The organism is Rugamonas rubra, from assembly GCF_900114705.1.
GTDB classification, from domain to species: Bacteria; Pseudomonadota; Gammaproteobacteria; order Burkholderiales; family Burkholderiaceae_D; genus Rugamonas; species Rugamonas rubra.
Genome location: NZ_FOTW01000005.1, coordinates 395,307 through 442,728, shown reverse-complemented (window position 1 = coordinate 442,728; position 47,422 = coordinate 395,307). Strand labels below are relative to the sequence as shown.

The window sequence follows — 47,422 nt, the reverse complement described above, 5'->3', positions numbered from 1 at the left end:
CATCACCGTTCCGGCACGCAGGCTGGTTTGATGCCGACAGGCGCCGCACTGCCAGTAGCGCAGTTCCCGCCGCTTGAATTCGTAAGCGGCGCCATGGCCGCAGCAAGGGCAGATGAATCCCTGTGGCCACCGCGCCTTGATGAACGCCGCCTCGCATTGCTCCTCGGTACCGTAATCGCGCAAGAACGCAGGCAGCGACAGTCCCTTCTGAAACTGAATCCCGTTGATCGTCATCATCATCCCCTTCAGTGGCTCTGCCATCCTGATAGGTTTGACTCAACTGGAGTGGCAAAGTTCTGACGAACGAACATAATCAGGTCCCTTTATGTGTCACTACTGTCAGTAGCGTTGAATTGAATCTGACAGGTTGGTTATTAGCATATGCGTGGTGCGCTTATCCGTAAATGGCACTTAAGTACCAATTTACAGCACGAGTAATCCATAGCTATTTTTCATCCGGGTCTCGTTCTCAATCGCGAGCCGCACCAGCTGCGTCCTTTTGTTCATTCCAAGTCTTTGGAAAATTTTGGTCAAATGGTGTTTGACCGTGATTTCACTGATGAAAAGGAGCTCGGCAATTTCAAGATTTAATTTCCCCTGCCCCACCAACAGCAGCACTTCGCGTTCCCGGCGGGACAGCAAGTCGATCATACTGTCGGTCTGGTTGGAGGCTTTGAGATCGCTGAGAAGGGGACATAGCGTGTCATGCAGCAGTGGCACGATTTCTCGCAACAGTTCGGCATGCCGGGCACCTACCTGACCGGGTATTCGATGAAAGCTGTGGTAGGTCCCGATGCAACGTTCTGTGTCATATACCGCGTGCGCGGCGACATTGCGCATATCAGCCTCCCGGAAATTTCGCAGCCATTGTTCCGGCACATCGGGCCATGGGGCATTTTCTTCGAACAACTGGGGTTCGCGTGTTGCCAGCCAGCGTCGCAGTATCGGCGTATCGAGGCCGCCGGCAGCATTGCAAATGTTTTTAAGGTGCGCTACTGGATAGTCGATGGCGACGATACCGTCGATCGCCACTCCGCCCGCATGGATACGCCCGTACCCGCAACCGAGCGTCGAGTGGGGGAAGATTTGGCGGATCGAGTTTCGTGTCCAGTCCTTGAATTCCTCTACCGAGCTAATCGAGGCGGCTTCTTGTTTCAAGTGTTCTAACATCTGGCCTCCCTCTTGGTGAAAAGGTTTCATTTCAGTTCATCCGGTAACCGGCCCAAGCCCAATATGCCGGCACTAGTCATCAGCCGTAGCCGGGCCGACCGCCATTCGGATAAACACCGGACTCGCTCTTGCCGTGCATCGGCAACGGCGTTCTGCGTTTGCAGGATTTCCAAAATATCGGCGGCGCCCCTGTCGTACTTTCTCGTCGCACTGAGCTGAGCTTCAGTGGCGGCATCCAGTAGCTGCTTCGACGCTGACAAGTTGCCGAGCGACGATTGAGCATCCGCATGTGTTTTCACTACGTCAGTCAAGATGTGACGGGCGACTTCTTTGAGTGCGGCGTCCTTTTGGTCTTGGCGTGCCTGCATTTCTCTGATCTTGTAGCTGTGTGCGAACCCATCGAAAATGGGAAAGGAAATGGCGATACCGACCGTATTGACGCGCGAAGCATTGGCAGACAGACCTTGTCCGGGGAAACCGTTTTTGAATGTATTGACCGCCAGGTCGACCGTGGGCAATCCCTCGGCGCGAGTAGCGCGCACCACGGCTTTGGCGGCCGCCCATTGCGCTTGGGCGGCCTTGATCGCTGGGTGACTGTGCTGCGCTGTGCTCAGCCATAGTTCAAGGTCGCCAACGAACCTATCCAATGAATCGCCTAAGGCCCCAGGCGCCGGCACGTACTCGCTTTCATCGGCCAGCGCTATCGGCTCGCCCGATGACATGCCCCTATTGAAAGTCAGGGTGGCCAAATTTTTTCGAAAACTGCCTTGCGCTCGACTTTGCTCAAGGATTGCCTTTGCATACGCAGTTGCGGCCTGCAGGGTATCGCTGCGCGCGACCGTTCCCATTTGTTCACGCCGCTTGGCGCTGTTGAGCGTTTCCTTGGCGGTTTCCATATTGTGTGTGCTGGCTATCCACACAGCCCGTGCGGTCTGGGTATCAAAATAGGTCTGGATGGTCGTCGTCAATATTCGTTGCAAGGTCGAATCGTGATCGGCCATCGTTGCCAACAAGAGATCGCTGGCAGACCGCTCGGTGGCGGCACGGGCACCGAAATCGAATAGACGCCAACTTAGCCCGGCCGACATCGAAATGCCCTTCACTGAGATCGACGTCGATTCAGGTTCTGAATACATGGACCGGGTATGCTGCCGGTTGACGATGGCCGACAGGCTTGGCAAATAGGCGGCGCGCGCCTGACCCAGCGCCGCCGCCTGTACTTTGATAGCCGCCCAGGTGCCCGCGACCTCAGGGCTACGGCACAGGGAATAGTCCACCGCGACGATCAGCGACACAGGTTGATGCGGCACACCCAGCTTGAGGCAGTCCGAAGTGACGTCGAGTGCGGTCATGTTGGCGTCGTCGAGCAGCCGTGCGGGTGCCACGCCCAAGGGATCGTCTAGCCAATTCCCGATTGCTGGCACCGCCCCGGCGTTTCCCGCATTGACAGGTAGCGGTGAGAGCGCGGCGATACCCAGAACCAGCAGCGCCGCTACTCGCCTGGGGACAAACTTAGCGCTCATGCAGTGCCTCATGCTGATGCCGCACCAGAGGTGATAGGATATATTCGATGAGCCGCCGGTCTCCGGTCTTGATCTCGACGCTGACTGCCATGCCTGGCGCTAGTGGCCGCAGGCGCCCATCCACAATTAGCGCCGACTTGATCGGACGCACTCGCGCAGTGTAGATGGGACCCTTTTTTTCATCCACGATCGCATCGCGCGAGATGTGTGCGACAACCGCAGGAACGGTGCCGTACTTGCTGTACTCGAAGGTGTCGATTTTGATCTCAGCGTTTTGTCCTTCATGGACAAAGCCGATGTCCTTGTTGTCGAGTACCACCTCGATTTCAACAGCGTTGTCAGCCGGCACAATCTGCATCAGCGCCTGTGCGGCTGGAACGACCCCACCTACCGTGTGGACATTCAATTGTTGGACCGTGCCGTCGACGCTGGCGGTAAGTTTCATGAGTTTGCTGTGAGTTTCGTACCGGATGATATCCTGCCGCGACGCCGCGATAATCTTGCTGGCGTCGCTTAGTTGATCCAGTGCAACTCTCTGCGTTTCAGCGATCAGCGCGTGGCGCAAATTTTTCGCTGACGTCAGTTGGCCCTGCAACTCGACGCGCGCCTGCTCTTGCTGAGACCAAGCATGTTGTGCGACATCGTGGTCTAGCAACAGCGCTCGAAAATCGCTGGCGCGTTCCGTCGCCAACGGCAGCGCGTGCTCGCAGCGCGCGATGTCGCCATCGAAGCGCTGGAGTTTGGCCAAGTAGTCCCGGTACAGACCCTCAACATGTAATTGCTCGTCGCGCCATTTGTCCGGCGGGATGCTGACCTGTTGCGCTCGTTCGATAGCACCCAGCCCGGCTAGCAATGGTGGCTTGCCTGTATTGAGCGCAGCAATCATTGCCCGGGCCCGCGCGGCCTGCACCACTGCTTCGTTGAGGTCGACGCTGGCTTTCTCTCGTTCGGTGTCGCTGCCGCTGGCGTCCAACTCCAGTAGGACGTCGCAGGCCTTGACCTGCTGGCCTTCTGTCACGAGGATCGCGCTTACGCTGGCCACTTCCACCGACGCGATGGTTTTGACTCGGCCGGTGGGGACGACCTTGCCGCTGGCGTTGACAACGATGTCGACGCGACCGACAATCGACCACGCCAAAGCGATCAGCGCCATGCCCATGATGACGCGCCCGGTCCAGCGCGCGGTAGGAGAGATGGGCCGTTCCCGCAGCGACAAGGCGGCGGGCAGAAATTCCGCCTCATCCCGGTTGAACCCGGCGCTACTGAGTTGCTGCCTTTGTCGCCAACAATGTGCGAAGACCTTGCCGTAACGTGCAAGCAATTCGCGATAGGCCGATGCCCGATGCCGAATGGTCATGCTGCCCCCGCAAATACGTGGCGCTCCGCGCTGACATGCTCGGGTGTACCGGCCTGTAGCCTGTGCAAGTGGGCATAGATGCCATGGGGGTCTTGCAACAACTGCACATGGCTGCCCGCCTCAGCGATCTGTCCGCGTTCGATGACCACAATGCGATCTGCGTCTCTAACCGTCGACAGGCGGTGCGCGATGATCAGCACGGTGCGGTCGTGGCAAATGCGCCGCATATTGTCCTGGATGACCTTCTCTGATTCATAGTCCAGTGCGCTGGTGGCTTCATCGAAAATGAGAATGCGGGGGTTGGTGATCAGCGCGCGGGCGATGGCGATGCGTTGCCGCTGGCCGCCGGAAAGACCGGCGCCGTGTTCTCCGACCAGAGTGTCATAACCTTCGGGCAGTTCGCAAATAAAATCGTGGGCGCCGGAAAGCTTGGCCGCGTCGATGATCGCTTCAATCGAGTAGGCAGGATTGCTGACCGCGATGTTGTCCCGGATGCTGCGCGCGAACAAGGTGTTTTCTTGAGTACAACGCCAATTTGGCGTCGCAACGATACTGTGTCGATAATCGACAAGTCGTGGCCATCGACCAGCACGCGTCCCCGGTCCGGCACATACAGCCGTTGTATCAGTTTAGTCAGCGTACTTTTACCGGAGCCAGAGCGTCCGACGATGCCGATGACTTCGCCGGGATGGATGTGCAGATTGAGTGTACGTAGGACATCGGATGTGTCGGGCCTGTAGCGGAACGAAACGTTATCGAATTCGATGGTCCCCGCGAGTCGTGGGATTCGGCTCTTTTGTCCCGCTATCTCGGTGCGGGTGTTGAGAATATCGCCCAGTCGGCTCATCGAAATACCAACCTGCTGGAAGTCGTTCCACAATTGAGCAAGACGCAGGATCGGCGATGAGACCTGCCCGGCCAGCATGTTGAAGGCAACCAGCTCGCCGACGGTCAGTTTGCCATCCAGAGCCAGATTTGCTCCCATCCACATGATCGCGGCGGTTGTCAGCTTGCTGATCAGGCTGACGCCGCCGTTGGCGATAGTGGAAATGCTGGTGGAGGATAGCGCGGCCGTCACGTACCCTGCCAGCTGTTTTTCCCACTTGTGCTGCCAGCGCGGTTCGATGGCAAGTGCCTTGATGGTGTCTATGCCGCCGATGGTTTCAACCAGAAACGACTGGTTTTCCGCGCTACGGTTGAACTTGTCGTTCAGACGGCTACGCAGAACGGGTGTGAAGATCAGGGACAGCGCGCCATAGCAGGGAATCGAGATGACGACGATCAGCGTCAGCCAAGCGCTGTACCATAGCATGATGCCAATAAACACCAAGGAAAACAGCAGATCCAGCAGCAGCGTTATCGCATTCCCTGTGAGGAAGGAGCGGATGTTTTCCAACTCACGGATCCGCGCCACCGAATCGCCGATACGGCGCGACTGGAAGTAACTGATAGGTAGATTCAGCACGTGCCTGAACAGCCGAGCGCCTAGTTCTATATCGATCTTGCTGCTCGTGTGGGAAAACACGTAGGTCCGGATACCTGTCAAGACCACCTCGAAGACGATGGCGCAAATTAGCCCGATCGCGATGACATCAAGCGTTTGCATGGCATGATTCACAAGTACCTTGTCCATGACCACCTGAAAAAACAGCGGAGTTGCCAAGCCAATCAGTTGCAGCACCAAAGAGATCAGCAGTACTTCAACCAGCAGCCGCCGATATTTGATTACTGCCGGTATAAACCAAGTGAAGTCGAACTTTGCGATCTCGCCGGCGAAGCTGGCCTTGCTCGTGAACAGGATAAAGGATCCCGTCCATTGGGCGACAAAGTCGCTCAAGTTCATGACCTGCGCCGGTCCGGTGACGTATTGGACTAACAAGCGCGCGGGCGAGTTGCTTGCTGTAGCGGGATCAGCGGTTGATTTATTTTTTTGAGAAGAGCGTATCTTTTCCCCTTCGGGAATGGCATGACCCGCAGTGCCGGGATCGAACTTTACTACAATGAAAAAATCGCCGTTTTTGGCTTGGGCGATAGCCGGCAGCGGTACGCGATTTAGGCGCTCGATCGGTTGACGCAACATGCGGGTGGTCAGTCCCAAACTACGCGCCGCGAGATGAATCTGGTCGACGGTAAAGGCCGCGTCATGTCCGAACTCATGTTGCAGCTGAGCCCTGTCTGCGGCAACACCGTGCAACGCGGCGATGGTGATTAAACTGCTGAGTCCGCTGTCAGTAATTGTCGTGGTGTCGACAGAGTCGTTGTCCTGAGGCCCGCTTGCGCGATGTTCCGTTGTCACAGTATTTCTCCACCTTTAGGTTATCGGAGCGCCCGATACGCAGCAGATTTCATTGCAAAACATGCTACATTGCAATTGGTTAATTGAATGAAAAATAACTAATAATGTTGTTTTAATAAAACACTATTGAATCGTAACTCTGTGGGGGCGAGCAGCGTTGTTTACCGCCGTAAGCAAGCTGCGGCGGGAACCGGCCGTGGCCGTGTTGGCGTAGCAGTAAAAACTGCAAGACAAATTCCTAACCGGATGGTCGGCGATGTCAGCCAGCGCATGGCGCAGCCAAGCCTCGGGGTCGAGGCCATTGAGCTTCGTCGCCGCTATCTGCGCCGGAGAACAGGTAGTTGGGACGGCCGATCGTCACGCCGCGAAAGGCGCGTTCGGCCGCCGAGTTCTCGATCTCGACGGCGCCGATATCGACAACACCCGGTCAAACCATTGCTGCTCGATGAGGAAGAATAGAACGAAGACCCAACCGCCGTGCTATTTCCAGGTGATCTCACGCCATTCCTGCTTAGGCTTGGCGTGTACCGGAAAATGCCGTCCTGCGAGCCGATCACTTGAGTGCTGGCTGCGGGGCTATAACGCTAGCGCGTCATTGTGCCCAGCAGGGCCGCCGCGTCGCCGGCGGCGACGCGGCCCTCGTCGGTCGGCACCACCCAGATCTCGACGCTGCTGGAGGAGGCGTGGATGGCCATGATGCTGTTGCCGTCGGCCTCGCGGTTGCGCGCCGGGTCGACGCGCAGGCCGAGGAAGCCGAGCTGCTCGCAGGCGGCCTGGCGCAGCGCGGCGTCGTGTTCGCCGATGCCGCCGGTGAAGGCCAGCAGGTCGACGCCGCCCAGGGTGGCGGTCAGCGCGCCGCACTCGCGCACCAAGCGGTGGACGAACAGCTCGATGGCGAAGGCGGCCTCGGGCTGCTCGCTGGCGCGCAGCGTGCGCATGTCGGCCGACACGCCGGACACGCCGAGCAGGCCGGACTGCTTGTACAGCATGGCCTCGATGCGGGCGCAGTCCCAGCCCTGGCGCAGCAGGTGCAGCAGCACGCCGGGGTCGAGCGCGCCGCTGCGGGTGCCCATCATCAGGCCGTCGAGGGCGGAGAAGCCCATACTGGTGGCGCTGCTGGCGCCGTTTCGCATGGCGCAGACGCTGGCGCCGTTGCCCAGGTGCGCCATCAGCACGCGGTCGCCGGCCCGTTCGCTGTGCTCGGCCAGGCGCGCCGCCACGTAGCGGTAGGACAGGCCGTGGAAGCCATAGCGGCGGATGCCCTCTCGGCGCAGCGCCTGCGGCAGGGCGAAGTTCTGCTCCAGCGGCCCCATGCTGGCGTGGAAGGAGGTGTCGAAGCAGCCCACCTGCGGCAGGCCGGGATAGGCGCGCTGGAAGGCTTCGACGCCGTCCAGGTTGTGCGGCTGGTGCAGCGGCGCCAGCGGCGCCAGCGCGCGCAGCTCGGCCAGGGTGGCGGCGTCGAGCAGCACGGACTGGGCGTAGCGTTCGCCGCCGTGGACGATGCGGTGGGCGATGGCGAGCACCTCGACGTCGCCGGCGTGCTGGCGCAGGATGCCGCGCAGCGCCGTCAGCGCCTGTTCAAAACTGTCGCCCGGCGTGGTCGGCAGCGCCTGTTTGATGCTGGCGCTGGCGGTGCGCAGCGCCAGCGCCGGCTGGCCGTCCGGCTCCAGGCCGTCGATGCCGCCGCTCAGCGTGGCGGCGCCGGTCGAGCCGTCGGCCAGGTAGGGGTAGAGCGCGAACTTCAGCGAGGAGGAGCCGGCGTTGACGGCGATGATGGCCTGCTGGCGCGCGCTCACGGGCGCTCCTTGCGGTAGCGGTGCGCCAGCAGCAGCGCCAGCGCGGCCGAGGCGACGCGGGCGTCGGCGTCGTCGGCGCGGCTGGTCAGGGCGATCGGCACGGTGGCGCCCAGCACCACGCCGCAGGTGGCGGCGCCGGCCAGGTATTCGAGCTGCTTGGCCAGCATGTTGCCGGCCTCGAGGTCGGGCACGATGAGGATTTCGGCGTGGCCGGCGACCTGCGAGACGATGCCCTTGATGCGCGCGGCGGCCGGCGAGATGGCGTTGTCGAAGGCCAGCGGGCCGTCCAGCAGGCCGCCGCGGATCTGGCCGCGCTCGGCCATCTTGCACAGGGCGGCGGCGTCGATGGTCGAGGCGATCTTCGGCGTCACCGTCTCCACCGCCGAGAGGATGGCGACCTTGGGCAGCGGGTTGCCCAGCGCGTGCGCCAGGTCGATGGCGTTCTGCACGATGTCGGCCTTTTCCAACAGCGTCGGCTGGATGTTGAGCGCGGCGTCGGAGATCAGCAGCACCTTGTCGTACATCGGCACCTCGAGGCGGAACACGTGCGACAGGCGGCGCTTGGTGCGCAGCTGCGGCTGGGAGATCACGGCGGTCATCATCTCGTCGGTGTGCAGGCTGCCCTTCATCAGGATCTCGACCTCGCCGGCGGCGGCCATGGCGGCGCCACGGGCGGCGGCGGCGTGGCTGTGCGCCACGTCGATGATCTCAATGCCCTCCAGCGACAGCCCGGCCTCGGCGGCGGTGGACTGCAGTTTGGCCAGCGGCGCGATCAGCACCGGCACGATCATGTTGTGGCGGCCGGCCTCCAGCGCGCCCTTCAGCGACTCGGCGTCGCAGGGGTGGATGACGGCGCAGCGCACCGGTTCGAGCGCGGCGACCGAGGCCAGCAGCACGGCGAAGCGGGCCTTGGGGTCGACCAGGCGCAGCAGCGGCAGCTGGGTGCGCGGCCGGCGCACCTTCTCGGCCGGCGCGATCACCGTGGCCACGCCGGCCAGCACCAGGGCGCCGTTCTGGTTCTTGATCTCGCACTCCAGGGTGACGTGCTTCTTGACGTCCTCCTTGCTCAGCACGGTGGCGGTGACGCGCAGCGTGTCGCCGATGCGCACCGGCTTGAGGAAGCGCAGCGTCTGCTCCAGGTAGATGGTGCCGGGGCCGGGCAGGGTGGTGCCGAGCACCTTGGAGATCAGGCCGGCGCCCCACATGCCGTGCGCGATCACGCCGTGGAACAGGGTCTTGTCGGCGTAGTCGGCGTCCAGGTGGGCCGGGTTGACGTCGCCCGACAGGGCGGCGAAGGCGGAAATGTCGTCCTCGGTCAGCGTGCGCGTTTGGCGCGCGCTTTGGCCTACTTGCAGCTCATCGTAGGTGATGTTCTCGATGATCTCAGGCAGGTCGTCGTCGGTGTGGTCGTTCATGGGTGTCCGTTCTCTGCGTTCTCGGTGCTGTTGGGTTAATTTACGATGTGGTAGCCGGCGTCGATGTAGATGGTCTGGCCGGTCATGCCGGCGGCGCCGTCGCCGACCAGGAAGGCCGCCAGGTTGCCGATTTCGTCCAGCGTGACCAGGCGGCGCAGCGGCGCCTTCTCCTCGGCGTGGCGCATCAGGCTGTCGAATTCGGCCAGGCCGGAGGCGGCCCGGGTGGGGATCGGGCCGGGCGACATGGCGTGCACGCGGATGCCCTTCGGTCCCAGCTCGACGGCCATGTAGCGCACCAGCGATTCGAGCGCCGACTTGACCGGCCCCATCACGCCGTAGTTCGCCACCGCCTCGGCGGCGCCCAGGTAGCTCATGGTGATCAGGCTGCCGCCGTCGGCCATGTGCGGCTCGCATAGCCGTGCCAGGCGGGCGAAGGAGTGGCAAGAGATGTTCATGGCGCGCAGGAAGCCGGAGCTGGAGCTGTCGGTGACGCGGCCGTGCAGGTCCTCGGCCGGCGCCCAGGCGATCGAGTGGACCACGAAGTCGAGGCCGCCCAGCTGGGCCGCCGCCTCGCGCACCAGCTGTTCGAGCTCGAACTCCTGCTCGACGTCGCAGGGCAGCAGCGGCGCCTGCAACTCCAGCGCCACCGGCGCGGCGTACTGCATCGCCTTGTCGCTGACGCAGGACAGCACCAGCTGCGCGCCGAGGCCGTGGGCGGCGCGGGCGCAGCCGGCGGCGATGCTGTGTTCATTGGCCACGCCAAGGATCAGGCCGCGCTTGCCGGCCAGCGAGAAGGGGAAGGAGATGGTCATGGTGTCGTCCTCAGGTTGTGTGCGAATCGGATAGGTCAGACAAACTCAGCCAAAATCAGCCAAACTGCTTGGTGAAGCGCAGGGTGCAGGCGGTGCCGACCGCCAGTCCCAATGCCAGTATGCCGGCCATCATCGGCCACAGGGCCGCCACGCCGGCGCCCTTGAGCAGGATGCCATAGCTGGCGTTGATGAAATAGTACAACGGCGAGATATACATCAGCGCGCGCATCACCGTCGGCATGGCCTCGGGCGGCGTCCAGGCGCCGGACAGGAACATCATCGGCGCCAGGATCAGGATCACCATCATGCCGGCCTGCGCCATGTTGCGTGTCACCGTGGCGATCAGGATGCCGATGCCGGCCAGGGTGCAGATGTAGCCGGTGGTGACGACGAAGAACAACAACAGGCTGCCCTGCACCGGCACGCCGAACACCGGGATCAACAGGCCGAACAGGCCGAGCGCGGTGCCGCACAGGATCACCGCGACCATCGCCAGTATCTTCGGCAGCATGATCTGCAAGGGGCCAAGCGGCGACACCAGCAGCTGCTCGATGGTGCCGCGCTCCTTCTCGCGCACCATGGCGGCGGCCGGCAGCAGCATGGAGAACAGCGTGACCACGTTGAGCAGCTCGGAGATGCCCATGAACCAGGCGTCGTTCTGGTTGGGGTTGAACCAGACGCGGGTGCGGTTGTCGATGATCGGGCCGTCGATGGCGCCGCCGCCCAGGCCGAGGCGGGCGCTAGCCGTCTCTAGGCCGAAGCGGGCGACGATCTGGGTCGCGTCGACCGAGGTGAGGAAGCCCTGCACCGAGTTGGAGGCGTCGATTTGCAGCTGCACCGAGGCCTGCTCGCCGCGTTCGAGCGCGTCGCCGAAGCCGGGCGGCACGTCGAGCACGGCCATGGCCTTGCCCTCGTCGAGCAGGGCCATGCCGGTGCTGGCGTGGCCGGCGCCGCCGATCTGGCGGAATTCGGGCGGCAGGAAACGGCCGGCCAGCTCGCGCGAGGCGCGGCTGTGGTCCATGTCGAGCAGGGCCAGGGCGGCGTTGTTGAGTTGTAGGGTGACGCCGGAGGCGGCGTTGTAGATGTCGGCCGAGAAGGCGTAGACGACGAACAGCAGCAGCAGCGGGTCGCGCATCAGCTGCACCAGCTCCTTCCACGTCATCACGCGCAGGCGGCGCCACCAGGTTGTATCGGGCCAGAGTTGCATAGTGTCTTTCAGTTGGCGGGGCGCTTGTGGAAGCCGAGGAAGCCGGCGGTGAACAGGCCGGCGGCGTACAGCGCCAGGATCAGCAGGTTCGGCCACAGCGCTGCGAAGCCGGCGCCCTTGAGGAAGCAGCCCATGGCGATCTCGGCGTAGTACATGCCGGGCAGCAGATGGGCGATCACGGCGGCGATGGCCGACAGCGACGGGATCGGAATGATCATGCCGGAGTAGAGCACCGCCGGCACCACGGTGACGATGGCGGTGCCGACCATCGCCGCCACCTGGGTGTTGACCAGCACCGACACCAGCAGGCCGATGCCGGTGGTGCAGACCACGTACAGCACGGTGGAGACGGCGAACAGCAGCGGGTCGCCCTTGAACGGCGCGTCGAACAGGAACAGCGCCATCAAGGTCAGCAGCACGCCGTTGATGATGGAGATGCCGACATACGGCGTCAGCTTGCCGACCAGATACTCGCCGCGCGACAGCGTGGAGGCGTAGACGTTGTAGATGGCGCCGGACTCCTTTTCACGCACCACGCCGAGCGCGGTGAGGAAGGGCGGCGACAGCATCAGGATCACCATGATCAGCTTGGGCGCGATCGACCAGATGCTCTTGACCTCCTGGTTGTACAGGTAGCGCGTCTCCAACCGCACCGGTTGCAGCAGGTTGCGCACCTCGGCCGGCGGCACGCCGCGCGCGGCGCCGAGCCAGTTGGACAGCTGGTCCAGCGTCATGGCGGCGTTGATGGCGGTGACGTAGCCCTTGGTGGTCAGGGCGCGGAAGGGGAAGGTGCCGTCGATCCAGGTCTGCACCTCGGCCGGGTGGCCGCTGGCCAGGCGCTGGCCGAACTGCGGCGGGATGATGACCACCGCGCGCAGGGTGTTGTTGACCACCAGCTTGCGCAGCGGCTCCTCCTGCGTGGCGTAGCCATAGAACTGGAAGTAGCGCGAGTCGGTGAAGCGGTGGGCGTATTCGCGCGACTGGGCGCTCTGGTCGTGGTCGATGATGGCCAGCGGGATGTGCTCGACGTCGAGCGACAGGCCGTAGCCGAACAACAGCATCAACAGCGAGGGGACGACGAAGGCGAGGGCGAAGAACAGCCGGTCGCGCACGATCTCGCGCCATTCCTTGTAGGCGACTACGGTGATGCGGCGCAGGTTCATGCCGGTGCTCCCTGTTTGACCACGGCCGGCGCCGGTGCCGCCTTGGCCTTGTTGTTCTGGTCCTGCTCTTCGAGCTTGGTGACCAGGTGGACGAACACGTCCTCCATCGACAGGCGGCGCGGCGTGACGGCGTCGACCTGCAGGCCGTGCGTGGCCAGCAGCGCTTGCAGGCGCGGCAGCTCGTTTTGCGGATCGGGCAACAGCAGGTGGACGCGGGCGCCGAACAGCGCGGCCTGGCCCAGCTGTTCCTGGCGCAGCATGTCGATCACCGGCTGCGGCGTGGCGGTGGCCAGCTCGTACAGCTTGCCGCCGTCCTTCTCGACGTCGGCCTTGAGTTGTTCCGGCGAGGCGTCGGCCACCACGCGGCCGGCGTACATCAGGGCGATGTGGTCGCAGTGCTCGGCCTCGGACATGTAGTGGGTGGTCACCAGGATGGTCACCTTGTCCTCGCGCGACAGGCGGTACAGGATGTCCCAGAAGGCGCGGCGGCCGACCGGGTCGACGCCGGAGGTGGGCTCGTCGAGGAACAGCACCTGCGGCCGGTGCAGCAGGGCGCAGCCGAGCGCCAGGCGCTGGCGCAGGCCCATCGGCAGGCTGGCCGCCAGCGCGTTGGCGAAGGGATGCAGGCTGGCCATTTGCAGCACCCATTCGATGCGCTCGGCCATTTTGGCGTAGGGCACGGCGTAGATGCCGGCGTACAGGCGGATGTTCTCCATCACCGTCAGGTCGAGGTAGAGCGAGAAGGCCTGCGACATGTAGCCGATGCGTTCGCGGATCTGCCGGCCGGCGCTGCTCATGTCGGCGCCGGCGACGCGGCCGCGCCCGTCGCTGGGGCGCAGGATGCCGGTCAACATTTTGATGACGGTGCTTTTGCCGGCACCGTTGGCGCCGAGCAGGCCGAAGATCTCGCCCTGCGGCACGCGGAAGCTGACCGCGTCGGCCGCTTTGAAGGCGCCGAAAGTGCGGGTCAGCGACTCGGCCTCGATGGCCAGCGTGGCGGCGGCGCCGTCGGCCGTGGCCGGCGCGGCGGACACGGCCGTCGCTGCCGCTGCCGCTGCCGCTGCCGCTGCTGCTGCTGCCGCTGCCGCTGCCGCTGCCGCTGCCGCTGCTGCTGCTGCCGCTGCCGCTGCCGCTGCCGCTGCCGCTGCTGCTGCTGCCGCCGGCTTGGTCGCGCCGGCCGCGCCGCTGGCGGCCTTGTCTTGGCCGTCCTTGGCCTGCTGTTGGCGCAGCAGGGCGATGAACACGTCCTCCAGCTCCGGCTCGAGCATTTCGCAGGCCTCGTGCGGCAGGTCGCCCAGCGTCTGGTCGACGCGGGCCACGGCCTCGCCGGCGTCCTCGCCGTCGACGAAGACGCGCAGCTCGCGGCCCAGCGCCTCGGTCTGCGGGAACTCGCGCTGCAGGCGTTCCAGCGCCATGGCCTGCTGCTGGTCGACGGCGCTGCGCACGATGCAGCCGGCGCTGAGCGCGCGCATCTGGTCGGGCGTGCCGCTGGCCAGCACGCGGCCCTCGTGCATCATGGAGACGCGGTGGAAGCGGCTGGCCTCGTCCATGTAGGCGGTGGAGACCAGCGCGGTGGTGCCGTTCTCGGCCAGCAGGCGGTCGAGGATGGCCCAGAACTCGCGCCGTGAGACCGGGTCGACGCCGGTGGTCGGCTCGTCGAGGATGACCAGCTTGGGCTGGTGGATCAGGGTGCAGACCAGGCCCAGCTTCTGCTTCATGCCGCCCGACAGGTTCTTCATCGGCCGGTCGCGGAAGGCCTCCAGCCGGGTGCTGCGCAGCAGCGACTCCTTGCGTTGACTGAGTTCGTCGGCGCCGAGCAGGCGCAGGCCGCCGAAGTAGTCGATGTTCTCCTCGACCGACAAGTCGCCGTACAGGTTCTGTCCCAGGCCCTGCGGCATGAGGCCGATGCGGTCCTTGATGCGCTCGCAGGCGCGCTCGGAGTCGAGCCGCACGCCGAACACGTCGAGCGTGCCGCTGTCGAAGCTGAGGATGCCGGCCACCGACTTGAGCAGGCTGCTCTTGCCGGCGCCGTCCGGGCCGATCAGGCCGTAGATCTCGCCGGCGCGCACCTCCAGGTCGACCGCGTCGACGGCCGTGACGGCGCCGTAGCGCTTGCCCAGGCCGCGCGCCCGCACCAGCAGGTCGCTAGTGGCGGCGCCGCTTACCACGTCGGCTTCTGCCAGGCGACGTTTTGATCCCAGCGGATCACCGCGTCGGCCGGCAGGCCCGGGGTCAGGCGGTGCTGCGGATTGGCCTGGATCGCCAGCTTGACGGCGTACACCAGCTTGACGCGCTCGTCGGCGGTTTGCACCTCCTTCGGCGTGAACTCGGCGCGCGAGGCGATGTAGCTGACCTTGGCGTCATACGCCTGGTCGGGCTGCGAGTCGATATACAGGCGCACCGGCAGGCCCAGCTTGACCTTGCCGATCAACGCCTCCGGCACGTAGACCTTCAGGTGCAGCGCGTCCAGGTTGGCCAGTTCGGCCACGGCGCTGCCGGCCTGGATCACCTCGCCCGGCTCGCGCAGGCGCGACACCACCACGCCGGCGGCCGGCGCCTTGATCAACTGGTCGGCGTTGACCGAGGCCGCCTCGGCGACGGCGGCGGCGGCGCGCTCGCGCTGGGCGCGCAGGGCGGCCAACTCCTGCTCCTTGGCGACGATCTTGTCGCCGCCGAGGGCGGCGCCGCTGCTGCCCTGGCGTGCCCGCACCAGCGTCTCGCGCGCGGCGGCAACGTCGTTCTGCGCCACGTGCCAGGCCAGTTCGGCCTGTTCGGCGCGGTGCTTCTCGATGCTGCCGTGTTCGAACAGCTCGCGGTGGCGGCGCGCGTCCAGCGCGGCCTGCGCCTCGACGGAACTAGCCTTGCTGAGCACCGCCTGCGCCTGGCTGACGCCGGCGTCGGCCGAGCTCTGGTTCAGCGGCACCTCGCGGCGCGCGATGGCCAGGCCGCTCTCGCCGGCCTTCAGCTGCGCGTCGAGCGCGTTGAGGGCCTGGCGCGCCTGCTCCAGGCGGCTGGCGATCTGCGCGTCGTCGAGTTGGGCGATGCTGGCGCCGGCGGCCACGTTGTCGCCCTCGCGCACCATGATGGCGGCGATCTTGCCGGGGAATTTGCTGGCGGCGACGATGCGGTCGGCCTCGATGCGGCCGGTGGCGGCGATCAGGCCGTCCGGCAGGCGGCGCGCGTGCGCCATGTAGTAGACGACGCCGCCGGCGATGGCCAGCAGCACCACGGCGATGACGGCCGGGCCAAGGTATTTGCGCTTATCGGACATGGATCAGCTTTCGAAGGGAATAGGGGGATGGATTACAGGCGGCCGCTGGCGTACTGCAGGCGCAGCTGGGCCAGGGCGCGGTCGTAGAAGGCGTTGTCGCGGTTGGCGTAGGCGCCCATGCGGCGCGTTTCGGCGTCGAGCACCTCGCTGTTGGGCGCCAGGCCGGCGCGGTAGCGCTCGCGCGACAGGTCCAGCGTCTCGTCGGCCTGGGCCAGCGCGGCGCGCGCCACCTCGATGCGGGCGGCGGCCTCCTGAAGGCGTAGCCAGGACTGGCGCACCTGCAGCTCGATCTTGTCGGCGGCCTCGGCGCGCAGCTCGGCTACGGCCTGGGCGTTGGCGCCCAGTTGGGCCGCCTCGCGCTTGACCAGGCCGCCGTCGAACAAGTCCCACTTCATGGCCACGCCGATCCACCAGCCCTTGTCCTCGACCAGGTAGCGGTTCTGCAGCTTGCCCCAGCCGCCGGACACGCCGACCTGCGGCGCGCGCTGCGCGGCCACGCTGGCCGACTGGCGGCGCAGCGCGGTTTCCTGCGCGGTCAATTGGCCCAGCTCGCTGCGCTGGCCACGGCCGGCGGCGATCAGGGCGGCCAGGTCGGGGCCGCCGGGGTTGGCGTCGTTCAGCTCGGCCAGGTCCACGCTCTGGTCCTGGGCGCGGCCGAGCAGGCGGTTGTAGGCGGCACCGGCCAGCGCCACGCCGTTGGCGCCCTGCAGCGCCTGTTGGCGCGCGTCGGCCAGGGCCACCTGGGCGGCCAGCAGGTCGTGGCGGGCGGCGTAGCCCTGCTTGAACAGCTGGCCGACGTCGTCGGCGTGGCGCTCGATCGACTTGACGTGACTGACGGCCACCGCGTTCAGGCGCTGCGCGCGCAGCACGCCGACGTAGGCCTCGGCGACGGCCAGCTTGAGTTCGTTGCGGCCCATCTGGCTGGCGGCGCGGGCGGCGTCCGTCATCGCGCCGGCGGCGGCGATGCCGTTGCTGATGCGTCCGGCGGTAAACAACGGTGCGCTGAAACTTACGCCGGCCGAGTAGGATTCATCTTGGGCGAAGGGCAGGCCGTTCAGGTGCAGCGCCGGGATGTTGATGGCGGCGGCCGGCTCCGACTGCAGGCGGGTGTAGCCGGCGTTCAGGTTGACCGTCGGCAGGCGGCGCGCCTCGGCGGCGGCCAGGCCGTGGCGGGCCGCCTCCTCGCGCTGGCCGGCGGCGGCCAGGCCGTGGTCGACCTGCAGCGCGTTGGCCCAGGCCTGCTCCATCGTTTCGGCTGCCATGCTGCGGCCGCACAATGCGAGTATTAAGCAGGCCAAACCGACCTGGCAGCCCTTGCGAGGCTGTATATTCTTGTTTTTCATGGATACCGTATTGGTGGGTATTGATGCAGCGCAGTGTAAAGGAGGGGTCATCGGAGTGTATTTGATCTAGATCAAATACAGGAGGGTTCGCCAATTGTCATAATGAAAATCAAATCCACTGGAGTGAAGCCGAAAATGAACGATATGAGTCCGTTGCGCGCACCTTCCGCCACCACCACTACCAACGCCAACGCCAACGCCGAGAGCGCCGTCGCCGTCGCGCTGGCGCCGCTCGCCAAACCCCTGTGCTACCTGGCCGACGAGGTCGGGCCGGCCAACCAGCTCGACCTGATGTTGCAGAGCGCGATCGCCAAGATGACCGGCGGCGTCTCGCCGATCGCCATGTCGCTGGCCTTCCAGGACTGGTTGATGCACCTGGCCGTCTCGCCCGGCAAGCAGCTCGAACTGGTCGAGCTGGCCAAGCGCCAGGCGCTCAACTGGGTGCCCAACGGCGACGCCAGGGCCGAAGCCGAGGCCCACGCCGACACCCGCTTCAAGGGACAAGACTGGAGCAACTGGCCGTTCAGCGCCATGTCGCGCTCCTTCGTCAACGCCCAGCAGTTCTGGCAGCATGCCACCAGCGGCGTGCGCGGCGTCGAGCCGCACCACAGCGACGTGGTCAACTTCACCGCGCGCCAGCTGCTCGACATCTACTCGCCGTCCAACTACTTCTGGACCAATCCCGAGGTGCTGCAGCAGGCCGTCGCCAGCAAGGGGCAGAGCGTGCTGGCCGGCTGGACCAACTACATGCAGGACATCTCCGGAAAAAAGGCGCTGAAGGACGACAACCCGGCCTACCTGGTCGGCCGCGACGTCGCCATCACGCCCGGCAAGGTGGTCTACCGCAACGAGCTGGTCGAGCTGATCCAGTATTCGCCGCAGACGCCGGGCGTCTACCTTGAGCCGGTGCTGATCGTGCCGTCGTGGATCATGAAGTACTACATCCTCGACCTGTCGCCGCACAACTCGCTGGTGCGCTACCTGGTCGAGCAGGGCCACACGGTGTTCATGGTCTCCTGGCGCAACCCCGGCAGCGCCGACCGCGACCTGGGCATGGACGACTACCTGCGCTGCGGCGTCATGTATCCACTGCAGGAGGTCGACCGCATCTGCGGCGGCGTGCCGGTGCACGCCGCCGGTTACTGCCTGGGCGGCACCCTGCTGGCCATCGGCGCGGCGGCGATCGGCTCGGGCCGCCACGGCGAGCCGGCCAAGCTGGCCTCGGTGACGCTGCTGGCGGCGCAGACCGACTTCACCGACCCCGGCGAGCTGGGCCTGTTCATCGACGACAGCGAGCTGGCCTTCCTCGACGCCGTGATGTGGAAGAACGGCTACCTGGACGGCACGCAGATGGCCGGCTCCTTCCAGCTGCTCAACTCGCGCGACCTGGTGTGGTCGCGCATCATGCGCGAATACCTGCTCGGCCAGCGCAACGTGCCGAACGACCTGATGGCCTGGAACGCCGACACCACGCGCATGCCCTACCGCATGCACAGCGAGTATCTGAAGCACCTGTTCCTGCACAACGACCTGGCCGAGGGCCGCTACTGCGTCGACGGCAAGGCGGTCGCCGTGACCGACATCAAGGCGCCGATGTTCGTCGTCGGCACCGAGCGCGACCACGTCTCGCCGTGGCACTCGGTGTACAAGATCCACCTGCTGGCCGACACCGAGATCGACTTCGTGCTGGCCTCGGGCGGCCACAACGCCGGCATCGTCTCCGAGCCGGGCCATGCGCGGCGCAGCTACAAGGTGCAGCCGCACCGGCCGCTGGGCGCGCCCTTCATCGGCGCCGACGAGTGGATCCAGGGGGCGACCGACCAACCCGGCTCGTGGTGGCCGCACTGGCACCAGTGGCTGGCCGAGCGTTCGCAGGCCGAGCTGGTCGCGCCGCCGCCCATGGGCGCCGGCAAGGTGCTCGACGAGGCGCCCGGGCGCAACGTGCGCGAGGCATAGTAAGGGAGTCGTGGCGGCTTCGTTCTACCCCGTAACGGCAGGGGTCTGACCCCGTACGGGGTCAGACCCCGGGCATACGCCTGTGGGGTAAGGCCGCGCCGGCGGCACGCGCCAGCCGCGCAGCCCCCCGGTGACTTTCAAGGTGACAAGCAAACTCCGCCGCCAGCCCTTACAATAGGCTCAAGCATCCGTTTCGCCCTCACCTTGAAGGAGTTGCACCTTGCAGACCCGTCCGTTCATCGCCCCCATGCTGTTTGACGATCCTGCCGCCGCGTTCGAACAGGTGCGCACTATTTACGACAGCAACATCGCCTATCTGCGCGAGTGCATGCGCCGCTTCATCGCCGGCGAGGAGTTCACCGAGCATGTGCGCGCCTGCTACCCCTTCGTCCGCGTCCACACCGACACCGTGGTGCGCGCCGACTCGCGGCTGGCCTTCGGCTTCGTCGCCGGCCCCGGCACCTACGAGACCACGCTGACCCGCCCCGAGCTGTTCGCCAACTACTACGAGCAGCAGTTCCGCCTGCTGTTGAAGAACCACGGCGGCAAGCAGCAGGTGCAGCTGGAGGTGGGCACCAGCGCGCAGCCGATCCCGATCCACTTCTCCTTCGCCGAGCACGACCACATCGAGGGCAATATGAACGCCGAGCGCCGCGTGCTGATGCGCGACGTGTTCGACCTGCCCAACCTGGCGACGATGGACGACGGCATCGCCAACGGCACCCACGAGCCGGGACCGGGCGAGGCGCATCCGCTGTCGCTGTTCACCGCGCCGCGCGTCGACTACTCGCTGCAGCGGCTGCGCCACTACACCGGCACGGCGCCGGCGCACTTCCAGAAGTTCGTCCTGTTCACCAACTACCAGTTCTACATCGACGAGTTCGTCCGCCTCGGCCACGAGATCATGGCCGCGCCGTCCGCCTCGGACGACGACAAGTACATCGCCTTCATCGAACCGGGCAACCTGGTCACGCGTCGCGTCGGCCAGGCCGTCGAGCCGGGCGACGCGCACGGCGCCGCCTTGCCGCGCCTGCCGCAGATGCCCGGCTACCACCTGGTGCGCGCCGACGGCAGCGGCATCACCATGGTCAACATCGGCGTCGGCCCGGCCAATGCCAAAACCATCACCGACCACATCGCCGTGCTGCGGCCGCACGCCTGGCTGATGCTGGGCCACTGCGCCGGCCTGCGCAACACCCAGCAGCTGGGCGACTACGTGCTGGCGCACGGCTATGTGCGCGAGGACCACGTGCTCGACGAGGACCTGCCGCTGTGGGTGCCGATCCCGCCGCTGGCCGAGGTGCAGGTGGCGATCGAGGCGGCCGTCGCCGAGGTGACCCAGCTGACCGGCCACGAGCTCAAGCGCGTGATGCGCACCGGCACCGTGGCCAGCACCGACAACCGCAACTGGGAGCTGCTGCCGCAGCGCACGCCGGAGCGCCGCTTCAGCCAGAGCCGCGCCATCGCGCTCGACATGGAGAGCGCCACCATCGCCGCCAACGGCTTCCGCTTCCGCGTCCCGTATGGCACGCTGCTGTGCGTCAGCGACAAGCCGATGCACGGCGAGATCAAGCTGCCCGGCATGGCCAACCAGTTCTACCGCGACCGGGTCGACCAGCACCTGCGCATCGGCATCCGCGCCGTGGAGATGCTGCGCGCGCTGGGTGTCGACAAGCTGCACAGCCGCAAACTGCGCAGCTTCACCGAGGTGGCCTTCCAGTAGACCGTAGCGGCACCGCGCTCGCCGTCGTCGCCCGCTTCGCGCGGGCGATTTTTCTTATGCCACCTCTGGAATGGGTTCGATGTGAAGTCGCATGCCAAGTGAGTGTAAGACCTTCACGATCGTTGTAAAGCTGGGGTTGCCATCACCGGATAGTGACTTGTAGAGGCTTTCCCTGCCTAGTCCGGTATCAATTGCCAGTTGCGCCATTCCCTTGGCGCGCGCCACATTGCCGAGTGCTTTTGTGATGAAAGCCGCGTCGTCGCCGGCCTCATCAAGGCAGGCCTCAAGATAAAGGGCGATGTCCTCCTTGGTCTGAAGGTGTTCGGCGCTATCCCATTTGCTCGTTTTCAGTGCCATGATGACATCCTAATGCTCTATATTTTTCGCGCTAGGTCTTGCGCGGCTATAACGTCCTTGTCTTGGGTGGATTTGTCTCCGCCGGCCAACAAGATCACCAATTCCGTTCCTCGTATCGTGTAATAGATGCGATATCCGGGGCCGCAATCAAGCCGCATCTCGCTGACGCCGCCTCCAACTGATCTGTGGTCTCCAAAGTTTCCATCTTCAGCACGATCTATGCGCACCTGAATGCGTGCACGGGCACGGCGATCCTTCAGGTTCGCAAACCAATTTCGGAAGCGTTCTGTCTGCAGAGTATCCATAGGCCCTGAGCGTATGCTAGTATTTATTGTATCCAATGGGATACTCGGATGCTAGGAGTTTAATCAGACTGCACGCATTTGTTGAGGCGAGTGATGTCAATTTTGATATTGGAAACCGTCAAAATGTCATTGGCCTGCGTTTCGCGCGTCCACTAAGATGGCCGTCTCAGAATCAAGGGCAGTGCTCATCATGACTTTAACGACCGGCATCAGCCGCGCGCCGTTCGGCCAGTTGCCGGATGGTCGCGCCGCCAGCCTTTTCACGCTGCGCAACCGCAGCGGCATGGTCGTTGGCATCAGCGACTTCGGCGGCGTTGTCACCGCCATCCACGTGCCGGACCGCGCCGGCGTGCTAGCCAATGTCTGCCTCGGCTTCGGCGACGTCGAACCATACCGCACGGTGTCGCCGTTCTTTGGTGCGCTGATCGGCCGCTACGGCAACCGCATCGCCAACGGCCGCTTCAACTTGGACGGCGTGGCGCACCAGCTCGATATCAACGACGGCGCCAACCACCTGCACGGCGGCGCGCTGGGCTTCCATCGCGTGCTGTGGCAGGCGAGCGTGGCCGCCGACGACTCGGCGCTGACGCTGCGCTACCACAGCCCGCACGGCGAGCAGGGCTACCCCGGCGCGCTGGACGTGACGGTGCGCTACGCGCTTGGCGACGACAACGAGTTGTCCATCACCTTCGACGCCGTCTGCGACCGCGCCACGCCGGTCAACCTGACCAACCACGCCTACTTCAACCTGGCGGGGCGGGATGATATTCTCGGCCACGAGCTGATGATTGCGGCCGACAGCTACACCGCCGTCGATGCGGCGCTGATACCGACCGGCGCGCAGCCGCCGGTGGCCAGCACGCCGTTCGACTTCCGCCTGCCGCAGGCGATCGGCGCGCGCATCGCCGCCGACCACCAGCAGCTGCGCAACGGCGCCGGCTACGACCACAACTTCGCGCTGAACCAGCCGGCGCCGGGCGCGCGCATGCTGGCTGCGCGTGTGCGCGAGCCGTCCTCCGGCCGGGTGCTGGAGGTGTTCAGCGACCAGCCCTGCCTGCAGTTCTACAGCGGTAATTTCCTCGACGGCAGCCTGGGCGCCGGCAGCCAATTCGCCTACCGGGGCGCTTTCTGCCTGGAGCCGCAGCATTTCCCCGACTCGCCAAACCGGCCGCACTTGCCCACCACCATCCTGCGCCCCGGCCAGCGCTACCACAGCGAAATGGGCTACCGCTTCTCCATCGCCGAGTGATGCAGCTGCCGTGAAGCCAAGGTGCCGGCGACTCCAAAACCACCCCGAGGCAAAGAGCCAGGGTCAGACCCTCAGGGTCTGACCCTAGATTTTGGCCGGTGGGTTTTCTTAATTGATACCGATTTTGATATCACTATCGAGAAATAATTCATTGGAAAGTTATCGCGGCAGATCTTAGTATTCCCACATCGCGGCGCTGCCTGCTCGCCTGGCCGGCGCCCTCAAGAACAACCAGGAGGAATGCATGTCGGAGACAAAAAAGGTGGCCCTGCGCTCGGCCGAGTGGTTCGGCACCCAGGACAAGAACGGTTTCATGTACCGCAGTTGGATGAAGAACCAGGGCATACCCGACCACGAGTTCCAGGGCAAGCCGATCATCGGCATCTGCAACACCTGGTCCGAGCTGACCCCCTGCAACGCCCACTTCCGCCAACTGGCCGAACACGTCAAGCGCGGCATCCTCGAGGCCGGCGGCTTCCCGGTCGAGTTCCCGGTGTTCTCCAACGGCGAATCGAACCTGCGGCCGACCGCCATGCTGACCCGCAATCTGGCTAGCATGGACGTCGAGGAGTCGATCCGTGGCAATCCGATGGATGCCGTGGTGCTGCTGGTCGGCTGCGACAAGACCACGCCGGCGCTGTTGATGGGCGCGGCCAGCGTCGACATTCCTACCATCGTCGTCAGCGGCGGGCCGATGTTGAACGGTAAGCTGGACGGCAAGAACATCGGCTCCGGCACCGCCGTCTGGCAACTGCACGAGCAGGTCAAGGCCGGCACCCTCACCATGCACCAGTTCATGGCGGCCGAATCGGGCCATTCGCGCTCGGCCGGCACCTGCAACACCATGGGCACCGCCTCGACCATGGCCTGCATGGCCGAGGCGCTGGGCACCAGCCTGCCGCACAACGCCGCCATCCCGGCGGTCGACTCGCGCCGCTACATCCTGGCGCACATGTCGGGCATCCGCATCGTCGAGATGGTGTGGGAGGAGCTCAAGCTGTCCAAGGTGCTCAAGCGCGAGAACTTCGAGAACGCCATCCGCGTCAACGCCGCCATCGGCGGTTCGACCAACGCGGTGATCCACCTGAAGGCCATCGCCGGCCGCATCGGCGTCGAGCTGGAGCTGGAGGACTGGACCCGCGTCGGACGCGGCACGCCGACCATCGTCGACCTGATGCCGTCGGGCCGCTTCCTGATGGAGGAGTTCTACTACGCCGGCGGCCTGCCGGGCGCCATCCGCCGGCTGGGCGACGGCGGCCTGCTGCCGCATCCGGACGCGCTCACCGTCAACGGCAAGTCGCTGTGGGAGAACTGCCGCGAGGCGCCGGTCTACGACGACGAGGTGATCCGCCCGCTGGCCAAGCCGCTGCTCGCGGACGGCGGCATCTGCATCCTGCGCGGCAACCTGGCGCCGCGCGGCGCGGTGCTCAAGCCGTCCGCCGCCACGCCGGCGCTGATGCAGCATCGCGGCCGCGCCGTGGTGTTCGAGGACTTCGAGCACTACAAGAGCCGCATCGTCGACCCCGAGCTGGAGGTGGACGCCAGCTCGATTTTGGTGATGAAGAACTGCGGCCCGAAAGGCTATCCCGGCATGGCCGAGGTGGGCAATATGGGCCTGCCGCCCAAGCTGCTGGCGCAGGGCGTCACGGACATGGTGCGCATCTCCGACGCGCGCATGAGCGGCACCGCCTACGGCACCGTGGTGCTGCACGTGGCGCCCGAGGCGATGGCCGGCGGCCCGCTGGGCATCGTGCGCGACGGCGACTGGATCTCGCTCGACTGCGCCGGCGGCGCGCTGAACCTGGAGATATCCGAGGCCGAGATGGCGCGGCGCCTGGCCGCGCGCGCCGAGACGGCCGTGCCGGAAGTGCGCAGCGGCTACCAGAAGCTCTACATCGACCACGTGCTGCAGGCCGACCAGGGCTGCGACTTCGACTTTTTGGTCGGCAGTCGTGGCTCGGCGGTGCCGAAGCACTCGCATTAAATCGCCAACGCAGATCGATGCCGTACCCCGCAATGCGGCCGAAAGGGGTCTGACCCCGTACGGGGTCGGACCCCGGCGTCCGGGTTTGGGGGTAACACTCACGCTTACAAATGGAGACACCATGCTACTCATCCAATTCACCAACGCATCCGGCGCGCGCCAAGTCGGCCTGCTGGAGCAGGACCGCGTGCGCGTGGTCGACGGCTACGACAGCACCTACGGGCTGGCGCGCGAGGCCATCGCGCGCCGCGTCGGCCTGGCCGACCTGGCCGGCGCGGCGGCCGGCGCCACGGTGCTGTCCTACGCCGACATCGCCGCCGCCGGCCGCCTGCTGCCGCCGCTCGACCACCCAGACGACGCCCACTGCTTCGTCACCGGCACCGGTCTGACCCACCTGGGCAGCGCCGACACGCGCGACGCCATGCACAAGAAGATAGGCGGCGCCGTCGAGAACCTGAGCGACAGCATGAAGATGTTCCGCCTCGGCGTGGAGGGCGGCAAGCCGGCGCCGGGCGCGGCCGGCGTGCAGCCGGAGTGGTTCTACAAGGGCGACGGCTCGATCGTCGCCGCCAGCGGCCAGGCGCTGAACATGCCCGACTTCGCCCTCGACGGCGGCGAGGAGCCGGAGCTGGCCGGCCTGTACCTGATCGGCGACGACGGCCAGCCCTACCGCGTTGGCTACGCCATCGGCAACGAGTTCTCCGACCACGTCACCGAACGGCAAAACTACCTCTACCTGGCGCACTCCAAGCTGCGCGCCTGCGGCCTGGGACCGGCGCTGCTGGTCGGCGAGGCGCCGGCCAGTGTCGAGGGCGTCTCGCGCATCATCGACGCGCAGGGCAGGGTGCGTTGGGAAAAACCCTTCTTCAGCGGCGAGCAGAACATGTCGCACACCATCGCCAACCTGGAGCACCACCACTTCAAATACCCGCTGTTCCGCCGCGCCGGCGACGTGCACATCCACTTCTTCGGCACCGCCACCCTGAGCGTTGCCGACAACATCGTGGTGCGGCCCGGCGAGACCTTCGAGATCGAGGCGCCGCAGTTCGGCCCGGCGCTGCGCAACACGCTGGCCGTGTACGCGACCGAAGTGGCGAAGGTGAAGACCTTATGATGATCACCGGCGAAGCCCTGATCGGCGGCCTGGCCGTCAAAGGCAGCGAGGGCGGCCAGCGCGCCTTCAACCCGGCCACCCTGCAATACCTGGAGCCGGAGTTCCACACCGTCGGCGCGGCGCAGATCGACCTGGCCTGCCGCCTGGCCGGCGCCGCCTTCGACAGCTACCGCGCCACCAGCGACGAGCAGCGCGCCGCCTTCCTCGACGCCATCGGCGAGCAGATCATGGAACTGGGCGAGGCGCTGCTCGAGCGGGTGATGGCTGAGACGGGCCTGCCGCGCGCCCGCGTCGAGGGCGAGCGCGGTCGCACCGTCGGCCAGCTCCAGCTGTTCGCCAATCTGCTGCGCGAGGGTTCGTGGAGCGACCTGCGCATCGACCCGGCGCTGCCGCAACGCCAACCGCCCCGGCCCGATCTGCGCATGCGCCTGATCGGCGTGGGGCCGGTGGCGGTTTTCGCCGCCAGTAACTTCCCGCTGGCGTTCTCGGTGGCCGGCGGCGACACCGCCTCGGCGCTGGCGGCCGGCTGCCCGGTGGTGCTCAAGGCGCACTGGGCGCACCCCGGCACGTCCGAGCTGGTCGGCCGCGCCATCGTCAAGGCGGCGGCTATCTGCGGCATGCCGGCCGGCGTGTTCGCGCTGCTGAGCGGCAGCGGCAACACCTTCGGCGCGGCGCTGGTGGCCCATCCGGCGATCCAGGCGGTCGGCTTCACCGGCTCGCGCGGCGGCGGCACGGCGCTGATGGCGGTGGCGGCGGCGCGGCCGCAGCCGATCCCGGTGTACGCCGAAATGAGCAGCATTAATCCGGTGTTCCTGCTGCCGCAGGCGCTGGCCGCGCGCGCCGAGGAGATCGCCGCCGGCTTCGCCGCCTCGCTGACGATGGGCGTGGGCCAGCTGTGCACCAATCCGGGCCTGGTGTTGGCGCTGGACGGGCCGGACCTGGAGCGCTTCAAACAGGCCGCCGCGCTGGCGCTGGAGGGCGGCGCCGCCGGCACCATGCTCACTCCCGGGATCGCCGAGAACTTCCTCGGCGGGGTACACAGGCTGGCCGACCACGCCGACGTGGCCACGCTGGCGCTGGCGCCGCAGCAGGGCGGCAAGGGCGCGCCCGCGCTGTTCTCCACCAGCGGCGCGGCCTTCCTGGCGCGCCAGGAGCTGGCCGAGGAGGTGTTCGGCCCGGCCTCGCTGGTGGTCGCCTGCCGCGACCTTGCCGAGCTGCGCCAGGTGGCCGAGAGTCTGGAGGGGCAGTTGACCGCCACCCTGCAGCTGGAGCCGGGCGACTACGACGCGGCGCGCGGGCTGCTGCCGGTGCTGGAGCGCAGGGTCGGCCGCATTTTGGCCAACGGCTTCCCGACCGGCGTCGAGGTGTGCAACGCGATGGTCCACGGCGGCCCGTTCCCGGCCACCTCGGACGGCCGCAGCACCTCGGTCGGCACGGCCGCCATCGCCCGCTTCCTGCGGCCGGTGTGCTACCAGAACCTGCCCGAGGCCCTGCTGCCGGCCGCGCTGCGGGATGATAAGCTGGCGGGCGCTTGGCGCCGCGTCGAGGGCGAGCTGACCTGCGAGTAGCTGGTTCTTCATGGAATAGCGAGACGCTGGCCTTACCCAAAGCAAAAGGGGTCAGACCCCGTACGGGGTCTGACCCCGCGGCGCATCGGGGTGCGGGGTAAAAACAATTTAAACCATTCGGAGACTGTATGAACCAACTAGCCACATTCGCCAGCCTGCGCGGCAAGCGCGTCTTCATCACCGGCGGCGGCAGCGGCATCGGCGAGGCTTTGGTGGCCTCGTTCGCCGCCCAGGGCGCGCTGGTGGCCTTTGTCGACATCGTCGAGCAGGCCAGCGAGACGCTGTGCCGCCGCCTGGCCGACGCCGGCCATCCGCCGCCGCGCTTCCGCCGCTGCGACATCGCCGACATCCCGGCGCTGCAGGCCACCATGGCCGAGCTGGCCGGCGAGATCGGCGACTTCGACATCCTCGTCAACAACGCGGCCAACGACCAGCGCCACCAGACCGAGGAGGTCACGCTGGAGTACTGGAACGAGCGCATCGCCATCAACCAGCGGCCGATGTTCTTCACCTGCCAGGCGGTGCTGGAGGGGATGAAGCGGCGCGGCGGCGGCGCCATCGTCAACGTCAGCTCGATCTCCTGGCACGCCAAGGGCGCCGGCTATCCGGTCTACGCCACCGCCAAGGCGGCCGTGGTGGGCCTGACGCGCGGCCTGGCGCGCGAGTTTGGCGCCCACGGCATCCGCGTCAACACGGTCACGCCGGGCTGGGTCATGACGCAGCGCCAGATCGACCTGTGGGTCGACGAGGCGGCCGAGCTGGAGATCAAGCGGAACCAGTGCCTGCCGACCAAGCTGATGCCGCAGCATATCGCCTCGATGGTGATGTTCCTCGCCTCTGACGACGGTGCCATGTGCAGCGCGCAGGAGTTCATCGTCGACGCCGGCTGGGTGTGAGCCGGCTAAACGGGCTTCAGCCGATATTGAAATCGATATCGAATTGGCTAAAAATGTGATTGGATAGATATTTGTCTTTCTCTTACCATTGTTTTACCAATACGGCCGACACAGGCCGAGCGGCACGCCGGGCGATCCCGCACGGCGGCCATGGAAAATAATCGGAGACAGACATGACCATCCACCGCAGAACCGTGCTCGCCGCCGCCGCTTTGGCCGCCTTCGCCGCCCTGGGCGCCAGCCCGTCGGCCTTCGCCGCCAAGCCGCTGGTGATCGGCTTTTCCCAGGTCGGCGCCGAGAGCGAATGGCGCACCGCCAACACCGTCTCGATCAAGGACGCCGCCAAGCAGGCCGGCGTCACCCTGAAGTTCGCCGACGCCCAGCAGAAGCAGGAGAACCAGGTCAAGGCGATCCGCTCCTTCATCGCGCAGAAGGTCGACGTGATCGCCTTCTCGCCGGTGGTCGAATCGGGCTGGGACACGGTGCTGCGCGAAGCCAAGGCGGCGAAGATTCCGGTGGTGCTGACCGACCGCGCCGTCAACGTCAGCGACACTTCTCTGTACGTCACCTTCATCGGCTCCGACTTCGTCGAGGAGGGGCGCCGCGCCGGCAAGTGGCTGCTGGAGCGCGCCGCCAAAACGCCGGACGCCAACCTCAACATCGTCGAGCTGCAGGGCACCGTCGGCTCGGCGCCGGCGATCGACCGCAAGAAGGGCTTCGAGGAGGTCATCGCCGCCAATCCCAGGCTGAAGGTGATCCGCTCGCAGACCGGCGACTTCACCCGCGCCAAGGGCAAGGAGGTGATGGAGGCCTTCCTCAAGGCCGAGGGCAAGAAGATCAACGTGCTGTACGCGCACAACGACGACATGGCCATCGGCGCCATCCAGGCGATCGAGGAGGCCGGCCTCAAGCCGGGCACCGACATCGTGGTGATCTCCATCGATGGCGTCAAGGGCGCCTTCGAGGCGATGATCGCCGGGAAGCTCAACGTGACGGTGGAGTGCAGCCCGCTGCTCGGCCCGCAGCTGATGCAGATCGCCCGCGACGTGGTGGCCGGCAAGCCGGTGCCGAAGCGGATCACCACGGTGGAGGGCGTGTTCCCGGCCGAGGTGGCGGCGAAGGAATTCCCGAACCGGAAGTACTGAGCGCTGCGACGACACCACCATCATGAGTATTCCAGCGCACGCCGCTGGTTCCACACCGCGCGCGCCGCAAGCCGCGCCGGTGCTGGAGCTGCGCGGCATTTGCAAGCAGTTCCCCGGCGTGAAGGCGCTCAGCGACGTCGGCCTGCGCCTGTTCCCCGGCGAGGTGCACACCTTGATGGGGCAGAATGGCGCCGGCAAGTCGACGCTGATCAAGGTGCTGACCGGCGTCTACACGCCGGACCGGGGCCAGATCCTGCTCGACGGCGCGGTGATCCGGCCGGCTTCCACGCTGGAGGCCCAGCGGCTGGGCATCAGCACGGTCTACCAGGAGGTCAACCTGTGCCCCAATCTGTCGGTGGCGGAGAACATCTTCATCGGCCGTTATCCGCGCCGCTTCGGCCGCATCGACTGGCAGGCCATGCGCTCGCAGGCCGCCGCGCTGCTGGAGCGCATGGGCATCCGCATCGACGTGGCGGCGCCGCTGGCGCGCTATCCGCTGGCGATCCAGCAGATGGTGGCGATCTCGCGCGCCCTCAACGTGCGGGCGCGCGTGCTGATCCTCGACGAGCCGACCTCCAGCCTGGACGAGAGCGAGGTGGCGTTGCTGTTCGGCGTGCTGCGCCAGTTGCGCGCCGACGGCATGGCGATCCTCTTCGTCACCCACTTCCTTGAGCAGACCTACGCCATCTCCGACCGCATCACGGTGATGCGCAACGGCGAGCGGGAAGGGGAGTACGCCTGCGCCGAGCTGTCGCGGCTGGCGCTGGTCAACAAGATGGTCGGCGCGCCGGACCACCACGGCGCCGACGAGGCGCGGCCGGGCGCGGAGTTGGACGCGGCGCTCGACGTCGGTCTGCTGGCGCGGGCGCATGCGCACGCGCCGGCGCGCCAGCCGGCCTTTCTGCTGGCGCGCGGCCTGGGCCGCAAGGGCGCGCTGGCGCCGCTCGACCTGGATATTCACCCCGGCGAGCTGCTCGGCCTGTGCGGCCTGCTCGGCTCCGGCCGCACCGAGGCGGCGCGGCTGCTGTTCGGCGCCGACAAGGCCGACAGCGGCGCCATCGCCATCGACGGCAAGCCGCGCGCCATCGCCTCGCCACGCGACGCCATCGCCGCCGGCATCGGCTTCTGCTCGGAGGACCGCAAGCACGAGGGCGCGGTGCTGGAGCTGTCGGTGCGCGAGAACATCATCCTGGCGCTGCAGGCGCGCGGCGGCCTGCTGCGCGCCATTCCGATGCGCCACCAGCAGGCGCTGGCCGAGGAGTATGTGCGTGCGCTGGGCATCAAGACGGCCAGCGTCGAGACGCCGATCGGCAGCCTATCCGGCGGCAACCAGCAGAAGGTGCTGCTGGCGCGCTGGCTGGCCACGGCGCCGAGGATGTTGATCCTCGACGAGCCGACCCGTGGCATCGACGTGCGCGCCAAGCAGGAGATCATGGACTACGTGGCCGCGCTGTGCCGCAAGGGCATGGCCATTCTGTTCATTTCGTCGGAGCTGAGCGAGGTGCTGCGCTGTAGCGACCGCATGCTGGTGCTGCGCGACCGCAAGGCCTGCGGCGAGTTTGCTCGCGGCGAGCTGGACGAACATTCGGTGCTGCAGGTGATCGCGGCGGGAGAGAGCTGTGCTTAGGACCATTCCATTCACCCCAACCATCGGCCTGCCCATGTTCGTGCGCCACCCGCTGTTCCGGCCGCTGGCCGCGCTGGCCCTGCTGTTGCTGGTCGACCTGCTGCTGATTCCCGGCTTCTTCCATCTGGAGGTGAAGGACGGCCACCTGTACGGCAGCCTGATCGACATCGTCAACCGCGCCGCGCCGCTGATGCTGGCGGCGCTCGGCATGACCTTGGTGATCGCCACACGCGGCATCGACATCTCGGTCGGCGCCGTGGTGGCCATTTCCGGCACGGTGGCGGCGATGCTGGTCGGCGGCGGCATGGTGATCAACCACGGCGTGCCGGAATACGTCAGCCGCGTGCCGATGGCCTGGGCGCTGGCCGCCGCGCTCGGCGCGGCCCTGCTATGCGGCGCCTGGAACGGCCTGCTGGTTGCCGGCCTGGGCTTGCAGCCCATCGTCGCCACGCTGATATTGATGGTGGCCGGGCGCGGCCTGGCCCAGCTGATGACGGACGGGCAGATCGTCACCGTCTACTACCAGCCTTACTTCTTCATCGGCGGCGGCTACCTGCTCGGCCTGCCGTTCGCGCTGTACATCGTCGGCGCCGTGTTCCTGGCCACCGCGCTGCTGATGCGGCGCACCGCGCTGGGCTTGTTCATCCAGACGGTCGGCATCAATCCGGTGGCGGCGCGGCTGGCCGGCGTGCGCACCGCCGTGCTGATCTTCCTGGTGTATGTGTTCTGCAGCGCCTGCGCCGGCCTGGCCGGCTTGATGATCAGCGCGAACATCAAAAGCGCCGACGCCAACAACGCCGGCCTGCTGCTCGAACTCGACGCCATCCTCGCCGTGACCCTGGGCGGTACTTCGCTGGGCGGCGGCAAATTCAGCCTGGTCGGCAGCGTCGTCGGCGCGTTGATCATCCAAACGCTGACCTACACCATCTACTCGCTCGGCCTGGCGCCGGAGGTCAACATGGTGGTCAAGTCGGCGGTGGTGTTCCTGGTCTGCCTGTCGCAGTCGGCCGAATTCAAGACCATGTGGGGCCGCCTGCGGGCGCGGGCGCTGCACAGCAAACAAGGTGGCACAGTATGAACACGATGCGCATGAACCCGATCCAAGTCCGTTGGCGCGCGCTGCTCGCCTCTCCCTACTTTACCTCGCTGGTGACGGTGGCGCTGCTGGCGGTGCTGTTGGCGGCCGGCGGCGCCTCCTATCCGGGCTTCCTGTCCTTGCAGGTGCTGTTCAACCTGTTGATCGACAACGCCTTTTTGCTGGTGATCGCGGTCGGCATCAGCTTTGTGATTCTGTCCGGCGGCATCGACCTGTCGGTCGGCTCGGTGCTGGCGCTGAGCACGATGGTGGCGGCCTGGCTGCTGCAGGTGTGGCATCTGCCGCCGCTGCTGGTGATCGCGGTGGTGCTGCTGCTCGGCGCCGGTTTCGGCGCGGCGATGGGCGCGCTGATCCACTACTTCAAGCTGCAGCCCTTCATCGTCACGCTGGCCGGCATGTTCCTGGCGCGCGGCCTGTGCTACCTGATCAGCGTCAGCTCGATCACCATCACCGATCCGCTGTTCGTGGCGATGTCGCAGACCCAGTTGGCGGTGCCGGGCGGCTTCGTCTCGCCGGGCGTGCTGATCGCGCTGCTGACGCTGGCGCTGGCCATCTACATGGGCCACTACACGCCGTTCGGCCGGGCGCTGTACGCGGTGGGCGGCAACGAGCAGTCGGCGCTGATGATGGGCCTGGCCGTCGGCCGCAGCAAGGTGCTGGTGTACGCCTTCAGCGGCGGCTGCGCGGCGCTGGGCGGGGTGCTGTTCTCGTTCTACATGCTGTCCGGCTACGGCCTGCACGCGCAGGGCGCGGAGCTGGACGCCATCGCGGCGGTGGTGATCGGCGGCACCTTGCTCAGCGGCGGCTACGGCTATGTGGCGGGGGCCTTGTCCGGCGTGCTGGTGCTGGGCACGATACAGACCTTGATCGCCTTCGATGGCACGCTCAGTTCGTGGTGGACCAAGATCGTCATCGGCGGGCTGCTGTTCGTGTTCTGCGTGGTGCAGCGCTTGATGGGGCGCGCCGCCGCGTAGGGTGATATCGAAATTAATCGAATATGGATAGAATCAATACAGATTATGATATCATTTCTCCCATGGATACCAACCCGAACTGGTTTTTACGCGCCCGCCTGAAGACGCGGCAACTGCTGTTGTTGATCGCGCTCGACGAGCAACGCAACATCCACCGCGCCGCCGAGGAGTTGCACATGACGCAGCCGGCCGCGTCCAAGCAGCTCAAGGACTTGGAGGAGATGCTCGACGTGCAGTTGTTCGAGCGCCTGCCGCGCGGCATGGAGCCGACCATCTACGGCGAGACGATGATACGCCACGCCCGCATGGCGCTGACCAGCCTGTCGCTGGCGCACGACGACATCGTCGCCATCAAGTCCGGCCTGGCCGGGCAGGTCGAGATCGGCACCATCATGACGCCGGGCATGGCGCTGCTGCCGCGCGCCTTGTCGCAGGTCAAGCAGACCGCGCCGCGCCTGCGCATCGGCGTGCAGATGGAGCAGAGCAACATCCTGCTGGAGCAGCTGCGCCGTGGCCGGCTCGACTTCATGATCGGCCGCATCCCCGAGCGCGACGGCGCCGCCGGGCTGGGCTACGAGGAGCTGACCGACGAGCCTGCCTGCGCCGTGGTGCGGGTCGGCCATCCGCTGCTGGCCTCGGCCGATTTGCGGCTGGAGGAACTTGCCGCCCAGCCCTGGGTGCTGCCGCCGCCGGGCAGCATCCTGCGCTCGCGCTTCGAGCTGATGTTCCGCCGCGCCGGGTTGGCGGTGCCGGTCAACATCATCGACACCACCGCCGTGCTGCTGGTGACGGCGCTGCTGCAGCAGACCGACGCGCTGAACGTGATGCCTATCGCGGTGGCGCGCTACTACGCCTCGCTCAATGTGCTGAGCATCCTGCCGATCGAGCTGCCCTGCCGCATGGACGCCTTCGGCATCATCACCGTCGACGGCCACCTGCTCTCGCCCGGCGCCCAGCTGCTGTTACAGACGGTGCGCCGGGTGGCGCAGGAAATCTATTAGTTGGCGGTAGGCCGCTGGTCGGCCTTGTCCCGGTTCAGCTCGTGTCCGAATGTCGGCACTGACCCCGGGGTTTCGCGCGGCGTCAGCCGGCGAGCAATTGCGGCGCCTGGTCGGCGTACTCGTGCCACAAGGTTTCGAACTGCGCCAGCGGCAGCGGGCGGCCGAACAAATAGCCCTGGTAGTGCAGGCAGCCGACGTGGGCCAGCTGCTGGCGCTGGTCGGCGCTTTCGACGCCCTCGGCGATGACGTCGAGGTTCAGGCTGTGCGCCATCGCCGTGATGGTGCGCACGATGGCTTGGTCGCTGTTGTCGCTGGCCAGGTCGCGCACGAAGGACTGGTCGATCTTCAACTGGTCGAGCGGCAGCTGCTTGAGGTACTGCAGCGAGGAGTAGCCGGTGCCGAAGTCGTCGAGCGAGATGCGCACGCCGATGGCCTTCAGCTCGGTCATGCTGGCCACCGTGTCGCTGATGTTCTCCAACAGGATGCCCTCGGTCAGCTCGAGCTTGAGCAGGGAAGGGTTGATCTCGTGGCGCTGCACGGCGGCGTACACCTGGGCGCCGAAGTCGGCCTGGCGGAACTGGCGCGCGCTGACGTTGACGGCCAGCGACAGCTTGCTGGTGCGCGGGTCCTGCGACCACAGCTGCAACTGGGCGCAGGCCGTTTCGATCACCCATTTGCCGATCGGCAGGATCATGCCGGTCTCCTCGGCCAGCGGGATGAACTTGGCCGGCGAGATGAAGCTGCCGTCCGGCTGGATCCAGCGCAGCAGCGCCTCGGCGCCGGTGGGGCGCTGCTCGGAGTCGACCTGGATCTGGTAGTACAGCTCGAACTGCTGCTGCTCGAAGGCGCCGCGCAGCTCGCTCTCGAGCGCGGCGCGGGCGCTGATGGCGTCCTGCATCTTCTGGTCGAAGAAGCGTAGCGCGTTGCGGCCGGCCTTCTTGGCCTGGTACATGGCGATGTCGGCCTGCATCAGCAGCTCGTCGGGCGCCTGCTCGTGGTTGTGGAACAGCGTCGCGCCGATGCTCGGGCTGCTGCGCACGGTGTGCGCGCCGAGCTGGTAGGGCAGGTTCAGCGAGGCGAGGATCTTGTTGCCCAGCGTTTCGGTGTGGGCGGCGGCGCCGACGGCGTGGTCGCTCATGCCCTCGGCCAGCACGACGAACTCGTCGCCGCCCAGGCGCGCCACGGTGTCGCCGTGGCGCAGGCAGTCGTGCAGCCGTTTGGCGACCTGCTGCAGCAGCTGGTCGCCGATGTTGTGGCCGAGCGTGTCGTTGAGGGTCTTGAAGTTGTCCAGGTCGAGGAACATCAGCGCGCTGTACTTGCCGGTGGCGGCGGTGCTGGCCAGCACCTGGCGCAGGCGGTCGAGCAGCAGGCGGCGGTTGGGCAGCCGGGTCAGCGGGTCGTAGAAGGCGAGGTTCTTGATCTCGTCGCTGGCCGCCTTGCTCAGGGTGATGTCGGTCAGCGAGGCGACGTAGTTGGTGACGCTGCCGTCGCGCTCCTTGACGGCGGTGATGTTGAGGCGCTCGGGATACACCTCGCCGTTCTTGCGGCGGTTCCAGATCTCGCCCTCCCAGCTGCCGTGGCGGCGGATGGCGTCCCACATGTCGGTGTAGAAGGCGGCGTCGTGGCGGCCCGAGTTGAGCACCTTGGGCGACTGGCCGATGATCTCGCTGCGGCTATAGCCGGTGATCGTGCAGAAGGCTTTGTTGACCTGCAGGATGTGGCCGCGGGCGTCGGTCACCATCATGCCCTCGGGCGACTCGAAGGCGATGGCGGCGATGCGCAGGTTGGCCTCGCTCTGGCGCCGCTCGGTGATGTCGCGGTGGGTGACGACGGCGCCGCGCCAGTCGTATTCGAGCGGCGTGGCGGTCATGCTGTACCAGCGTTGCTGGTGCGCCGTGTGGCAGGGGTATTCCATGCTGAAGGACGGCAGTTTGCCGTCGAGCACGGCGCGGATGCCGGCGCAGGCGTCGGCGGCGCCGGTGGTGGCGCCGGCCAGACCGGCGTCGCAGCCGCTCAGGTAGTTGCTGCCCAGCGCGGCGTGGCCGGGGATGGGGGTGCTCAGCGCGGCGTTGTCGTCGGCGAAGCGGCGCCAGGCGGCGTTGACGGAGACGATGCGGCCCTGTTGGTCGAGCACGGCGATCTGTTCGGGTAGGCCGTCGAGCACGGCGCAGGCGAAGGGCTGGCAACCGTCGATGGTGATGCCGGCGCCGCCGTCGCATTGCGGCCGGGCGGCCGGCGCGGCCGCCGCCGGCTGGTCGAGCAGTTCGCAGTGGGCCAGTTGCGGCGCGGCGCAGGACGCCGCGCAGGACGCCGGATGGTTGGCGTGCGTGGCGTCGCAGGTGTTGCCGCGGGCGTTGGCGGCGTTGCTAGGCGGTGACGCGGGTGGGTGCGCAGCGGGCCCTTCCGGGGGAGGGCTGGGCAGGTCTTTCATGGCCGACTTCCTGGGTGTTCTATAGTTGCCGTCAAGCATAATGACATAGAACAATAAAAAACTTGATTTAGATCAAAATGCGGCCAATGCAGCGGAAACTACCTAGTCTAAATGAGGATTGCAAATGACAAGTGACTAGGCAAATGGTATGACTGACAAGCTTATCGGCCGCGCGGCGGGGCGGCGGCGAAGGAGGCGAAGGTGTCGAGCAGCACGCGGGCGCGGAAGGGCTTGAGGATCAGGCGGTGGACTTGTCGGGTTTGCAACTGTTTGAGCAGGGCGCAGGTGGCGTGTTCGACCATGATGGCGATGGGGATGTCGGGCGCGCTGGCGGACTGGCCGCCGCGCACCTGGTCGAGCAGGCTCAGGTCGAAGCAGTCGGCCGCGCCGTCGGCGCAGTCGATGGCGAAGACGGCGCCGTCGAAGGCGTGGGCCTGCAGCAGGCGGCGGGCGACGGCGCCGCTGGCGGCCTCGTGGATGGTGCCCATGCCGAGCGAGCGGGCGGTCAGCGCGACGGTCTGGCGCAGCAGCGCCTCCGGCTCGACCAGCAGCATCTGCGCGCCGGCGTGTGGTCGCTCGGGCGGGCGCTCAGACATGCCCGGCCCCGGCCGGCCGGCCCAGTTCCTGCACCAGCAGGTCGCGCAGGCTGCGCAGGATGGCCAGGTCGATGGCGCCGAACTGGCGCGGTTGGCTGTCCATCACGCACAGGGTGCCGACGGTGTTGCCGCAGGGGAGGGTCAGCGGCGCGCCGGCGTAGAAGCGCACATGGGGCGGGCCGCCGACCAGCGGGTTGTCGGCGAAGCGGGCGTCGGCCAGGGCGTCGGGGATCAGCAGCACGTCGGACCCGGCGATGGCGTGGCCGCAGAAGGAGATGTCGCGCGCCGTCTCGCACACCGGCATGCCGACGCGGGCCATGAACCATTGGCGGTTCTGGTCGACCAGGCTGATGGTGGCGATGGGCATGTCGAACTCGGCGGCGGCGAACTGCACCACCTTGTCGAAGCGCTGTTGCGGCGGCGTGTCGAGGATCAGCAGGCGGTGCAGGGCGGCCAGGCGTTCGGCGTCGTTGGCGGGGATGGGGGCGGCGAGCATGACAGGGAGGCGGCGGGCGGCGGGCGGTGCCGGCGAGGGTGGCGTTGGCAAACACTGTAGCAGAAGCGGCGCCGGCCGCGGTGGTTTTGCCGGCGCGCTCAGCGAAACAGCTTGGCGGGCGGTTCCAGCCGCAGCTTCAGGCTGGACTCGGCGAACTCGCCGTCCCGGCGGTGGTAGTAGACGGCGCCGTTCATGTCGACCAGCACCACCTCGGTGGCGCCGGCGGCCAGGTAGGCGCCGATCTTGACGCCGATCGCCTTGTGGCGGTTGCCCGGCGACAGCACCTCGACCACCAGCGGCGGGCAGCTGGACATGGTTCGGGTGTTCAGCGCCTCGGCCCAGCGTTCCTCGGGCAGCCAGGCGACGTCGGGCACGCGCACGCCGGCGCGGGTGCTGATGGCCAGGTTGGGGTAGGCTTGGCCGCCAAGTTGTTCGCGCAGTTGTTGCTGGACCCAGGCGACGACGGACTGGTGCCGGTTGTGGGGCAATGGGCTCACGATGACCTCTCCGTACTCGGATAGTTCATAGAAATCGGGGCTGTTCGGATCCTCGCCCAGCTCCTCCCACAATGCGGACAGAGCGGCCGGGCTCAGGGGTTCAGATTTTTCAATGCTGGTATGCATGGCGGGCCTCTCAAAAATGCAGCAAGCAGATGCCAGTATAGCGTGCGGCGGCGCGACGCCGGCGCCACACTCTTGACGGTGCCCTGTGGCTGTGAGGTAGATCAATTCTTGCCGATGGGGCAATTTTTCTGGCAATATTGCCGCGCGGGGAGGGGCGTTCGGCGCCGGCCCATCGAATCTATGTCCAACGGGAGTTGCATGCAAGCTAGTCGAATCGGAAGATGGTCCAGGCGCGCCGCGCTGGGCTTGTTGGTGCTGGTGGTGTTGGCGGCGCTGGGCGCGTGGTTGTTCCTGCGCGCCAGCCTGGCCCAGCTCGACGGCACGCGCCGCGTGGCCGGCCTGGACGGCAGCGTCAGCATCGCCCGCGACGCGCTGGGCGTGCCTTTGATCAGCGGCGCCAGCCGCAACGACGTGGCCTACGCTACAGGTTTTGTGCACGCCCAGGAGCGCTACTTCCAGATGGATCTGCTGCGCCGGGTGGCGGCCGGCGAGCTGGCCGAGCTGTTCGGCGAGCGCGCCCTCGCCGCCGACAAGAGCCACCGCCTGCACCGCTTCCGCGCCCGCGCCGAGGCGGCGCTGGCGACCATGCCGGCGGCCGACAAGCTGCTGCTGCGGCGCTACGTCGACGGCGTCAACGCCGGCCTGCAGGGCCTGGCCGCGCGGCCCTTCGAATACGCGCTGAGCGGCGCCGCGCCGCGCCCCTGGGCGATGGCCGACTCGCTGCTGGTGATCTGGGCCATGTACTTCGACCTGCAGGGCGCGCAGGAGGGGCGCGAGCTGGCGCGCGGCTGGCTGGCGCAAAACAGCGACGCGGCGCAGCGCGATTTCCTGACGCCGCACGGCAGCCTGTGGGACGTGCCGCTGGACGCCGCCGCGCCGGCCGGCGCCGAGTCGGCCGCCGAATTGGCCGCCGAGTCTGCCACCATTCCGGCGCGCGCGCCGGCCTGGTGGGGCCGGCCGCTGCCGGCGGCGCCGGCCGGTGGCGTCGGCGCGGCCAGGCTGGCGCAGGCGGCGGCGCCGACGCTGGCCTCGGCCGACTTCGTCGACGCGGTCGGCAGCAACAACTGGGCGCTGGCCGGCAGCCGCACGCGCGACGGCGCCGCGCTGGTCGCCGACGACATGCACCTTGGCATACAGCTGCCCAACACCTGGTACCGCGCCGCGCTGCAGTTCCCCGATGCGCAGGGCCGGCCGCGCCGCGTGGTCGGCGTGACGCTGCCGGGCGCGCCGGTGGTGGTGGTGGGCAGCAACGGCCACGTCGCCTGGGGCTACACCAACAGCTACGCCGACCACCTCGACCTGATCGCCCTGGAGGGCGAGGCGGCGCGGCCCGGCCAGCTGCGCACCCGCGCCGGCTGGGAGACCCCGCGCACGTGGCAGGAGACCATCCTGGTCAAGGGCGCGCCGGCGCAAACGCTGGCGGTGCGCGAAACCTCGCTCGGCCCGCTGCGCGAGGCGCTCGGCCAGACCTACGCGATCCAATGGAGCGCGCACGCGCCGCAGGCGGCCAACCTGAACGCGCGCCGGCTCGAGCTGGTCGACACGCTGGAGCAGGCGCTGGCGCTGGCGCCGACGCTGGGCATCCCGGCGCAGAACCTGGTCGCCGGCGACGCCGAGGGCAACATCGGCTGGACCATCGCCGGGCCGCTGCCGCGCCGCGCCGGCGACGCCGGCCGGGCCGGCTTCCCGCTGGCGCTCGACGAGCCGGCCGGCGAGTGGCGCGGCTGGCTGGCGCCGGCCGAGTATCCGCGCGTGGTCAACCCGGCCGGCGGCCAGCTGTACACCGCCAACAGCCGCCAGCTGGCCGGCGCCGGCGCGGCGCTGCTGGGCGACGGCGGCTTCGACCTGGGCGCGCGGGCGCGCCAGGTGCGCGACGACCTGTCCGCGCTGGGGCCGCGCGCCGACGCGGCCGGGGTCTACGCGGTCGGCCTGGACGACCGCGCCCTGTTCATGGCCGGCTGGCGCGAACGCGCCGTGGCCGCGCTGGACGCGGCCGCCGTGGCCGGCAAGCCGCAGCGGGCCGAGGCGCTGCGCCTGCTCAACAGCAGCTGGAGCGGGCGCGCCAGCGTCGACTCGGTGGGCTACCGCATCGCCCGCGACTACCTGTTCGCGCTGTACGACATCGTCTTCGAGGGCGCCAACGCCGAGCTGGCCCGGCTCGACCCCAAGGCCAACATGGGCGCGGCGAGCCGGCGCTGGCCGGTGCTGCTGGCGCGCCTGCTCGACGAGCGGCCGGCCGGCTGGCTGCCGCCGGCCTACGCCAGCTGGCAGCAGCTGCAACTGGCCGCGCTGGACCGCGTCATCGCCCGGCTGGGCCAGGACGGCCGGCCGCTGGCCGAGGCCAGCTGGGGCGAGCGCAACCGCGCCAGCAGCGCCCATCCCTTCAGCAGCCTGCTGCCGGCGCAGCTGCGCTGGCTGGCCGTGCCGCCCGACATGCTGGCCGGCGACAGCCACATGCCGCGCGTGGCCGGGCCGGCCTTCGGCCAGTCCGAGCGCCTGACGGTGGCGCCGGGGCGCGAGGAGCAGGGCCTGTTCAGCATGCCGGGCGGGCAGAGCGGCCACCCGCTCTCGCCGTACTTCCTGGCCGGCCACGCCGACTGGGTGGCCGGCCGCGCGCTGCCGCTGCTGCCCGGCGCCGCCGCGCACACCTTGACCTTGACGCGCTAGCCCCGCCAACCCCGTCAACCCCGCTAGCCCCGCCGGCCCCGCGCCGTTTGCGGCGGCGGCCGGGATTGGGGGTATCATCGACTCACCGCCGGCCGGGCGCTACGGGCCGGTTTACCGAAAGAGGACGGCATGATCAAGGATTTTGCCAGCGCGTCGCGGCAGACGATGAGGTTTTTGCGGGAGCGCTTCGGCTTTCAATTGTGGATGGTCACCCGCGCCGAGGGCGAGGACTGGATCGTGCTGCACGCCGAGGACCACGGCTACGGCGTGCGCGCCGGCCAGGTGTTGCGCTGGAGCGACTCGTTCTGCTCGCGCATGATGCGCGGCCTGGGGCCGCGCATCGCGCCCGACTGCGGCCGGGTGGCGGTGTACCAGGCGGCGCCGATCGCCCAGCTGGTGAAGATCGGCGCCTACATCGGCGTGCCGCTGACGCGCGCCGACGGCAGCCTGTTCGGCACCCTGTGCGCCTTCGACCCGCAGCCGCAGCCGGAGGCGATCGCGCAGGAGCTGGCGCTGCTCGAACTGATGGCCGGCGTGTTGTCGGCGCTGCTGGCGACCGAGCTGCAGGCGGCCGAGGCGGTCCGCCGCGCCGAGCGGGCCGAGGCCGAGGCCACCCGCGACAGCCTGACCGGCCTGTACAACCGGCGCGGCTGGGACCTGCTGCTGCGGCGCGAGGAGGAGCGCTGCCTGCGCTACGGCCATCCGGCCTGCGTGATCTCGATCGACCTCGACGAGCTGAAACTGACCAACGACCGCGAGGGCCACGCCGCCGGCGACCTGCTGCTGATGCGCACCGGCGAGGCGCTGCGCCAGGTGATCCGCGCCACCGACGTGGCGGCGCGGCTGGGCGGCGACGAGTTCGCCGTGCTGAGCATCGAGTGCGACGACGCCAGCCAGCTGTTGGCGCGGCTGCGCGACAAGCTGGCGGCGGGCGGCGTCAAGGCCTCGACCGGCACGGCGGCGCGGCGCGCCGACCTGAGCCTGCAACAGGCCTTCGAGCAGGCCGACGCGCAGATGTACTTGGCCAAGCGCCAGCGCAAGCAGCAGGGCGGCTAGGTGCCGGCGCGGGCGCCGCGGGCGCCGCCGCTCCAGCCGTCCGGCGCGGCGCTTGGCTTGGCGCCGGTGGCCGCGTCGGCGCGCAGCGCCAGGCCGAACAGGGGCCGCAGCAGGGCGACGCGGCGCACCAGCTCGACCACCGCGAAGCTGATGGCCAGCGTCAGCAGCACCAGGATCAGGCCTTCCAGCAGCGGCGGCAGGCGCACCGGCTTGAGGGCATGGGCCATGGCGACGATCAGCGTCTGGTGCACGATGTAGACCGGGAACACGGCCTGCGTCAGGTAGCGCCGCGCCGGGCTGTCGAATTGCAGGTGGCGGTGGCCGAAGCCGCAGACGGCGGCGATGGCGCTCCACTGCATCAGCGCGTAGACGGCGCGCAGGACCGGGCGCCAGGCCTGCACCTGCGCGCTGGCGGCCAGCGCCTCGGGGATGGCGTAGTAGATCATCAGCGCGGCCCAGCCGCCCAGGGCCAGGGCGAGCGCCGGCCAGCGCGCCCGCTCGAGGCCGGCCCAGAAATCGCGCCGCGTCGCCAGCGCGGCGCCGAGCAGGAACAGCGGGAAGTAGACGGCGTGGTTGTACCAGTCGTCGACCAGGGCGTGGCTCGCCGGGTAGCCGTCGGCCAGGGCGAAGCGGGCGGCGGCCAGCACGGCGGCGGGCAGCGCGATGATGCGCCAGCCGCCGAGCAGACGGGCCAGCGCGGCGCCGGCGCGCTCCTGCAGCGCGGCCGGGGTCGGCTTGGCGAGGGCGGCCAGCAGCAGCGTGTAGACCCACAGGTAGGCGACGAACCACAGATGGTTCCAGGTGGGGAGTTTGAGGCATTCGCCGTCCTTGCAAAAACCCTGGTGGCCGCCGAGGTAGAGCCGCATGAACTCGGCGTAGCCGCCCTGGTAGGACAGCTTTTCCACCACCTCGAAGTAGGACTGCGGCGGCACGATCACCAGCATGCCGAACAGCAGCGGCGGCAGCAGGCGCACGCTGCGCTGGCGCACGAAGGCGCCGGCGCCGAGCTTTTTCAGCAGGTAGGCGGAGGCGACGCCGGAGACCAGGAACAGCAACGCCAGGCGCCAGGGGCCGGACAACATCATGTACGGCTCCAGCGTGTCGCTGGCGTGCGGGCTCTTGACGTGCCAGCCCCAGGTCACGTAGTACATGCCGGTGTGGTAGAGGATCAGCACGAAGAAGGCGCAGATGCGTATCCAGTCGAGGAAGTACTGGCGCTGGCCGGGGGCGGGGGGCAGGGGATGCATGGGCGGCTCCATCGGAATGGGGGAAGCGGCCAGCGTAAGGCGGCGCGGCCGGGCATTCCAGCGCTATGTGGCGAAACGGGTCGGCGGCGGGGCGGGCCGGCGCGGTCCAAGAAGACCCAACGGCGCAACCTGGGGACGGACCCCGAGGGGTCCGTCCCCAGCTCTCCGCCTTTGGGTGGTGTTTTAGCCGCTGGCCCCTTCATTTCCCGGCCCTGCCGGCGGCCGGGCCTGCAGGCGGGCGATGACGTCGGCGCGGTACTGGCGGCTGCAGGGCACGCGGGCGCCGTCGCGCAGCAGCAGCTCGGCGTCGCCCTTGTCGAGCGGTTGGACGCTGGCGATGCGGTCGAGCCGCACGGCGGCGCGGCGGTGGCAGCGCACGAAGCGCTCGCCGAGCCGCTCGACCAGGCCGGCCAGGGTCTGGCGCAGCAGCGGTCGGCCGCTGGCGGTGTGCAGGACGACGTAGTTGTCGGCGCTTTCCAGCCAGCTGATGTCGTCGACCGGCACGACGCGGGTGGCGCCGCGCTCGCTCACCAGCAGCTGGCGCAGCGGCTGGCCGGCCAGCGCGGCCAGGGCCGCGGCCGCAGCGGCGGGCGGGGCGGGCGGCAACGCCAGGCGCCCGCGCAGCCGCTGCAGGGCGCGCCGCAGGCGCTCCTGGTCGTAGGGCTTGAGCAGGTAGTCGACGGCGTTGGCGTCGAAGGCGGGGATGGCGTACTGGTCGTAGGCGGTGACGAAGACCACCAGCGGTGCCGGCGCCGGCAGCGAGGCGGCCAGCTCCAGGCCGCTCACCTCGGGCATCTGGATGTCGAGCAGCAGGGCGTCGGGGGCGAGGCGGGCGACCAGTTCGAGCGCCTCGACGGCGTCGCGCGCCTCGCCGACCAGTTCGACCTCGGGGTGCAGCGCCAGCATGCGGCGCAGACGGTCGCGCGCCGGCCGCTCGTCGTCGACGATCAGCAGGCGCATGGCAGCCTCAGTTCGGCGCGCACGCCGGACGGCGCCAGGGCGCTCAGCGTCAGGCCGGCACGCTCACCGTGCAGCTCAAGCAGGCGCTCGCGCAGGTTGGCCAGGCCGATGCCACCGCCGCCGCCGCCGGCGCCGCAGCCGTCGGCGCGGCTGGCGCCGCCGGCCGCCCCGGCCGGCGACGACGCGGCCCCGGTCGCCTGCGCCGCCGCGACGTCGGCCGCCGCCGACGGTGTTGTTGCGGCGCCGGCCGGCGCCAGCGCGGCCGCCGCAGCAGCGTTGGGCGCCAGCGTGCCGCCGTCGTCGTCCACCCTGAGCACCAGCTGGCCGCCTTCGCGGCTGGCGGCGATGCTGATGCGCACCGGCTGGCGGCGCCGCTCGACGGTGTGTTTGAAGATGTTCTCCAACAGTGGTTGCAGGCTCATCACCGGCACCGGGCAGGCCAGCAGCGTCTCGTCGATGTGCCAGGCGATGCTGACGCGGTCACTGAAGCGTTCGCGCATCAGGCCGGCGTACGCGCGCAGCAGGCGCAGCTCGGTGGCCAGCGGCGCCTCGTGGCGGCCGCTGAGCTCCAAGGTGGCGCGCAGCACGTCGGCCAGTTGGATCAGCATGGTGTCGGCGCGTTCGACGTCCTCGTGCATCAGCGAAGAGATGGTGTTGAGGGCGTTGAACAGGAAGTGCGGCTGCATCTGCTGGGTCAGGCGCAGCAGCTGGGCCTGGCGCAGCGCGCCCTTGGCCCGCTCGGCGCGCAGCTGCTCCTGCAGCAGCGCGTGGTAGGACAGGATGCCGAACAAGACCACGGCGGCGGTGCCGAAGAAGACGCTGATCTTGATGTTCTCGTACAGGAAGGTCTCGGCCCAGGCCTCGTGGTGGTAGGTGTCGCCGGCCAGCGCGTAGACGGCGTGGCGCATGCCGAAGGTGAGCGGCACGAAGGCGATCCAGAAGACCGGCAGCCAGAGGAACTGGCGGCCGAACCAGCGCAGCGGCGTGGCCAGCAGGTGGTCGTGGCGCCGCGTGAAGTGGCGCTGGGCCAGCGTCAACAGCGTGGCGGTGATGCCCGAGGAGGCCGACCACAGCACCGGCTGCCACACTTGGTGGTGGCCCCGGCGCAGGTAGTCCTGCACCTCGGTGGTGATCAACAGCAGCCAGAACAGCACCCAGACGGCGCCGGCGGCAAGTTTGGCGCGTCTGCTCAGCATGGCCGCTTGCCTTGAAAAGAAAGCAAGATGATTGCCGATTCCTAGGTGCTTGTCAAAGGCGGCATCTTTCCCGGCCTGCAAGTCTTGAATTGTTGATAGCCTGGGACGATTCAAGATGGAATGAGCGAATGTAGGACGGCCGCAGGCGGTGCTGCTTGCTAGTTACGAGAATCATCGTATAATCAAGGGAGGCTCAACTTGGGCTACACAACGGCGAAGAAAAAAGTGCTCGCGGCGCTTGTGACGAATAGTTTCGACCATGAACCGCGCAATGGCATTGACGTCAAAAACTTGCTGGCAATGGGGCAGATAAGCTGTGCCGCAGTCGCCGACCTCATCGCGAAGAGCTCGGGACGGGATCACTCCGAAAGCCCGCATCATCAAGTCAAGAGCGTCGTCGTCCATTGCATCAAGGTCCAGGGCTGGTATATCAAGTTTTATTTCCTGGATCCCCGCACGACGTTTATCAGCGTTCATCAGTGAGTCGAACATGAGAATCCAAATCCTGTCCGATGGCGACAAAGGACAAGCTATCTGCGAGAGCTGCGCACGCGTTGTGGCCAGCACGTATAGGTATCGCAACGTGCCCTTTTCAGACGGCAAGGGTATCGCGTCAAACATTTTGGTGGGCGTGTGCGACCAATGCGAGACCGTTGTCGCCATTCCGGCACAATCGACGCCGGCGATTAAGCGTGATCGCCGTGTCGCCAGCCAATCAATCGAGGCGGCGCTGCCGGCGCCATACGTCGACGCTTTGGATTTGGCATGCTTTACGATCGATCCAAACTCCACCGCGGAATTTCGAAAGAAGTTGCTGCTGTTTTATGTGCATAAATTGGCGTCCGGAGAACTGGACATGGCCGTTCTGCGTGCGCGAGAACCTTCGTTCGCGGTGAAAACGGGGACGGTGAAAAGGCGATTGTCGATGAAGGTGTCGGCATATTTGGCCGATGAGTTTAGCCGGTTGGTCAGCGACGCCTCGATGTCCAGAACGGACCTCCTGAAGTCGCTTGTCGTGGAGATCAAACGCCAAATTGTCGATGGCGAAGACGTCAGCATGCTGGGCGAGTTGAGAACGCTGGCCTGTCTTGGCTGAGTAGGCGAGACAGGCATCGCGCCGTGTCAGGCCGCGCCGGCGCGCTCGGCGCGCTGGCGCCACAGGGTCACGGCCAGCATCAGGCCGGTGCTCATCAGGATGGTCACCACGCTCATCGCCATGCCCTTGCCGACCGAGCCCTGCTCGAACTGGCGCCAGATGTACAGCGAGGTGGTCTTGACGCCGGTGGGCGCCAGCAGCAGCGTGGCGACCAGCTCGCGCGAGGCGACGGCGAACACCATCATCATCGCCGCCAGCAGGCTGGGGAAGACCAGCGGCAGCAGCACGCGCAGCAGGGTGCGGCGCAGGTCGGCGCCGTGCACGCGGGCGGCCGCTTCCATGTTGTCGCCGATCTGGGCGAAGGCGGCGCCGGCGTAGCGCACCGGATAGGGCAGCAGCAGGCAGCAGTAGGCCAGCAGCAGGATGGCCCAGGTGTTGTACGGCGTGGCCGGCCACAGCGGCTGGTTCCACGCCAGGATCAGGCCGACGCCGACGACGATGCCGGGCAGGCAGTTGGGCGCCACCGACAGCAGGTCGAGCGCGCGCCGGCCGCGCAGCCGGGTCTTGACCACGCAGTAGGCCACCAGCAGGCCGAGCACGCCGGTCGCCAGCGCGGTGGCCAGCCCCAGGCCGGCGCTGGTGGCCAGCGCCTGCAGGGCGCTGTCGTCGCCGCCGAGGATCTCGGCGAAGTTGGCCAGCGACAGGT

The 47,422-nt window shown here is 67.4% G+C and carries 38 protein-coding genes and 2 pseudogenes (1 of these 40 running past the window's edge); 15 read left to right on the top strand and 25 right to left on the bottom strand.

Translation table 11 applies throughout. From position 1 onward, the window contains the following. From BM252_RS04505 to BM252_RS04445, 14 genes and pseudogenes are all read right to left on the bottom strand, one after another. Positions 1 to 237, bottom strand: a 237-nt coding sequence (locus BM252_RS04505; protein WP_217429873.1) for a transposase, incomplete at its 3' end; no start/stop codon positions are given. A gap of 186 nt (positions 238 to 423) precedes the next feature. Further along, positions 424 to 1,170 (bottom strand): helix-turn-helix transcriptional regulator, encoded by a 747-nt coding sequence (locus tag BM252_RS31960; protein ID WP_281249340.1) that lies wholly within the window; start codon positions 1,168 to 1,170, stop codon positions 424 to 426. Between the two features lie 26 nt (positions 1,171 to 1,196). Further along, positions 1,197 to 2,693: a TolC family protein gene (locus BM252_RS04495; RefSeq protein WP_174900412.1), complete on the bottom strand. Its 1,497-nt coding sequence runs from the start codon at positions 2,691 to 2,693 to the stop codon at positions 1,197 to 1,199. After that, the gene (locus BM252_RS04490; RefSeq protein WP_093384158.1) at positions 2,683 to 4,050 is read right to left on the bottom strand and encodes an HlyD family type I secretion periplasmic adaptor subunit; all 1,368 of its coding nucleotides are present in this window, start codon (positions 4,048 to 4,050) and stop codon (positions 2,683 to 2,685) included. The genes BM252_RS04495 and BM252_RS04490 overlap by 11 nt, the downstream gene beginning before the upstream one ends. Continuing rightward, positions 4,047 to 6,286 (bottom strand): annotated as a pseudogene (locus BM252_RS04485) (type I secretion system permease/ATPase). Before BM252_RS04485 ends, BM252_RS04490 begins: the two are co-directional and overlap by 4 nt. A gap of 183 nt (positions 6,287 to 6,469) precedes the next feature. Next, positions 6,470 to 6,755: pseudogene (locus tag BM252_RS31585) on the bottom strand (hypothetical protein); the annotation flags it as partial. 175 nt (positions 6,756 to 6,930) lie between these two features. Next, positions 6,931 to 8,142 (bottom strand): acetate/propionate family kinase, encoded by a 1,212-nt coding sequence (locus tag BM252_RS04480; RefSeq protein ID WP_093384156.1) that lies wholly within the window; start codon positions 8,140 to 8,142, stop codon positions 6,931 to 6,933. Then, on the bottom strand, positions 8,139 to 9,557 hold the full coding sequence (locus BM252_RS04475) for a bifunctional enoyl-CoA hydratase/phosphate acetyltransferase (protein WP_093384153.1): 1,419 nt from the start codon (positions 9,555 to 9,557) through the stop codon (positions 8,139 to 8,141). The genes BM252_RS04480 and BM252_RS04475 overlap by 4 nt, the downstream gene beginning before the upstream one ends. A gap of 35 nt (positions 9,558 to 9,592) precedes the next feature. Further along, positions 9,593 to 10,369, bottom strand: coding sequence for an enoyl-ACP reductase FabI (gene fabI / locus BM252_RS04470; protein WP_093384150.1), 777 nt, complete (start codon positions 10,367 to 10,369; stop codon positions 9,593 to 9,595). Positions 10,370 to 10,424: 55 nt separating this feature from the next. Continuing rightward, positions 10,425 to 11,576: an ABC transporter permease gene (locus BM252_RS04465; protein WP_093384147.1), complete on the bottom strand. Its 1,152-nt coding sequence runs from the start codon at positions 11,574 to 11,576 to the stop codon at positions 10,425 to 10,427. Between the two features lie 8 nt (positions 11,577 to 11,584). Beyond that, positions 11,585 to 12,739 (bottom strand): ABC transporter permease, encoded by a 1,155-nt coding sequence (locus tag BM252_RS04460; RefSeq protein WP_093384144.1) that lies wholly within the window; start codon positions 12,737 to 12,739, stop codon positions 11,585 to 11,587. After that, positions 12,736 to 14,907 carry an ATP-binding cassette domain-containing protein gene (locus BM252_RS31580; protein WP_245774082.1) on the bottom strand — a complete coding sequence of 724 codons (2,172 nt, stop codon included), beginning with the start codon at positions 14,905 to 14,907 and terminating at the stop codon, positions 12,736 to 12,738. The genes BM252_RS04460 and BM252_RS31580 overlap by 4 nt, the downstream gene beginning before the upstream one ends. Further along, positions 14,901 to 16,010 (bottom strand): HlyD family secretion protein, encoded by a 1,110-nt coding sequence (locus BM252_RS04450; RefSeq protein WP_093384141.1) that lies wholly within the window; start codon positions 16,008 to 16,010, stop codon positions 14,901 to 14,903. The genes BM252_RS31580 and BM252_RS04450 overlap by 7 nt, the downstream gene beginning before the upstream one ends. Positions 16,011 to 16,042: 32 nt before the next feature. Continuing rightward, the gene (locus BM252_RS04445) at positions 16,043 to 17,272 is read right to left on the bottom strand and encodes a TolC family protein (protein ID WP_174900411.1); all 1,230 of its coding nucleotides are present in this window, start codon (positions 17,270 to 17,272) and stop codon (positions 16,043 to 16,045) included. 216 nt (positions 17,273 to 17,488) lie between these two features. Between BM252_RS04445 and BM252_RS04440 the strand changes: the two genes are divergently transcribed. Both BM252_RS04440 and BM252_RS04435 read left to right on the top strand, forming a co-directional pair. Further along, complete coding sequence (locus BM252_RS04440; protein WP_245774081.1) at positions 17,489 to 19,309, top strand: PHA/PHB synthase family protein; 1,821 nt, start codon at positions 17,489 to 17,491, stop codon at positions 19,307 to 19,309. Between the two features lie 247 nt (positions 19,310 to 19,556). Continuing rightward, positions 19,557 to 21,032: an AMP nucleosidase gene (locus BM252_RS04435; RefSeq protein ID WP_093384135.1), complete on the top strand. Its 1,476-nt coding sequence runs from the start codon at positions 19,557 to 19,559 to the stop codon at positions 21,030 to 21,032. Positions 21,033 to 21,086: 54 nt separating this feature from the next. Here BM252_RS04435 and BM252_RS04430 read toward each other — a convergent pair whose 3' ends face one another. Next, on the bottom strand, positions 21,087 to 21,389 hold the full coding sequence (locus tag BM252_RS04430; protein WP_093384132.1) for an addiction module antidote protein: 303 nt from the start codon (positions 21,387 to 21,389) through the stop codon (positions 21,087 to 21,089). A gap of 17 nt (positions 21,390 to 21,406) precedes the next feature. After that, complete coding sequence (locus BM252_RS04425) at positions 21,407 to 21,694, bottom strand: type II toxin-antitoxin system RelE/ParE family toxin (protein ID WP_093384129.1); 288 nt, start codon at positions 21,692 to 21,694, stop codon at positions 21,407 to 21,409. Positions 21,695 to 21,884: 190 nt separating this feature from the next. Here BM252_RS04425 and BM252_RS04420 point away from each other — a divergent pair, with 190 nt between their 5' ends. The 10 genes from BM252_RS04420 to BM252_RS04375 all read left to right on the top strand — a co-directional run bounded on the left by BM252_RS04420 (position 21,885) and on the right by BM252_RS04375 (position 34,348). Then, a complete protein-coding gene (locus BM252_RS04420; RefSeq protein WP_093384274.1) occupies positions 21,885 to 22,943 on the top strand; it encodes an aldose epimerase family protein in 1,059 nt (352 codons plus the stop codon). A gap of 244 nt (positions 22,944 to 23,187) precedes the next feature. After that, entirely contained in the window at positions 23,188 to 24,927 is a 1,740-nt protein-coding gene (locus BM252_RS04415) for an IlvD/Edd family dehydratase (RefSeq protein WP_093384126.1), read from the top strand. 121 nt (positions 24,928 to 25,048) lie between these two features. Then, positions 25,049 to 26,041, top strand: a complete 993-nt coding sequence (araD1, locus tag BM252_RS04410; RefSeq protein ID WP_093384124.1) for an AraD1 family protein — start codon at positions 25,049 to 25,051, stop codon at positions 26,039 to 26,041. Next, on the top strand, positions 26,038 to 27,609 hold the full coding sequence (locus tag BM252_RS04405) for an aldehyde dehydrogenase (NADP(+)) (RefSeq protein ID WP_093384122.1): 1,572 nt from the start codon (positions 26,038 to 26,040) through the stop codon (positions 27,607 to 27,609). The genes araD1 and BM252_RS04405 overlap by 4 nt, the downstream gene beginning before the upstream one ends. Positions 27,610 to 27,737: 128 nt before the next feature. After that, on the top strand, positions 27,738 to 28,505 hold the full coding sequence (locus BM252_RS04400) for an SDR family NAD(P)-dependent oxidoreductase (protein ID WP_093384120.1): 768 nt from the start codon (positions 27,738 to 27,740) through the stop codon (positions 28,503 to 28,505). A gap of 173 nt (positions 28,506 to 28,678) precedes the next feature. After that, positions 28,679 to 29,650 (top strand): ABC transporter substrate-binding protein, encoded by a 972-nt coding sequence (locus BM252_RS04395; RefSeq protein ID WP_093384118.1) that lies wholly within the window; start codon positions 28,679 to 28,681, stop codon positions 29,648 to 29,650. A gap of 22 nt (positions 29,651 to 29,672) precedes the next feature. Then, on the top strand, positions 29,673 to 31,277 hold the full coding sequence (locus tag BM252_RS04390; RefSeq protein ID WP_093384116.1) for a sugar ABC transporter ATP-binding protein: 1,605 nt from the start codon (positions 29,673 to 29,675) through the stop codon (positions 31,275 to 31,277). Between the two features lie 34 nt (positions 31,278 to 31,311). Further along, entirely contained in the window at positions 31,312 to 32,355 is a 1,044-nt protein-coding gene (locus BM252_RS04385) for an ABC transporter permease (RefSeq protein WP_093384113.1), read from the top strand. Continuing rightward, positions 32,352 to 33,347 (top strand): galactofuranose ABC transporter, permease protein YjfF, encoded by a 996-nt coding sequence (yjfF, locus tag BM252_RS04380; RefSeq protein WP_245774080.1) that lies wholly within the window; start codon positions 32,352 to 32,354, stop codon positions 33,345 to 33,347. The genes BM252_RS04385 and yjfF overlap by 4 nt, the downstream gene beginning before the upstream one ends. Positions 33,348 to 33,409: 62 nt before the next feature. Further along, entirely contained in the window at positions 33,410 to 34,348 is a 939-nt protein-coding gene (locus BM252_RS04375) for a LysR family transcriptional regulator (protein ID WP_093384111.1), read from the top strand. A gap of 82 nt (positions 34,349 to 34,430) precedes the next feature. Here BM252_RS04375 and BM252_RS04370 read toward each other — a convergent pair whose 3' ends face one another. The 4 genes from BM252_RS04370 to BM252_RS04355 all read right to left on the bottom strand — a co-directional run bounded on the left by BM252_RS04370 (position 34,431) and on the right by BM252_RS04355 (position 38,494). Next, positions 34,431 to 36,779 carry a putative bifunctional diguanylate cyclase/phosphodiesterase gene (locus BM252_RS04370; protein ID WP_093384107.1) on the bottom strand — a complete coding sequence of 783 codons (2,349 nt, stop codon included), beginning with the start codon at positions 36,777 to 36,779 and terminating at the stop codon, positions 34,431 to 34,433. 161 nt (positions 36,780 to 36,940) lie between these two features. Continuing rightward, on the bottom strand, positions 36,941 to 37,375 hold the full coding sequence (locus BM252_RS04365; protein ID WP_245774079.1) for a response regulator: 435 nt from the start codon (positions 37,373 to 37,375) through the stop codon (positions 36,941 to 36,943). After that, positions 37,368 to 37,871: a GAF domain-containing protein gene (locus BM252_RS04360; protein WP_093384102.1), complete on the bottom strand. Its 504-nt coding sequence runs from the start codon at positions 37,869 to 37,871 to the stop codon at positions 37,368 to 37,370. Before BM252_RS04360 ends, BM252_RS04365 begins: the two co-directional genes overlap by 8 nt. A 98-nt stretch (positions 37,872 to 37,969) precedes the next feature. After that, positions 37,970 to 38,494: a Uma2 family endonuclease gene (locus tag BM252_RS04355; protein WP_093384099.1), complete on the bottom strand. Its 525-nt coding sequence runs from the start codon at positions 38,492 to 38,494 to the stop codon at positions 37,970 to 37,972. Positions 38,495 to 38,692: 198 nt separating this feature from the next. On the opposite strand from BM252_RS04355, the gene BM252_RS04350 reads away from it, so the two are divergent. Both BM252_RS04350 and BM252_RS04345 read left to right on the top strand, forming a co-directional pair. Further along, entirely contained in the window at positions 38,693 to 41,161 is a 2,469-nt protein-coding gene (locus tag BM252_RS04350) for a penicillin acylase family protein (protein ID WP_093384097.1), read from the top strand. Between the two features lie 129 nt (positions 41,162 to 41,290). Then, the gene (locus tag BM252_RS04345) at positions 41,291 to 42,217 is read left to right on the top strand and encodes a sensor domain-containing diguanylate cyclase (RefSeq protein WP_093384095.1); all 927 of its coding nucleotides are present in this window, start codon (positions 41,291 to 41,293) and stop codon (positions 42,215 to 42,217) included. Here BM252_RS04345 and BM252_RS04340 read toward each other — a convergent pair. From BM252_RS04340 to BM252_RS30855, 4 genes are all read right to left on the bottom strand, one after another. Next, positions 42,214 to 43,464 carry an acyltransferase family protein gene (locus tag BM252_RS04340; RefSeq protein ID WP_093384093.1) on the bottom strand — a complete coding sequence of 417 codons (1,251 nt, stop codon included), beginning with the start codon at positions 43,462 to 43,464 and terminating at the stop codon, positions 42,214 to 42,216. The two genes, BM252_RS04345 and BM252_RS04340, sit on opposite strands and share 4 nt — an antisense overlap. A gap of 183 nt (positions 43,465 to 43,647) precedes the next feature. Next, a complete protein-coding gene (locus BM252_RS04335; protein ID WP_093384091.1) occupies positions 43,648 to 44,424 on the bottom strand; it encodes a LytR/AlgR family response regulator transcription factor in 777 nt (258 codons plus the stop codon). Beyond that, positions 44,412 to 45,620, bottom strand: coding sequence for a sensor histidine kinase (locus tag BM252_RS04330; protein ID WP_093384088.1), 1,209 nt, complete (start codon positions 45,618 to 45,620; stop codon positions 44,412 to 44,414). The genes BM252_RS04335 and BM252_RS04330 overlap by 13 nt, the downstream gene beginning before the upstream one ends. A gap of 171 nt (positions 45,621 to 45,791) precedes the next feature. Next, entirely contained in the window at positions 45,792 to 46,112 is a 321-nt protein-coding gene (locus BM252_RS30855) for a hypothetical protein (RefSeq protein WP_174900410.1), read from the bottom strand. On the opposite strand from BM252_RS30855, the gene BM252_RS04320 reads away from it, so the two are divergent. Continuing rightward, positions 46,111 to 46,716, top strand: coding sequence for a hypothetical protein (locus BM252_RS04320; protein ID WP_093384083.1), 606 nt, complete (start codon positions 46,111 to 46,113; stop codon positions 46,714 to 46,716). The two genes, BM252_RS30855 and BM252_RS04320, sit on opposite strands and share 2 nt — an antisense overlap. A gap of 26 nt (positions 46,717 to 46,742) precedes the next feature. On the opposite strand, the gene BM252_RS04315 is transcribed toward BM252_RS04320, so the two are convergent. Next, on the bottom strand, positions 46,743 to 47,422 hold the 3' end of the coding sequence (locus tag BM252_RS04315) for an ABC transporter permease (protein ID WP_245774077.1). It continues 1,015 nt past the right edge of the window; the window shows 680 of its 1,695 coding nt (coding positions 1,016-1,695); the start codon falls outside the window, past its right edge; its stop codon occupies positions 46,743 to 46,745.

Excerpts from the sequence above, each read along its gene's own strand:
- BM252_RS04370 (WP_093384107.1), bottom strand. The coding sequence starts at position 36,779 with ATGAAAGACCTGCCCAGCCCTCCCCCGGAAGGGCCCGCTGCGCACCCA.
- BM252_RS04490 (WP_093384158.1), bottom strand. The coding sequence starts at position 4,050 with ATGACCATTCGGCATCGGGCATCGGCCTATCGCGAATTGCTTGCACGT.
- BM252_RS04330 (WP_093384088.1), bottom strand. The coding sequence starts at position 45,620 with ATGCTGAGCAGACGCGCCAAACTTGCCGCCGGCGCCGTCTGGGTGCTG.
- BM252_RS04360 (WP_093384102.1), bottom strand. The coding sequence starts at position 37,871 with ATGCTCGCCGCCCCCATCCCCGCCAACGACGCCGAACGCCTGGCCGCC.
- BM252_RS04335 (WP_093384091.1), bottom strand. The coding sequence starts at position 44,424 with ATGCGCCTGCTGATCGTCGACGACGAGCGGCCGGCGCGCGACCGTCTG.
- yjfF (WP_245774080.1), top strand. The coding sequence starts at position 32,352 with ATGAACACGATGCGCATGAACCCGATCCAAGTCCGTTGGCGCGCGCTG.
- BM252_RS04400 (WP_093384120.1), top strand. The coding sequence starts at position 27,738 with ATGAACCAACTAGCCACATTCGCCAGCCTGCGCGGCAAGCGCGTCTTC.
- BM252_RS04430 (WP_093384132.1), bottom strand. The coding sequence starts at position 21,389 with ATGGCACTGAAAACGAGCAAATGGGATAGCGCCGAACACCTTCAGACC.
- BM252_RS04445 (WP_174900411.1), bottom strand. The coding sequence starts at position 17,272 with ATGGCAGCCGAAACGATGGAGCAGGCCTGGGCCAACGCGCTGCAGGTC.
- BM252_RS04345 (WP_093384095.1), top strand. The coding sequence starts at position 41,291 with ATGATCAAGGATTTTGCCAGCGCGTCGCGGCAGACGATGAGGTTTTTG.
- BM252_RS04390 (WP_093384116.1), top strand. The coding sequence starts at position 29,673 with ATGAGTATTCCAGCGCACGCCGCTGGTTCCACACCGCGCGCGCCGCAA.
- BM252_RS04460 (WP_093384144.1), bottom strand. The coding sequence starts at position 12,739 with ATGAACCTGCGCCGCATCACCGTAGTCGCCTACAAGGAATGGCGCGAG.
- BM252_RS04385 (WP_093384113.1), top strand. The coding sequence starts at position 31,312 with ATGTTCGTGCGCCACCCGCTGTTCCGGCCGCTGGCCGCGCTGGCCCTG.
- fabI (WP_093384150.1), bottom strand. The coding sequence starts at position 10,369 with ATGACCATCTCCTTCCCCTTCTCGCTGGCCGGCAAGCGCGGCCTGATC.
- BM252_RS04475 (WP_093384153.1), bottom strand. The coding sequence starts at position 9,557 with ATGAACGACCACACCGACGACGACCTGCCTGAGATCATCGAGAACATC.
- BM252_RS04355 (WP_093384099.1), bottom strand. The coding sequence starts at position 38,494 with ATGCATACCAGCATTGAAAAATCTGAACCCCTGAGCCCGGCCGCTCTG.
- BM252_RS04320 (WP_093384083.1), top strand. The coding sequence starts at position 46,111 with ATGAGAATCCAAATCCTGTCCGATGGCGACAAAGGACAAGCTATCTGC.
- BM252_RS30855 (WP_174900410.1), bottom strand. The coding sequence starts at position 46,112 with ATGTTCGACTCACTGATGAACGCTGATAAACGTCGTGCGGGGATCCAG.
- BM252_RS04365 (WP_245774079.1), bottom strand. The coding sequence starts at position 37,375 with ATGTCTGAGCGCCCGCCCGAGCGACCACACGCCGGCGCGCAGATGCTG.
- BM252_RS04450 (WP_093384141.1), bottom strand. The coding sequence starts at position 16,010 with ATGTCCGATAAGCGCAAATACCTTGGCCCGGCCGTCATCGCCGTGGTG.
- BM252_RS04425 (WP_093384129.1), bottom strand. The coding sequence starts at position 21,694 with ATGGATACTCTGCAGACAGAACGCTTCCGAAATTGGTTTGCGAACCTG.
- BM252_RS31960 (WP_281249340.1), bottom strand. The coding sequence starts at position 1,170 with ATGTTAGAACACTTGAAACAAGAAGCCGCCTCGATTAGCTCGGTAGAG.
- BM252_RS04440 (WP_245774081.1), top strand. The coding sequence starts at position 17,489 with ATGAACGATATGAGTCCGTTGCGCGCACCTTCCGCCACCACCACTACC.
- BM252_RS04415 (WP_093384126.1), top strand. The coding sequence starts at position 23,188 with ATGTCGGAGACAAAAAAGGTGGCCCTGCGCTCGGCCGAGTGGTTCGGC.
- BM252_RS04375 (WP_093384111.1), top strand. The coding sequence starts at position 33,410 with ATGGATACCAACCCGAACTGGTTTTTACGCGCCCGCCTGAAGACGCGG.
- araD1 (WP_093384124.1), top strand. The coding sequence starts at position 25,049 with ATGCTACTCATCCAATTCACCAACGCATCCGGCGCGCGCCAAGTCGGC.
- BM252_RS04435 (WP_093384135.1), top strand. The coding sequence starts at position 19,557 with ATGCTGTTTGACGATCCTGCCGCCGCGTTCGAACAGGTGCGCACTATT.
- BM252_RS04395 (WP_093384118.1), top strand. The coding sequence starts at position 28,679 with ATGACCATCCACCGCAGAACCGTGCTCGCCGCCGCCGCTTTGGCCGCC.
- BM252_RS04465 (WP_093384147.1), bottom strand. The coding sequence starts at position 11,576 with ATGCAACTCTGGCCCGATACAACCTGGTGGCGCCGCCTGCGCGTGATG.
- BM252_RS04340 (WP_093384093.1), bottom strand. The coding sequence starts at position 43,464 with ATGCATCCCCTGCCCCCCGCCCCCGGCCAGCGCCAGTACTTCCTCGAC.
- BM252_RS04405 (WP_093384122.1), top strand. The coding sequence starts at position 26,038 with ATGATGATCACCGGCGAAGCCCTGATCGGCGGCCTGGCCGTCAAAGGC.
- BM252_RS04495 (WP_174900412.1), bottom strand. The coding sequence starts at position 2,693 with ATGAGCGCTAAGTTTGTCCCCAGGCGAGTAGCGGCGCTGCTGGTTCTG.
- BM252_RS04350 (WP_093384097.1), top strand. The coding sequence starts at position 38,693 with ATGCAAGCTAGTCGAATCGGAAGATGGTCCAGGCGCGCCGCGCTGGGC.
- BM252_RS04420 (WP_093384274.1), top strand. The coding sequence starts at position 21,885 with ATGACTTTAACGACCGGCATCAGCCGCGCGCCGTTCGGCCAGTTGCCG.